General features: G+C 72.0%; 60 protein-coding genes and 1 pseudogene (2 of these 61 cut by a window edge). 34 read left to right on the top strand and 27 right to left on the bottom strand.

Annotation, left to right across the window (positions count from 1 at the left end; translation table 11 throughout):
- Positions 1–107 carry the 3' end of a hypothetical protein gene (locus tag IF09_RS0108445; RefSeq protein ID WP_030293544.1) on the top strand. 475 nt of this gene lie to the left of the window's left edge, so the window shows 107 of its 582 coding nt (coding positions 476–582); the start codon falls outside the window, past its left edge; the stop codon is at positions 105–107.
- A gap of 149 nt (positions 108–256) precedes the next feature.
- Positions 257–1,678, top strand: a complete 1,422-nt coding sequence (locus tag IF09_RS0108440; protein ID WP_030293542.1) for an NADP-dependent succinic semialdehyde dehydrogenase — start codon at positions 257–259, stop codon at positions 1,676–1,678.
- An 83-nt stretch (positions 1,679–1,761) separates the two neighbouring features.
- Here the strand turns inward: IF09_RS0108440 and IF09_RS0108435 are convergent, their stop codons facing one another.
- Complete coding sequence (locus tag IF09_RS0108435) at positions 1,762–2,115, bottom strand: hypothetical protein (RefSeq protein ID WP_030293540.1); 354 nt, start codon at positions 2,113–2,115, stop codon at positions 1,762–1,764.
- Positions 2,116–2,265: 150 nt separating this feature from the next.
- Here IF09_RS0108435 and IF09_RS0108430 point away from each other — a divergent pair, with 150 nt between their 5' ends.
- The 3 genes from IF09_RS0108430 (at position 2,266) to IF09_RS0108420 (ending at position 4,500) form a co-directional block, all read left to right on the top strand.
- Positions 2,266–2,994 (top strand): HAD family hydrolase, encoded by a 729-nt coding sequence (locus IF09_RS0108430; RefSeq protein ID WP_051832223.1) that lies wholly within the window; start codon positions 2,266–2,268, stop codon positions 2,992–2,994.
- 476 nt (positions 2,995–3,470) lie between these two features.
- A complete protein-coding gene (locus IF09_RS0108425) occupies positions 3,471–3,857 on the top strand; it encodes an STAS domain-containing protein (RefSeq protein WP_030293535.1) in 387 nt (128 codons plus the stop codon).
- A gap of 19 nt (positions 3,858–3,876) precedes the next feature.
- Positions 3,877–4,500 carry an ATP-binding protein gene (locus tag IF09_RS0108420; protein WP_234320917.1) on the top strand — a complete coding sequence of 208 codons (624 nt, stop codon included), beginning with the start codon at positions 3,877–3,879 and terminating at the stop codon, positions 4,498–4,500.
- Here the strand turns inward: IF09_RS0108420 and IF09_RS42700 are convergent.
- A complete protein-coding gene (locus tag IF09_RS42700) occupies positions 4,448–4,915 on the bottom strand; it encodes an STAS domain-containing protein (protein WP_078613123.1) in 468 nt (155 codons plus the stop codon). The two genes, IF09_RS0108420 and IF09_RS42700, sit on opposite strands and share 53 nt — an antisense overlap.
- Before the next feature lie 186 nt (positions 4,916–5,101).
- On the opposite strand from IF09_RS42700, the gene IF09_RS0108410 reads away from it, so the two are divergent.
- Positions 5,102–5,416 carry a helix-turn-helix transcriptional regulator gene (locus tag IF09_RS0108410; protein WP_030293529.1) on the top strand — a complete coding sequence of 105 codons (315 nt, stop codon included), beginning with the start codon at positions 5,102–5,104 and terminating at the stop codon, positions 5,414–5,416.
- Positions 5,417–5,567: 151 nt separating this feature from the next.
- Positions 5,568–5,843, top strand: coding sequence for an isoamylase early set domain-containing protein (locus tag IF09_RS0108405; RefSeq protein WP_030293528.1), 276 nt, complete (start codon positions 5,568–5,570; stop codon positions 5,841–5,843).
- A gap of 89 nt (positions 5,844–5,932) precedes the next feature.
- Here IF09_RS0108405 and IF09_RS0108400 read toward each other — a convergent pair whose 3' ends face one another.
- The gene (locus IF09_RS0108400) at positions 5,933–6,922 is read right to left on the bottom strand and encodes an LLM class F420-dependent oxidoreductase (protein ID WP_030293526.1); all 990 of its coding nucleotides are present in this window, start codon (positions 6,920–6,922) and stop codon (positions 5,933–5,935) included.
- Positions 6,923–7,149: 227 nt separating this feature from the next.
- Between IF09_RS0108400 and IF09_RS39995 the strand changes: the two genes are divergently transcribed.
- The 5 genes from IF09_RS39995 to IF09_RS46260 all read left to right on the top strand — a co-directional run bounded on the left by IF09_RS39995 (position 7,150) and on the right by IF09_RS46260 (position 11,022).
- On the top strand, positions 7,150–8,181 hold the full coding sequence (locus IF09_RS39995) for a hypothetical protein (protein ID WP_051832221.1): 1,032 nt from the start codon (positions 7,150–7,152) through the stop codon (positions 8,179–8,181).
- 71 nt (positions 8,182–8,252) lie between these two features.
- Positions 8,253–8,642, top strand: coding sequence for a hypothetical protein (locus IF09_RS0108390; protein ID WP_030293522.1), 390 nt, complete (start codon positions 8,253–8,255; stop codon positions 8,640–8,642).
- A gap of 76 nt (positions 8,643–8,718) precedes the next feature.
- Positions 8,719–10,236 carry an MFS transporter gene (locus IF09_RS0108385; RefSeq protein ID WP_051832220.1) on the top strand — a complete coding sequence of 506 codons (1,518 nt, stop codon included), beginning with the start codon at positions 8,719–8,721 and terminating at the stop codon, positions 10,234–10,236.
- Positions 10,233–10,724, top strand: coding sequence for a flavin reductase family protein (locus IF09_RS0108380; protein ID WP_030293518.1), 492 nt, complete (start codon positions 10,233–10,235; stop codon positions 10,722–10,724). Before IF09_RS0108385 ends, IF09_RS0108380 begins: the two co-directional genes overlap by 4 nt.
- 142 nt (positions 10,725–10,866) lie before the next feature.
- Positions 10,867–11,022 (top strand): DUF6131 family protein, encoded by a 156-nt coding sequence (locus IF09_RS46260; protein WP_199920416.1) that lies wholly within the window; start codon positions 10,867–10,869, stop codon positions 11,020–11,022.
- Positions 11,023–11,337: 315 nt separating this feature from the next.
- On the opposite strand, the gene IF09_RS0108370 is transcribed toward IF09_RS46260, so the two are convergent.
- Complete coding sequence (locus tag IF09_RS0108370) at positions 11,338–12,534, bottom strand: FUSC family protein (RefSeq protein WP_030293516.1); 1,197 nt, start codon at positions 12,532–12,534, stop codon at positions 11,338–11,340.
- Between the two features lie 265 nt (positions 12,535–12,799).
- Here IF09_RS0108370 and IF09_RS0108365 point away from each other — a divergent pair, with 265 nt between their 5' ends.
- Positions 12,800–13,537, top strand: coding sequence for a VOC family protein (locus IF09_RS0108365; protein ID WP_030293515.1), 738 nt, complete (start codon positions 12,800–12,802; stop codon positions 13,535–13,537).
- Between the two features lie 15 nt (positions 13,538–13,552).
- On the top strand, positions 13,553–13,765 hold the full coding sequence (locus IF09_RS0108360) for a hypothetical protein (RefSeq protein ID WP_030293513.1): 213 nt from the start codon (positions 13,553–13,555) through the stop codon (positions 13,763–13,765).
- Positions 13,766–13,861: 96 nt separating this feature from the next.
- On the opposite strand, the gene IF09_RS0108355 is transcribed toward IF09_RS0108360, so the two are convergent.
- The 5 genes from IF09_RS0108355 to IF09_RS0108335 form a co-directional block, all read right to left on the bottom strand.
- Positions 13,862–15,349 carry a cellulose binding domain-containing protein gene (locus IF09_RS0108355; protein ID WP_030293512.1) on the bottom strand — a complete coding sequence of 496 codons (1,488 nt, stop codon included), beginning with the start codon at positions 15,347–15,349 and terminating at the stop codon, positions 13,862–13,864.
- 147 nt (positions 15,350–15,496) lie between these two features.
- The gene (locus IF09_RS0108350; RefSeq protein ID WP_030293510.1) at positions 15,497–16,141 is read right to left on the bottom strand and encodes a response regulator transcription factor; all 645 of its coding nucleotides are present in this window, start codon (positions 16,139–16,141) and stop codon (positions 15,497–15,499) included.
- Positions 16,105–17,376, bottom strand: coding sequence for a sensor histidine kinase (locus IF09_RS0108345; protein ID WP_063607328.1), 1,272 nt, complete (start codon positions 17,374–17,376; stop codon positions 16,105–16,107). The genes IF09_RS0108350 and IF09_RS0108345 overlap by 37 nt, the downstream gene beginning before the upstream one ends.
- An 11-nt stretch (positions 17,377–17,387) precedes the next feature.
- Positions 17,388–18,212 (bottom strand): CPBP family intramembrane glutamic endopeptidase, encoded by an 825-nt coding sequence (locus IF09_RS0108340; protein WP_078613122.1) that lies wholly within the window; start codon positions 18,210–18,212, stop codon positions 17,388–17,390.
- A gap of 145 nt (positions 18,213–18,357) precedes the next feature.
- Positions 18,358–18,642: a hypothetical protein gene (locus tag IF09_RS0108335; protein WP_158709934.1), complete on the bottom strand. Its 285-nt coding sequence runs from the start codon at positions 18,640–18,642 to the stop codon at positions 18,358–18,360.
- Between the two features lie 73 nt (positions 18,643–18,715).
- Between IF09_RS0108335 and IF09_RS0108330 the strand changes: the two genes are divergently transcribed.
- Positions 18,716–19,315, top strand: a complete 600-nt coding sequence (locus tag IF09_RS0108330) for a DM13 domain-containing protein (RefSeq protein ID WP_078613121.1) — start codon at positions 18,716–18,718, stop codon at positions 19,313–19,315.
- A 21-nt stretch (positions 19,316–19,336) separates the two neighbouring features.
- Here the strand turns inward: IF09_RS0108330 and IF09_RS0108325 are convergent, their stop codons facing one another.
- Both IF09_RS0108325 and IF09_RS0108320 read right to left on the bottom strand, forming a co-directional pair.
- Entirely contained in the window at positions 19,337–20,107 is a 771-nt protein-coding gene (locus IF09_RS0108325; RefSeq protein WP_030293501.1) for an MBL fold metallo-hydrolase, read from the bottom strand.
- Positions 20,108–20,193: 86 nt separating this feature from the next.
- A complete protein-coding gene (locus IF09_RS0108320; protein ID WP_030293500.1) occupies positions 20,194–21,213 on the bottom strand; it encodes a GlxA family transcriptional regulator in 1,020 nt (339 codons plus the stop codon).
- 415 nt (positions 21,214–21,628) lie between these two features.
- Between IF09_RS0108320 and IF09_RS0108315 the strand changes: the two genes are divergently transcribed.
- Both IF09_RS0108315 and IF09_RS46820 read left to right on the top strand, forming a co-directional pair.
- Complete coding sequence (locus IF09_RS0108315) at positions 21,629–21,916, top strand: hypothetical protein (RefSeq protein WP_158709933.1); 288 nt, start codon at positions 21,629–21,631, stop codon at positions 21,914–21,916.
- Positions 21,917–22,025: 109 nt separating this feature from the next.
- Positions 22,026–22,505 (top strand): hypothetical protein, encoded by a 480-nt coding sequence (locus IF09_RS46820; protein WP_234320916.1) that lies wholly within the window; start codon positions 22,026–22,028, stop codon positions 22,503–22,505.
- A gap of 18 nt (positions 22,506–22,523) precedes the next feature.
- On the opposite strand, the gene IF09_RS0108305 is transcribed toward IF09_RS46820, so the two are convergent.
- Positions 22,524–23,054, bottom strand: a complete 531-nt coding sequence (locus tag IF09_RS0108305) for a TQO small subunit DoxD (protein WP_234320915.1) — start codon at positions 23,052–23,054, stop codon at positions 22,524–22,526.
- Positions 23,055–23,205: 151 nt separating this feature from the next.
- Between IF09_RS0108305 and IF09_RS0108300 the strand changes: the two genes are divergently transcribed.
- Positions 23,206–23,661 carry a Rieske (2Fe-2S) protein gene (locus IF09_RS0108300; protein WP_030293481.1) on the top strand — a complete coding sequence of 152 codons (456 nt, stop codon included), beginning with the start codon at positions 23,206–23,208 and terminating at the stop codon, positions 23,659–23,661.
- Positions 23,662–23,716: 55 nt separating this feature from the next.
- On the opposite strand, the gene IF09_RS0108295 is transcribed toward IF09_RS0108300, so the two are convergent.
- Positions 23,717–24,319 carry a putative glycolipid-binding domain-containing protein gene (locus IF09_RS0108295; RefSeq protein WP_051832218.1) on the bottom strand — a complete coding sequence of 201 codons (603 nt, stop codon included), beginning with the start codon at positions 24,317–24,319 and terminating at the stop codon, positions 23,717–23,719.
- Positions 24,320–24,529: 210 nt separating this feature from the next.
- On the opposite strand from IF09_RS0108295, the gene IF09_RS0108290 reads away from it, so the two are divergent.
- From IF09_RS0108290 to IF09_RS0108280, 3 genes are all read left to right on the top strand, one after another.
- Positions 24,530–25,945: a DUF6493 family protein gene (locus IF09_RS0108290; RefSeq protein ID WP_051832216.1), complete on the top strand. Its 1,416-nt coding sequence runs from the start codon at positions 24,530–24,532 to the stop codon at positions 25,943–25,945.
- Positions 25,946–25,980: 35 nt separating this feature from the next.
- Positions 25,981–26,895: a hypothetical protein gene (locus tag IF09_RS0108285; protein ID WP_158709932.1), complete on the top strand. Its 915-nt coding sequence runs from the start codon at positions 25,981–25,983 to the stop codon at positions 26,893–26,895.
- A gap of 117 nt (positions 26,896–27,012) precedes the next feature.
- Positions 27,013–27,393, top strand: a complete 381-nt coding sequence (locus tag IF09_RS0108280) for a VOC family protein (protein ID WP_030293464.1) — start codon at positions 27,013–27,015, stop codon at positions 27,391–27,393.
- A gap of 118 nt (positions 27,394–27,511) precedes the next feature.
- Here IF09_RS0108280 and IF09_RS0108275 read toward each other — a convergent pair whose 3' ends face one another.
- Positions 27,512–27,940, bottom strand: coding sequence for a universal stress protein (locus IF09_RS0108275; protein ID WP_030293462.1), 429 nt, complete (start codon positions 27,938–27,940; stop codon positions 27,512–27,514).
- Positions 27,941–27,965: 25 nt separating this feature from the next.
- A complete protein-coding gene (locus tag IF09_RS0108270) occupies positions 27,966–29,474 on the bottom strand; it encodes an APC family permease (RefSeq protein ID WP_030293460.1) in 1,509 nt (502 codons plus the stop codon).
- Between the two features lie 321 nt (positions 29,475–29,795).
- On the opposite strand from IF09_RS0108270, the gene IF09_RS0108265 reads away from it, so the two are divergent.
- Positions 29,796–31,073 carry an Nramp family divalent metal transporter gene (locus IF09_RS0108265; protein WP_030293459.1) on the top strand — a complete coding sequence of 426 codons (1,278 nt, stop codon included), beginning with the start codon at positions 29,796–29,798 and terminating at the stop codon, positions 31,071–31,073.
- 33 nt (positions 31,074–31,106) lie between these two features.
- Here the strand turns inward: IF09_RS0108265 and IF09_RS0108260 are convergent, their stop codons facing one another.
- Positions 31,107–32,090: an ArsR/SmtB family transcription factor gene (locus tag IF09_RS0108260; protein ID WP_030293458.1), complete on the bottom strand. Its 984-nt coding sequence runs from the start codon at positions 32,088–32,090 to the stop codon at positions 31,107–31,109.
- A 117-nt stretch (positions 32,091–32,207) separates the two neighbouring features.
- Between IF09_RS0108260 and IF09_RS0108255 the strand changes: the two genes are divergently transcribed.
- On the top strand, positions 32,208–33,434 hold the full coding sequence (locus IF09_RS0108255) for an MFS transporter (protein WP_037634321.1): 1,227 nt from the start codon (positions 32,208–32,210) through the stop codon (positions 33,432–33,434).
- Positions 33,435–33,509: 75 nt separating this feature from the next.
- On the opposite strand, the pseudogene IF09_RS46815 reads toward IF09_RS0108255, so the two are convergent.
- The 4 genes and pseudogenes from IF09_RS46815 to IF09_RS0108240 all read right to left on the bottom strand — a co-directional run.
- Positions 33,510–33,727 (bottom strand): annotated as a pseudogene (locus IF09_RS46815) (EamA family transporter); the annotation flags it as partial.
- 78 nt (positions 33,728–33,805) lie between these two features.
- On the bottom strand, positions 33,806–34,240 hold the full coding sequence (locus IF09_RS0108250; protein ID WP_030293456.1) for a VOC family protein: 435 nt from the start codon (positions 34,238–34,240) through the stop codon (positions 33,806–33,808).
- Between the two features lie 319 nt (positions 34,241–34,559).
- The gene (locus tag IF09_RS42355) at positions 34,560–36,194 is read right to left on the bottom strand and encodes a PKD domain-containing protein (RefSeq protein WP_158709931.1); all 1,635 of its coding nucleotides are present in this window, start codon (positions 36,192–36,194) and stop codon (positions 34,560–34,562) included.
- 310 nt (positions 36,195–36,504) lie between these two features.
- Complete coding sequence (locus IF09_RS0108240) at positions 36,505–37,251, bottom strand: MerR family transcriptional regulator (RefSeq protein ID WP_030293455.1); 747 nt, start codon at positions 37,249–37,251, stop codon at positions 36,505–36,507.
- A gap of 63 nt (positions 37,252–37,314) precedes the next feature.
- On the opposite strand from IF09_RS0108240, the gene IF09_RS0108235 reads away from it, so the two are divergent.
- The gene (locus tag IF09_RS0108235; RefSeq protein WP_030293453.1) at positions 37,315–37,806 is read left to right on the top strand and encodes a DUF6194 family protein; all 492 of its coding nucleotides are present in this window, start codon (positions 37,315–37,317) and stop codon (positions 37,804–37,806) included.
- Between the two features lie 60 nt (positions 37,807–37,866).
- Here IF09_RS0108235 and katG read toward each other — a convergent pair whose 3' ends face one another.
- Positions 37,867–40,098 carry a catalase/peroxidase HPI gene (gene katG / locus IF09_RS0108230; protein WP_030293451.1) on the bottom strand — a complete coding sequence of 744 codons (2,232 nt, stop codon included), beginning with the start codon at positions 40,096–40,098 and terminating at the stop codon, positions 37,867–37,869.
- Positions 40,099–40,314: 216 nt separating this feature from the next.
- On the opposite strand from katG, the gene IF09_RS0108225 reads away from it, so the two are divergent.
- Positions 40,315–40,725, top strand: a complete 411-nt coding sequence (locus tag IF09_RS0108225) for a Fur family transcriptional regulator (RefSeq protein WP_030293449.1) — start codon at positions 40,315–40,317, stop codon at positions 40,723–40,725.
- Between the two features lie 74 nt (positions 40,726–40,799).
- Here the strand turns inward: IF09_RS0108225 and IF09_RS0108220 are convergent, their stop codons facing one another.
- Positions 40,800–41,456, bottom strand: coding sequence for a class I SAM-dependent methyltransferase (locus IF09_RS0108220; RefSeq protein ID WP_030293447.1), 657 nt, complete (start codon positions 41,454–41,456; stop codon positions 40,800–40,802).
- Between the two features lie 88 nt (positions 41,457–41,544).
- Between IF09_RS0108220 and IF09_RS0108215 the strand changes: the two genes are divergently transcribed.
- Positions 41,545–42,462, top strand: a complete 918-nt coding sequence (locus IF09_RS0108215; protein WP_030293445.1) for an aminoglycoside phosphotransferase family protein — start codon at positions 41,545–41,547, stop codon at positions 42,460–42,462.
- Here the strand turns inward: IF09_RS0108215 and IF09_RS0108210 are convergent.
- The 3 genes from IF09_RS0108210 to IF09_RS0108200 are packed head-to-tail and all read right to left on the bottom strand — an operon-like array spanning position 42,459 to position 46,136.
- Positions 42,459–43,976: a hypothetical protein gene (locus IF09_RS0108210; RefSeq protein ID WP_063607324.1), complete on the bottom strand. Its 1,518-nt coding sequence runs from the start codon at positions 43,974–43,976 to the stop codon at positions 42,459–42,461. The genes IF09_RS0108215 and IF09_RS0108210 overlap by 4 nt on opposite strands.
- Positions 43,973–45,181 carry an MAB_1171c family putative transporter gene (locus IF09_RS0108205; protein ID WP_030293441.1) on the bottom strand — a complete coding sequence of 403 codons (1,209 nt, stop codon included), beginning with the start codon at positions 45,179–45,181 and terminating at the stop codon, positions 43,973–43,975. The genes IF09_RS0108210 and IF09_RS0108205 overlap by 4 nt, the downstream gene beginning before the upstream one ends.
- Positions 45,182–45,191: 10 nt before the next feature.
- Positions 45,192–46,136: a GDSL-type esterase/lipase family protein gene (locus tag IF09_RS0108200; RefSeq protein WP_030293440.1), complete on the bottom strand. Its 945-nt coding sequence runs from the start codon at positions 46,134–46,136 to the stop codon at positions 45,192–45,194.
- 162 nt (positions 46,137–46,298) lie between these two features.
- Here IF09_RS0108200 and IF09_RS0108195 point away from each other — a divergent pair, with 162 nt between their 5' ends.
- A complete protein-coding gene (locus tag IF09_RS0108195; RefSeq protein ID WP_030293439.1) occupies positions 46,299–46,664 on the top strand; it encodes a hypothetical protein in 366 nt (121 codons plus the stop codon).
- 201 nt (positions 46,665–46,865) lie between these two features.
- Here the strand turns inward: IF09_RS0108195 and IF09_RS0108190 are convergent, their stop codons facing one another.
- Positions 46,866–47,297: a DUF7144 family membrane protein gene (locus tag IF09_RS0108190; RefSeq protein WP_030293438.1), complete on the bottom strand. Its 432-nt coding sequence runs from the start codon at positions 47,295–47,297 to the stop codon at positions 46,866–46,868.
- A gap of 255 nt (positions 47,298–47,552) precedes the next feature.
- Here IF09_RS0108190 and IF09_RS0108185 point away from each other — a divergent pair, with 255 nt between their 5' ends.
- The 4 genes from IF09_RS0108185 (at position 47,553) to IF09_RS0108170 (ending at position 50,208) form a co-directional block, all read left to right on the top strand.
- Entirely contained in the window at positions 47,553–47,981 is a 429-nt protein-coding gene (locus IF09_RS0108185) for a hypothetical protein (RefSeq protein WP_030293437.1), read from the top strand.
- Positions 47,975–48,253, top strand: coding sequence for a helix-turn-helix transcriptional regulator (locus tag IF09_RS0108180; protein WP_051832210.1), 279 nt, complete (start codon positions 47,975–47,977; stop codon positions 48,251–48,253). Before IF09_RS0108185 ends, IF09_RS0108180 begins: the two co-directional genes overlap by 7 nt.
- Positions 48,250–49,275 (top strand): NAD(P)-dependent alcohol dehydrogenase, encoded by a 1,026-nt coding sequence (locus IF09_RS0108175; RefSeq protein ID WP_051832209.1) that lies wholly within the window; start codon positions 48,250–48,252, stop codon positions 49,273–49,275. The genes IF09_RS0108180 and IF09_RS0108175 overlap by 4 nt, the downstream gene beginning before the upstream one ends.
- Positions 49,276–49,365: 90 nt before the next feature.
- On the top strand, positions 49,366–50,208 hold the full coding sequence (locus IF09_RS0108170) for a helix-turn-helix transcriptional regulator (RefSeq protein ID WP_030293431.1): 843 nt from the start codon (positions 49,366–49,368) through the stop codon (positions 50,206–50,208).
- Here IF09_RS0108170 and IF09_RS0108165 read toward each other — a convergent pair.
- Positions 50,191–50,781, bottom strand: a complete 591-nt coding sequence (locus tag IF09_RS0108165; protein WP_030293427.1) for a TetR/AcrR family transcriptional regulator — start codon at positions 50,779–50,781, stop codon at positions 50,191–50,193. The two genes, IF09_RS0108170 and IF09_RS0108165, sit on opposite strands and share 18 nt — an antisense overlap.
- Before the next feature lie 297 nt (positions 50,782–51,078).
- Here IF09_RS0108165 and IF09_RS0108160 point away from each other — a divergent pair, with 297 nt between their 5' ends.
- From IF09_RS0108160 to IF09_RS0108150, 3 genes are all read left to right on the top strand, one after another.
- A complete protein-coding gene (locus IF09_RS0108160; protein ID WP_030293425.1) occupies positions 51,079–52,470 on the top strand; it encodes an amidohydrolase family protein in 1,392 nt (463 codons plus the stop codon).
- Between the two features lie 454 nt (positions 52,471–52,924).
- The gene (locus IF09_RS0108155) at positions 52,925–53,671 is read left to right on the top strand and encodes a hypothetical protein (protein WP_030293424.1); all 747 of its coding nucleotides are present in this window, start codon (positions 52,925–52,927) and stop codon (positions 53,669–53,671) included.
- Positions 53,668–54,008 carry the beginning of a serine/threonine-protein kinase gene (locus IF09_RS0108150; protein WP_030293423.1) on the top strand. The gene runs 1,033 nt beyond the window's last position, so the window shows 341 of its 1,374 coding nt (coding positions 1–341); it begins with the start codon at positions 53,668–53,670; its stop codon lies off the right edge, out of view. The genes IF09_RS0108155 and IF09_RS0108150 overlap by 4 nt, the downstream gene beginning before the upstream one ends.

The following is a 54,008-nucleotide window of genomic DNA, read 5'->3' as shown; positions in this document are numbered from 1 at the left end:
CGGCCCTGGAGGGCGAGAACTCACCCTGGACGGCCGGATCGTGGGCCGTGGCCCTGCTCGCCACGAGCACGCTGCTGGCCGCTGCCAGGCGCGGCCCGGACGCGTAGGCCGGGCAACGGCTCGGGCAGACCCACCGGTGGCTTCGGCGATCGAGTGAATCCGCTTCCCGTACTGACACGCCACGGCGCCGTCCCGGGCGGACGGGGCAGGCCCGGTACGGTCCGATGCGACGCATCGAGGACGAGGAGAGCCTGACGTGCCCATCGCAACCGTCAACCCCGCGAACGGCGAGACGCTCAAGACGTTCGACGAGCTGGGGGCCGAGCAGATCGAGCAGCGCCTGGCGGCCGCCGATTCGGCTTTCCGGAGCTACCGCACGACGGGGTTCGCCGAGCGCGCCCGCCTCCTCGACCGTGCGGCCGACCTGCTCGACCAGGACCAGGACGAGATCGCCCGTACGATGACGCTCGAGATGGGCAAGCCGCTGGCCGCCGCCCGGGCGGAAGCGGCCAAGTGCGCGAAGGCCATGCGCTGGTACGCCCGCAACGCCGAGGAGCTGCTGGCCGACGAGCACCCCGCCCAGGCGGAGGTGGCGGACGCCGGCGCCTCCCGCGCCCGGGTCCACTACCGCCCCCTCGGCGTGGTCCTCGCGGTGATGCCCTGGAACTTCCCCCTCTGGCAGGTCGTCCGCTTCGCGGCGCCCGCGCTGATGGCGGGCAACGCGGGGCTGCTCAAGCACGCCTCGAACGTGCCGCAGACCGCGCTGTACCTGGGCGACCTCTTCCGGCGCGCCGGTTTCCCCGACGGGGCGTTCCAGACGCTGCTGGTGTCCTCCCGCGCCGTCGAGGGCATCCTCCGCGACCCCAGGGTGGCGGCGGCGACCCTCACCGGCAGCGAGCCGGCCGGCCGGTCCGTCGCCGCGATCGCCGGTGACGAGGTGAAGAAGACCGTCCTGGAGCTGGGCGGCAGCGACCCGTTCGTGGTGATGCCGTCGGCCGACGTCGAACGGGCCGCAGCGGTCGCCGTCACGGCCCGGGTGCAGAACAACGGGCAGTCCTGCATCGCGGCCAAGCGCTTCATCGTCCACGCCGGTGTCCACGAAGAGTTCACCCGCAGCTTCACGGCCCGGATGGCCGCGCTGATCGTCGGCGACCCGATGTCGGAATCCACGGAGGTCGGTCCGCTCGCCACCCAGCAGGGCCGGGCCGACGTCGAGGAGCTCGTGGAGGACGCCGTACGCCGCGGAGCCACCGCGCTGTGCGGCGGGGGGCGGCCGAAGGGCATGCCGGACGACCTGGCGGGGGGCTGGTTCTACGAACCGACCGTGCTCACCGGAATCACCCCCGAGATGCGGATCCACCGCGAGGAGGCGTTCGGCCCGGTGGCCACCGTGTACCGGGTGCAGGACCTCGACGAGGCGGTGGAGCTCGCCAACGACAGCCCGTTCGGCCTGAGTTCGAACGTATGGACCCGGGACGAGGCCGAGCAGGAGCGCTTCGTACGGGACATCGAGGCCGGCGGGATCTTCTTCAACGGCATGACCGCCTCCCACCCGGCACTGCCCTTCGGCGGCGTGAAGCGCTCGGGTTACGGACGCGAGCTGTCGGGCCACGGCATCCGCGAGTTCTGCAACGCCACGACGGTATGGCACGCCGTCGAGCCCGGCAGCGGCTCCTAGGGGGTGTCGCCCGGGCCCGCGGGGTTCGGCCCGGCGGCGACCGCCCGCGGCCGGGCCGAGGGCGGCCGCCCGCGGCCGCCGGCTCAGGCCCGGTGCGAGAAGCTCTCGTAGTAGCCGCCCAGCACGCGGTGGTAGTCCGCATCCTCGAGGTGCTTCTCCTTGTCGAACTCCGGGGCGGACTTGATCTGGTCCTTGGTGAGGCCGACGTAGATCCTCTCCTCGTCCATGTCGATGCGGGTGACGGTGCCGGCCGGCAGCAGTACGTGCTTGCCGAAGATCCACGGGCCGGTGTCCACGACGACGTACGAGGCGGCGACCTCGTCGGAGTGCTTGTCGACCTTGCCGATGCTGCCGTCGAGCGCCTCGACCTTGTAACCGGTCATGTCGGTTCCGGTCAGGCGTCCCGTCGTCTCGCGGTAGATCCACACGTTGATCATCGTGGTTCACTCCTTCGTCCCTGGGACGGGGTTCCCGGGGGCGCCTGCCCAGCCCGTTCCGGTCCACACCACACCGTTCCACCGCCGCGCATGCGGGGCGCTCCAGGGGGTAGGCGCGGCCTGTGTTCCCCGCGGTGAAGGAGGACGCGTATGAGCCGCGTAGACCGTGAGAACCGCGCCGCGCTGTTCGATGTGGACGGGACGCTCGCAGACACCAATCACCTGCACATCGCGTCCTGGTGGGAGGCGCTCAGGCAGGCGGGACACAGCGTGCCGATGCACGCCATCCACCGGGCGATCGGCCTGCCGGGCGAGGACCTCCTCGCCCATCTGCTGGGCGAAGGCCGGGACAGGAGCGAGGACGCCGCGCTCAGCGCCGCGCACGACACTCTCTACGGGACGTATTTCGACCGCCTGCCCCGGCTTGACGCGGCGGACGAACTGCTGCGCACCCTCGACCGGCGGGGCTGGCGCGTCGTCCTCGTCACCTCGGCCGGAAGCGCCGAGCTCGATGCGCTCAGGCGGGCCGTCGACGCCGACGATGCCATCACCGCCACCGCGAGCTCCGACGACGTGGAAGAGGGCAAGCCGGCACCCGATCCCGTGCACCACGCCCTCGAACTCGCCGGCGCGCCGGCGCACCGCTCCGTGTTCGTCGGCGACACGGTATGGGACATGAAGGCCGGCACCCGGGCCGAGGTCACGTGCGTGGGCCTGCTCTGCGGCGGGATCCCGCGCCTCGACCTCGAAGAAGCAGGCGCCTCTGCCGTGTACCGGGACCCGTCCGACCTCCTCGACCGGCTCGAGCAGAGCCCCTTCGGCAGGGAACCGGCCCGTACGGGCACCGCTCGCTCCCCGGAAGGGGACCACGCACGATGATGCACACCCCCACCCGCCGGGCCCGGCGGGGGCAGTCGCGGCGGAGCCACACCTTCCGTCAAACCCGGTGGGTCGGCACGGGCACGCCGCCGAACGACCCCGTACCGCCGAGTCCCACACCGGCGCCCGGCCCGGGCCCCGGTCCGGTGCCCGGCCCGCTGCCGGGGCCCGTTCCCGCCCCGGGCGGACCCGGCCCGGTGCCGCCGGCCCCGCCGCAGCCCGAGCCCGATCCGCCGGCGCCCGTTCCGCCGCCGGACCCGCACCCCGGCCCGGACCCCTGCCCGGCCCGGCGCCCGCCCCGGAGCCCGTCACCTGACGCCTCACGCGGGAGGTGACGGCTTCGCGTGCCCGCCGTGAAGCTCGCGCCGTGTTGGCCCGTGTCCCGGGCCGGGCCCAGGGTGAATGCGGGCGGGCTGACCGGGAAGAAGGCTATGAGGACCGGCTGCACGGCGTACGGAGCGGAACCGGAGTACCGCATGGCAGCAGATGTGTACGGCACGGGCGGTGGCGCGGCGCCGCGTTGCGCGGCGGACGTCCGCTGGAGTGGACACACGGCGGTCGTCACCCTGGTGGGGGAGCTGGACCACGACGGTCCGGAACCGCTCGTCGAGGCCCTGGGACAGGCGCTGGCACAGGGCGCCGAGCGGATCGTCGTCGACTGCGGCCGGCTGACGTTCTGCGATTCGACCGGCCTCAACATCTTGTTGCGGGGACGACTGGAGGCGGGAGAGGCCCGCAGTGTGCTGGAGCTCGCCGCGCTACGGCCCGTGGTGGCCCGCATGTTCGACATCACGGGGGCGAGGGCCCTGTTCACCGTGCACGCAGAGCTGCCGGCAGAACTGACCGGACGGACGAGGCCGTGAAGCCGGGTCGGAGCGGGTGATGAGCGAGCCGATGGCGTCAGAAGGCCGGATCAGGCGGCTCGGCCTGTACGGCGCAGGGAAGGTGGTGGGGCGCTGCCGCGACTTCTGCCGCAGCGCTCTCGAGGACTGGGCCTGGCCCGGACCGGCGCGGCTCACCGGGCTCACGGACGAGGAGCGGGACGCCGCCGCCGAGGACGTCCTGTTGCTGGTGTCCGAGATGGTGACCAATGCCGCCCTGCATGCGGGCGGGCCCACCGAACTCGTCCTCCGGCTCGGTCTCGGCGCCCCGGAGGCCTCTCCCTGGCGAGCCGGGGACCTGCGCATAGAGGTGAGCGACGTGAGCCACGCGCTCCCGCAGCCCCGGCCGCCGACGGCTCTGGGACTGCCCGGCGGGCACGGCCTGATGGTGATGAACCGGCTCGCCCGGCGCTGGGGGGTGACGCCCCGGGAGGGCGGGAAGTCCGTCTGGGCCGAGGTGACGGCGCCGGTCCCGGTCCGCATCCTGCACGCCTCACGTTCCCGGAGGGTGTCGGCCTCCGCACGGTCGCAGGGCACACGGCCGGCCGGCATGCCACCGCGGCCATGCCGGTTCAGCGACGGAGCCCACCCCAACGGGCATCCGGGGCCCCGGCGCGGGAGCTGACCGCCACGGCCGGAGACGGCGCGGGACCGTCGCCGTCGGGATGCGGCCGGGGCCCGTCGCCATTGGGGAAATACGCGAGAGTGCCGGTCAGGGCGAGCAGTCGCGCCACCCGGGCACTCATGCTCCGGATCTGGAAACGCCGGTCGCGATCCACACCTGCCCTCAGCCGGGCATGCAGCAGGACGTTCAGGCACGAGCAGTCGCAGAAGGTCACGGCAGCCAGATCGAGCACCACCCCTGCGGGATAGGCGCCCAAGGCGGAGAGCAGGACGTCCTGGACTTCCGCGGCACAGTCCTGGTCGATTTCTCCGGCGAGGACGATCACCGCGCCGCCCGCGCCGTCCGGTTCCACGCGGACGGTCGAGAGGGCTTCTTCCGACCGTACCGTCGCTGCGCCTTGCCGAGCTGGGGACATCTCCGTCTCCCTTGGCCCAGTCGTATCGCTGTCATCTCGATCGTCCGCCGCGTTCCGTCATGCGTCAAGAAATACGGGAAAAATATTTCGCGTCTTCTCTTGCAGGTCTTCTGTCACGCGTTTCCCCTTACACGACATGCCTTACGCGACTTGTCATACGCGAATGGACGGGCGCATGATGGAGACATGGAAAGCAGCTCAGAGCGCCGCCCCACGTGGACGTTCCTGACCAACCATGCACGGGTCCTCGTCGCCATCTCGCGGGACCCCGGAGTGCGGCTGCGCGACGTCGCGGCCACCTGCGGGCTCACCGAGCGGACCGTCCAGGCGATCGTCGCCGACCTGGAAGCGGACGGGTACCTGAGCCGCTCGCGCGACGGCCGGCGCAATCGGTACGAGATCGCTGAGGGAGCGATGTTCCGGCACCCCGCCGAGGCCGGCCACGGGGTCGCGGGCCTGCTCGACCTGCTCGCCGAGGACATGTCCCCGGCGAGGCGATAGCGGGTCCGGCGGCCGGAGCCGGAGCGGCCCCGGGAAGGCCGGGAGCAGCCACACGGGTGGTGCGGCGGCCGTGTTGCCGGGTGTGGAACCCCGCGGGCGACACGATGGACCGGGCTCCATGCCCGTCCGTGTCTTCGTGGGAGGCCTGTTCATGCTCGAACGCAAGCTGCGCAAGGACCGTACCGAAGTGACGTTCGTGCTACCGGGCGACGAACCGCCCGGCCCGGTCAGCGTCGTCGGCGACTTCAACGACTGGAAGCCGGGTACGCACACGCTGACTCCGCGCGCCGACGGCTCACGCGCCGTCACCGTCAAACTGTCGGCCAAGCAGGTGCATTCCTTCCGGTACCTGGCAGCCGGCGATTACTGGTTCGATGACGCGCACGCAGACGCCCACGACGGCATCAACGGCCGCCTCCACACCTGAGGCCGTAGTTCTGAGACCCGTCTTCCCGATCGGACCCGGGAAGACGCGAACGCCTCCCGGCACCACGCCGGTGCCCGGGAGGCGGGAAGTCAATGCGCTGCTGTGGCGGCCGGGCGCATCGCGCGCAGCGCGGGGAGCAGGGTGGCCTCGGCCCACTCGAGGAAGGGGTACTGGTGCGCCCCGCCCACCTGCACGAGCGCCACCTCTGTGAAGCCGGCGTCCACGAACGGGCGGACGGCGTCGACGAAGACGTTCACGTCCTCCCCGCACGGGATCGACTCGGCGACGTCCTCCGGGCGGACGCACCGCGACGCCTGCTCGAACGCGGCGGGCCCCGGCAGCTCCGCGTTGACGCGCCAGCCGCCCAGTGACCAGCGGAACTGCTCGTGGGCGCGCTTGACGGCCGTGTCCCGGTCGACGTCGTAGCAGACGGCGAGTTGGCCGACCTTCGGCTTCCCGGCGCCGCCCGATCGGTCGAAGGCCTCCAGGAGTTCCCTCTCGGGATCGATGGCGATCGCCAGATCGGCGACCCTGCCCGCCAGCTCGCAGGAGCGGCCGCCGGAGACCGCGACGCCGATGGGAGGCGGCTCGTCGGGCAGGTCCCACAGACGGGCGTTCTCGACGTCGAAGTACCGTCCGTGGTGGTTCACGGAGCCCCCGCCGAAGAGTTCGCGGATGATCTCCACGGCCTCCTCCAGCATCTCCAGGCGGATGTGCGCGGCCGGCCACCCGGGGCCGACGACGTGCTCGTTGAGGTTCTCACCGGAGCCCAGGCCCAGCCGGAAGCGTCCCTCGGACAGCAGGTGCACGGTCGCCGCCTTCTGCGCCACGACGGCCGGGTGGTAGCGCACCGTCGGGCACGTCACGTACGTCATCAGCGGGATGGCCGTCGTGGCCTGCGCCGCCGCTCCGAGGACGCTCCACGCGTAGGGGGAGTGGCCCTGAGCGTCGAGCCAGGGGGAGTAGTGGTCGGAGATGACGGCGAAGTCGAACCCCGCGCGTTCGGCACCGACCACGTGGTCCACCAGCTCCCGGGGGCCGGCCTGCTCGGTCATCATCGTGTATCCGAATCGCACCATGTGCTGCGCCTTACCGGTCTGGAGCCCGCGAAACCTGCCGGTCGCCCGGCGGACGTGCGATCACGGACCGTGGGCAGATGCAGGACGTCGGTCCCCCGAAGGAGGGAGATGACCGGGGCGGGCCGGACGGAACGGACCCGGACCGCCGTGGGAGTGCGAAGTTGCCTGTGGTGGTCGGGTGACCCGGCCGCCGCGTCCCGCCACCCCGGATGTCCGAGGAGCCGGTCATGGTCCTGCCGCCCGCGATCCGCGAGACCCCGTCCGAGGGCTTCGGACGCCGTTCGCTGCTGCTGGGCACGGCCGCCTGGTGCGCCGGTGCGGCAGGCTGCTCACCGGGTACGGAAGCGTCTCCCGCTCCGCGGCGTGCCACGCTTGCCGAGGCCGCGCGTGCATCGGCCTCGCCCGCGCCCTCGGCGGGTCTTGCGGCCCCGGTTCCCTGGCGGCCGGGTCGGGGCGAGATCGAACCCGCGGTCAAACTCGCCGCCGTACGGCTCGTCGAGGCGCTCGGGACCTGGCCGCCGGGCCAAGGCGGCCCGCGCAACGCGGCGCAGCGGGCCGCGGCGCTCGGCATCGCCCGACCCCTGGCCGCCCGGCTCGCCGCCGAAGCGGGCCCGCTGACGCCCCCGGCGGACCAAGCCGTCGTCCGGGTGATCGACGCACAGTACGGCGGCCTCCTGCCGGACACCGCGAGCGTGCTGATCCCCTGCGCCCAGACCACCCGTACCGGCGGGGTCGTGCGCCAGGGCGGAACCACCGTCGACGTCCGGCTCGGCCGGACCCGCGCGGGCTGGGCCGTCACCGCTCTGCACCCCGGCCGCCCGGGGCCCGCCGCGCCGCTCGGCGCCTCGGCGCGGGCGGTGCTCGCCCAGCCCCGGATCGAGCTGCCGCCCGACTCGGCCGCGGACATCCGCAGCGGGGCGGTGCACGAGAGCGTGCTGCGCGCGATGCTCCGGCTCGCCGAGAAGTACCGGGTGTCGGTCAGCGTGGTCCGGTCGGGGCACCCGCTCAACGTGTTCGGCACGAGCCGGCCGAGCGACCACCCGGTCGGCCGGGCCTTCGACGTCTGGGGCATCGACGGGCATGCCGTCGTCGACCCCGCGACGCCGCGCAGCCTGATCACCGCATTCATGCGCTCGGCTGCGGCCGCGGGCTCGTACAACGTCGGCGGCCCGGTACGCCTTTCGGGCGGAGCCACGCCGAACCAGTTCTTCTCCGATGACACGCACCACGACCACGTGCACGTCGGCTTCAGCGGCTGACGCCGCGCCCCGCCCCGGCGCACTCGGGGACACGCCCGGGTTGCAGGGCAGACCTTGTAGCATTCCTGCCCATGTCGAAGCCTGACGACCTGCTCGTTGCCATCGCCGCCGCGGTGGAGTCGCAGCAGACCAATCAGATGTCGTTGACCGTGCTCGTGCAGGGCGCCGTCATCACCGGCCGCCTCGCCCCCGAGAGCGCATGGCGGCGGAGGGTGGCCGAAGTCCTGGCGGATTCGGACCGGCTCGGTCCGTTCGCGGGCCTCTTCATGGACGCCGAAGGGACCGAGGGGACGGACGTCCCCCTGCGCAGCGCACCTCATCCCCCCTCCTACCTGCACTTCCACGTCGCCAGGATCCTCCAGGGCACCGTGGGCATCCCCGAGACCGGTGGCATGTACCGGATCGCCATCAAGGACGTCAGCGCTTGGACGATGGGGGACTTCAGCTACTCCGAACCCTGAGCCCCGCGGCGCGGGCAGCGGCCCGTCGCTCGGACGGCCCCGTTTGTGCCCGTGCCCGGCGGGCAAGCGCACACACATGCCTGAGCTGGAGGAACGGGAGACGGGGACCATCACCACCAAGGTCCCGGCGCGCTTGGACCGGCTGCCCTGGTCGCGGTGGCACTGGATGATCGTGATCGGGCTGGGCACCGTATGGATCCTGGACGGCCTCGAAGTCACCGTCGTCGGAAGCATCGCCGGCCGGCTCTCCGAGGACGACAGCGGCCTCGCCATCACCGACGCCCAGGTCACCGGCCTCGCGGCGGCGCTGTACGTGGCCGGTGCGTGTTCGGGAGCGCTGGTCTTCGGGCGGCTGACGGACCTGTTCGGCCGCAAGCGGCTCTTCCTGGTCACCCTCGGCGTCTACCTGGCGGCGACGGCCCTGACCGCCCTGTCGTTCTCCGCCTGGTGGTTCTTCCTCTTCCGCTTCCTCACCGGCTTCGGCATCGGCGGTGAGTACGCGGCCGTCAACTCCGCCGTCGACGAGCTCATCCCCAGCAAGTACCGCGGTCGCGTCGACCTCATCATCAACGGAAGCTTCTGGCTCGGCGCCGTGGCCGGCGCACTGCTGTCCGTACTCGCCCTCGACACCGACGTCTTCCCTCCGTCGATCGGCTGGCGGCTCACCTTCGCCCTCGGCGTCGTCCTGGGCCTGGTGATCCTGCTCGTCCGCCGCCACGTGCCGGAGAGCCCGCGCTGGATGTTCCTCCACGGCAGGGCGGAGGAGGCCGAGCAACTCGTCGCCGACGTCGAACGACGGGTGGCGGCGGAGAAGGGCCGGCCCCTGCCCGACGTAGGCGAGTCCATCACGGTCACACAGCGCCTCAGCATCGGATTCGGCCTGATCGCGAAGACGGTCTTCCGCTCCTATCCCCGCCGCGCCGTCCTCGGCCTGTCCCTCTTCATCGGCCAGGCCTTCCTCTACAACGCCATCACCTTCGGGTTCGGCAGCATCCTGATCCGGTTCTTCGACGTCTCCAGCGGGGTCACCGGCTACTACTTCGCCGTCGTCGCCTTCGGGAACTTCCTCGGCCCGCTGCTGCTCGGCCGGCTCTTCGACACGGTCGGCCGCCGCCCGATGATCGCCGGTACGTACGTCCTGTCCGGGCTGCTGCTCCTCGGCACCGCCTGGCTCTTCGGGGCCGGAAAGCTGACCGCAGTCACCATGACGGCCTGCTGGTGCGTGGTGCTCTTCTTCGCCTCGGCCGGGGCGAGTTCGGCGTACCTGACGGTCAGCGAGATCTTTCCGATGGAGACGCGGGCCATGGCCATCGCCTTCTTCTACGCGATCGGAACGGCGGCCGGCGGCATCTCCGGGCCGCTGATCTTCGCCGAGCTCACCTCCAGCGGGGTGGTCGGCGACGCGGTCCTCGCGTTCTGCATCGGCGCCGCGCTGATGGTCGCCGCCGGAGTGGTCGCCGTCTTCTACGCGGTGGCCGCCGAAGGCCGGTCTCTGGAGCAGATCGCGACACCCCTGTCGGTGCGCCGTCCCGAGCGGTCAGACCGCCTGATGCGCGCCGGGCGAGCACGCGAGGGCGGGAGGTACGGGACATGACGGAGACGGAGCCGAACTCGGTCACCGACGTACTCGACGGGCCCGTGTACGTGGTCACGGCGGCGGCCGGCGGCGAGGTGGCGGGTTGCCTCGTGGGCTTCGCCTCGCAGTGCTCGATCCACCCGCCGCGGTTCATGGTGTGGCTGTCCACGCTCAACCACACGTACCGGGTCGCCCGCCGCGCCTCACACCTCGCCGTGCACGTGATGCGCCGTGACCAGCAGGCGCTGGCCGAGCTGTTCGGTGGCGAGACCGGTGACCGGGTGGACAAGTTCCGGTCGGTCGCCTGGCAGCCCAGCACGGACGGCAGTCCCGTGCTCACCGACGCCTGCGCCTGGTTCGTGGGCCGCATCGAGCGGCATGTCGAAGGCGGCGATCACATGGGCTTCCTCCTGGCGCCGACCGAGCAGTCCCCGCCGGTCGAAGGCGTCCCCGTCCTGCTGCGGTACCGCGACGTCAAGGACCTCGAGCCCGGTCACCCTGCCTGAGGGCGCGGCGAGCGCGGCGGACGGCACCGGGGCCTGCGCTCCCGGACCCAATTGCGGGCGCCGCCGAGGCATGAAATGCGGCATTGATGGTACACGCAGGGTGTCCTGGTCCACTCAGGTACCGGGGCCCTGGGAGGTTGTCGTGATTATCCTCGGAGTGATCCTACTGATCATAGGATTCGTCACCGGAATCTCGATTCTGTGGACGATCGGCCTGATTCTCGTCGTGGTGGGCCTCATCCTCTGGCTGCTCGGCGCTGTCGGGCACGCGGTGGGAGGCCGTAACCACTACTGGTGACGACGGCCCGTGCGGACCCCCGTGAGGGCCCCGCCCAAGCGCGTGGTCCCCGGCAGGGCATCCGCCCTGCCGGGGATGCGCCATGACGGGCGCGCGGCGAAGTCGCTGCGCCATGCGGGGGAGTGGGGCTGCCGCCGGGACCGGGCGGCCGTTGCGGAGGCAGTGTCGATCGCAGGCCCGGCCCGGAACGGCCGGCCGCACGCCCAGCGAGCGGGAGAAGCGCATGGGCAGCGGAACCCGCAGACGGCGGTGGCGCCGGCCGCGCCAGGTCTCGGCCCGCTTCGTCCACCACTGCGCGCCGGTGCCGTGGTGCCGTCAGCCCGCGCCGCCCCGCCACAGGCGCTGGAGCTGCGGGCGCCGTGTGCGGGCCGTGCGCGAGTGCCGGTCGAGCTCCTCCACCAGCCGTTCGGAGCGCTTCTCCACCCCCAGTTCGTCCAGTACCCGGTCGGCTTCCGCGAGCAGGGCACCGTACAACTGCCACGTCCCCGGCCGTGAGCGCGCCTCCTCCTGCAGCAGGCGCGCGGCCCGTTCGCGGCTGATCCGCGCCGCCGCGAGCTCCTGCGTCAGCCGGCCCTCCGCCTCCTCCGCACTGGCGGTGATCTGCGCGGTGATCAGTACGGCGAAGTGCTCGAGCGCCATCGCCATGTGCCCGAACAGTTCCCGCAGCGCCTGCGCGAGGTGGTCCGAGAAGAGCGGGCCGTCCGTGCGCGTCTTGGCCAGGTCGGTCAGCGTGCGGCAGCAGACCCGCAGGACCACGGCGCAGATCTCCAGCGTGTCGAGTCCCGTACGGAGCACGAGGCGGAAGAGCAGTGCCTCCTTCACCCGGGGATTGAGGCGCAGGCTGTCCTCGGCCTGCCGCAGCGCCGAGTCCACGTGCGCGATGTCGTTGTCGAGCCGCCGTGCCTCGTGCAGCCGTGCTGCAGCCTGCTCCACCGGCGTGTGCTGGTCCAGCTCGTCGCCCAGGTGCATCAGCAGGTTGCGCATGCGGCCCGCCAGCGAAGTGATCGCCTCGCTCGCCGGCGCCACCCATACGGGCGGTGCGAGGAAGAGGTTGAACAGGAGCCCCACGACGGCCCCGATCAGCGTCTCCAGTACGCGGTCCCAGGCGGTGGCCGCCACCTGTGTCACCCCGAGCACCAGCATCGCGCTGATCGCGACCTCGGGGACGAACTCGTCGACCCGCACCAGATGGCCCACGACCAGCGAGGTGAGGATGACCAGGCCCAGGCTCCACCAGGTGAGGCCGACGAGGGCGCTGAACCCGATGGCGACCAGGACCCCCGCGACGACCGAGTTCACCCGCCGGATGCCGGTGGTCAGGGTGGTGTAGAGGGTCACCTGTACGACGAGCAGCGCCGTCAGGGGTGCGGTCAGGGGCGCCGGCTCGCTGCTGAGCCAGAGCGCGACGACGTAGGACACCACGGCCGCCGCCGTCGACCGGAGGGCCTGAACGACGGCGGGCTCCCGATGGCGGCGGACGAGCGAGCGTACGGTGACGATGACTTCCGGCATACGTGCCTTCCTTCCCGGACTCGCCTGCACCACGCGTCACAGGGATCAAGAAGGCACGTCCGGATGTGCGGCCGTTCGCCGCGTCCGTACCCCGTACGCCGTACGTTGTTTTCCGGCGGCAGTCTCGGCCGAGACACGGGTGGCCCAGCCTCGGAGCCGGTCACCCGGCCCCGGGCTAGTGTGGATCGGGGGAGGTCGAGGGAGGTCGGTGCCGTTGTCGACGTCAAGCCACGAGGTCTTCGGCGCGCCGTGCTGGGTCACCCTGATGGCCCGCGATCTCGATTCCGCCCATCAGTTCTACGGCGCCGTACTGGGCTGGAGGTTCCGCCCGACCCGCCTCGGCGAGGGATTCTCCGTCGCGCTGCAGGACGGCGCACCGGTCGCCGGAATCGGTGCGCTCGCCCCACGGCTCGGTGTTCCGGTGGCATGGACCCCGTACTTCGCCGTCGATGACGCGGACGACACCGCCGCCCGGGTGCGCGAGCGCGGCGCCACGATGGCGGTGGGCCCGCTGGCTTTCGGGACCGGGCGCGCCGCGCTCGCGGCCGACCCCGACGGCGCGGTCTTCGGCTTCTGGCAGGGCGAGGTGATCCCGGACTGGACGGCGCATCCCGGCGGCGCCGCCGGATGGCTCGAGCTGCGCACCCGCGACGCCTTCGCCGCGGCCGTCTTCTACGGCGAGGTGCTCGACTGGGCCTGTGAGCGCCCCGGCTGCTGCGACGTCTCGTACGAGCACGGCCACGTCGTCGTCCGCCGCGGCCGCGACACCGTGGCCCTGATCAGCGGCGGAGCCATTGAAGAGGCCCCGGATCCGCAGGTCCGGCCGCGCTGGCACGTCCACTTCCACGTGTCCGACCTTGAAGCCGCCGTGGAAACCGCCGTCCGGCTCGGCGGCCGCACCGTCTCACCGGTCCACACCACGGCCGCGGGGCGCCGGATCACCCTGAGTGACCCGGACGGCGGCCTCTTCACGGTGGTCACGGCCCCGGACAAGCCCGTTTGACGAAGGAGGAGAACGATGCAGATGGATGAGCTCTCGCGGTTCCTGAAGGCCCTGAGCCCGGCCCGCCGGGAGGAGATCGAGCAGATGCCCCGCGAGCGGCAGGAGGAACTGGCGGCCGCCTGGGAGGCGGAACTGCGGGACGATCACGCGCTCGACACCCTCTCCGAGCTGTCACCGCCGGCTGCCGAGAGCGAAGCGGCCAAGCGCGTCACCGGAGACACCGCCTAGCGCTGCGCCTCGACTGCCGTCCCGGACCGCCCGGCGCTCGCCGAGCAGGTCGCCACCCTCGCTCCGGACGGCGTACCCGGGCCGGCCGCTGCCGCCTCAGCCGCGGGCGGCGAAGGCCTTCGTGAAGGCGAGGGGTTCCTGGACGATGGACGAGCACGTCGCGTCGGCGGAGTTCTTCGCGCCGCCGGGGCACTGCTTGTCACGGGCGCCGGACCACATCGCGAGCCAGCCGAGGCCCTTGGACCGGGCGAACTCCACGAGCTGGGTGGCGTCGTCCACCTTGAAGACCTCGCTGGAGACGTCGTTGACGCCGATCATCGGCGTGACGGCCACCGTCTTCCACGCCGCCGCGTCGCTCAGGCCCAGTACGCCCTTGATCTGTGCCTGCGTCGCGGTGGCGGCCTGGATGGCGTAGCCGCCCATGTCGCCGCTGTACGCCGGTCCGTAGTCCATCGCCATGATGTTGACGGCCGAGACCGCCACACCGTTCTGCTTGGCATGGGCGATCAGGTCGACGCCCGGCTGTGTGAGCCCCTCGGGCATCACGGGCAGGGTGAACGAGACGTCGAGTCCGGGATGCGACTTCTGCAGCTGCGCGATGGCCTGCGCGCGCCGGGTGTTCGCCGCCGTGTCGGGCAGGGCCGCGCCCTCGATGTCGAAGTCCACCTTGGTCAGCTTGTACGCGTCCACCACCTTGCCGTAGGCGGCGGCGAGGTCGGCGGGTGAGGCGCACGCCAGGCCCAGTTCGGAGCCGGCCGCACCGCCGAACGACACCCGGACGTCCCCGCCCTGGGCGCGCAGTCCGGCTATCTGGGAGGCGACCCGGTCGTCTCCCAGGGCCGTGACACCGCCCCACAGCGGGGAACAGCCGCCGCCGGAGGTGATGAAGGCGAGGTTGAACTCCTTCACGCCGGTCTTGGCCGCCGTGTCCAGGAGATCGAAGGCCGGGTAGAGCGAGGTGTCCACATACGGCGCGAACCCGGCCGACGTGGTGGTGCCGCCGCCCGGGGGCACGGTCGGGGTCGGCTTCGCAGTGGCCGTCGCCGTCGCCGTTGCGGTGGGGGCGGCCGTCGGCTTCGAGCTGGGCGAGGCGGAGGCCGTCGGCGCGGTGGTGGGACGGCCGCTGGGGCTGGGCGTCGGCCCGGTGGCCGGGGAACACTTCTCCTTGTTGATCAGGCACCCCGTCGGGCTGCCCGGGCTCCCGCTCGTGCTGGTCACGAACCCGACGGTGAGCGAGCCGCCGGCCGTGAGACCGGCCGTGTCCCACCGGGGCGGCTTGACCGTCACATGCTGCCCGTTGACGGTGTGTTCGCCGTTCCACAGGGAGGAGAGGGCCGTGCCGGCCGGGAGGTCGAACTCGAGGGTCCAGTCCTTGAGCGTCCCGCCGCTGCGGTTGGTGATCACGTACTGCCCGGTGTAGCCGGTGTTCCAGCTGCTCGACTTGGTGAAGGTCGCGCCGACCGATGCTGCCTGTGCGGTACCGGTCAGCACCAGTGCGGTGCCCCCGACGGCCGCCGCGACGGCCACTGCCGCGGCAGCCTTCGCCTTGGCGCTCGTCGTACGGCGATGGGAATTGCCAGCCATGAGGACCTGCCTCTGTGCGGGGATGAGGTTCGAGCAGCACGCTAGCGACCGGAAAACGGACAAACGTGCGGTTCGGGCCCCGCTCCCGCGTTCTTGAGGCCGGCTTAAGGAACGGATCGGGGAGGGTTAATGACCACGTCCCGGTGCTCACCGTTTCAGGTGGGCCAACACGGCCAGCACCCGGCGGTTGTCGTCTGGCGACGGCGCGATCCGGAGTTTCGCGAAGATGCCGGCCGTGTGCTTGGCCACGGCGCTCTCGCTGATGTGCAGCCCGCCGGCTATCGCCGCGTTCGACCGGCCCTCGGCCATCAGCTCCAGGACGTCGTGCTCCCGCTGCGTCAGCCCGTCCGTCAGCCCGCGGGCGTCACTGCGCGCCACCAGCTTCGCGATGACCTGCGGGTCCATGGCCGTACCGCCGGCCGCGACACGGCGGACCGCGTCGACGAACTGCCCGGTGTCGGTCACCCGGTCCTTGAGCAGATACCCGATGGCCCCGGCTCCGTCCGCCAGCAGCTCGTTGGCGTAGAGCTGCTCGACGTACTGGGACAGCACGAGGACGGGCAGGCCCGGGCGGCGGCGCCGCGCCTCCAGTGCCGCCTGCAGACCCTCGTCGGTGAACGTCGGCGGCAGCCGTACGTCGACCACCGCGACGTCCGGCGCCTCGTCCAGCAGCGCCCGCAGCAGCGCCGGGCCGTTGTCCACGGCCGCCACCACCTCGCAACCGTGCTCCTGGAGCGTGCGTACCAGCCCGTCCCTCAGCAGGAAGAGGTCTTCGGCGAGGACAACGCGCATGGAATCTCCATCGTCACGGTGGTCGGGCCGCCCTGCGGGCTGTGCAGGACGAGGATGCCGTCGAACGTACCCAACCGGCGGCGGACACCGCGCAGTCCGGTGCCGCCGGCGCCGTCGTCCGCGCCGCCCCGGCCGTCGTCGACGACCGCGATCCGCAGCAGCGTGCCCCCGTGATGTTCCAGGAGCACGCTGACGCGCCGGGCGCCGGAGTGCTTCGCCGCGTTGGCCAGCAGCTCGTTCACCGCGAAGTACGCGGCGGACTCGACCGGTGCCGGCAGCCGGCCCGGCAGCCGGTTGGCGACGTGGACGTCGAGGAAGCTGTCGAGCGCCAGCGACCGGACGGCATCGCCGAGGCCGCGGTCGGCCAGCACCGGGGGATGGATGCCGCGGACCAGCTCCCGCAGATCCTGCAGGGCCCGGGCGGAGGTCTCCCGGCCGTCCCTCAACAGGCCGCGGGCGGTGGTCGGATCGGTGTCGATCAGCTGGGCCGCCCGGTCCAGTGCCATGCCCAGGGCGACGAGGCGGGCCTGGGCGCCGTCGTGCAGATCCCGTTCGATACGGCGCAGCTCGGCCGCCTGGATGTCCAGGGCCTCTGTGCGCGTATCGGTCAACTGCTCGACGCGCCGGGTGAGTTCCGTGGTACGCGGTGCGGACAGCAGTGACCGGCTCCAGCGCGCGTGGAGCCGGAGCACCGCGGGTGCGCCGTACGCGCCGGCGGCGATGAACGCGAGGCCCAGCGCCAGCGCGGCGAGCATCGTCGGGGCGCTGTGCACCGGAACGAAGGCATACCAGTTGCCGTCACCCAGCCGCCGCCACACCAGCGGCTGCACCAGCGCGCCGAACGCCCCGTACTCCACGAGCGCGAGGGGAACGGCCACGAGCAGCCCGCCGACCAGCGGCTCCAGCCAGGCCCAGACGAGGTCGCGCCAGAACCCCTCGTCGCCGAGGACCGCCGCGACCCGCCTGCGGCGGGACGCGGTGCGGTCCACGGTCAACGGCGCGGGCGGGCTGATCCGGACGCCGCTCCACCCGGTGGCCCACCGGCGGGAGCGGTCGGACAGGGCGCGCAGTGCCTTCGCGGCGGGCGGCAGCAGCGGGAACCCGGCTCCGACCGGCAGGAGCAGCAGGGCGATCACCACGAGGCCGCCGACGCAGGACACGGCGAGGGCGAGCAGGCTCAGCAGCTGGCAGCGCACGACGGCGGCCCAGGGCCGCGGGCCCGACTGCGCCCCCACCGCATCCTCCGTCAACGCGCCGGGCCCACAGCTCGATCGGCTCCGAAGGCCCACACGGCGGCCGCCGCCAGAGCGGCCAGAGCAAACAGCACCATCGGGAGAACAGCTCCTGATTCCTCGTCCATGAACAGCAACAGGCCCAAGTTGATCAGCATATGGAATACTCCGGCGAGCAACAGCCGTGACCCCCCGGCTCGTTCCAGGGCCGACCCCAGCACCACCGAAAGGGACACGGTCGCCACGAGGAACGCCCCCGCGTACGCCGGGTCCTGAGCGAAGACCTGAACGTGCCAGACGCCCCACAGCAGTCCCACCGTGACCGACGACGCGAGCGGGCCGCAGCGCGTACGGAGCAGAGGCTGGAGCAGACAGCGCCAGCCGAGCTCCTCGCCGCACGCACCGATGAACTGCGCCACCACGATCACGGCGAACGGGTTGCCCAGCGCGCTCGGGCCGGTGAACCGGACGTCTCCGGTGGCGACGCCGTACGCCGTCGCACAGAGAACGACGATCAGGGGTGCGGTGCCGAGCAGCAGGACGCCGCGACTGCCGTGGTGTCCGCCGCCGCGCACCGCCCCGGCGAGCAGGCTCCGGATCTCGCCCGGCCAGAGCAGCGCAACGACCGCGACTCCTAGAGCCGGTCCGAACTGCGTCAGTTGGACGACCTCGGCGGGGATCGGCGTCCCCGCCTGGGCGGCGCCCAGCGCGCCGGCCGCCAGGAAGGCGACGGCGAGGAACACCGCCGCCTTCGCCGTGATCCGGCCGCCCGGCCCGGCGACGGGTGGCGCACCTTCCGCGTCCGGTCCCGCCAGGGTCTGTTCATCGGCGTTCCCCATGTCCTCAGCCTTCGTCAGGGGTCCAACTGGTACGCCGTCGACGATGCCTTCAGCCGAGGCCGCAGCCACTGCACCTGGTTGCCGGACGGGGTGTACCCAGATACACCCCACCGGCGGCGCAGGAGGAGGGAGAGGGAGGGGGCGGCTACTGCTCGTTCTTGGCGAGGTCTTCCTGGAAGGCCTTCGCGCACGTCGGACCGTTGTCCGTGGCGATGAACGAGACGACCAGCAGAGCGCCCGCCTTGCCCTGGGGGCTCGCCTTCACGCTCCAGCCGTTCGGGATGGCGACCGCGGCGCCGTAGGACAGTGCGCCCGCTGCCCCCGCGATCAAGGAAGCAGTCCATGACGGGGCACACCCGACGCCCGGATCGACGGCCGTCGGCTCGCCGTCGAGCCGCCTGGCCTGCGGCGGACGTAAGACTTTCGTCATCAGGGGATCCTGGCGCTCGGATCACCCGCCCGCGTTGAATGGCGAAGGAACGCATCGACGAGGAGGGGCTGTCATGACGAGTACGGGTACCGGGGCCGGGTCCGGGGCCGGGGCCGCAACAGGGTCGGCGTCGGGGACGCGCCCGCGGCGCCGCCGGCTGCCGGCCTGGGTGCTGGTCGCGGCCGCGCTGGTGCTGGGCGCCGGGCTGTACGGGGCCCAGCCTTGGAAGCTCTGGCAGAACTCCACCGTCAACGAGGCGCTGCCCACCGCCTCCACCGCCCCGGGGCCCTCGCGGCCGGGAGCCACTCCGGCGCCGGGGCCGAAGACGGTCGCCCAGGGCTCCCTGATCAGCCACGAGCACAGCACCACCGGCACGGTGAAGCTCATCAAGCTGCCCGACGGCTCGCGCACGCTCCGGCTCGAGAACCTCGACACCAGCAGCGGCCCCGACCTGCGCGTGTGGCTGACCGACGCGCCGGTGAAGGAGGGCGCGGACGGCTGGTTCGTCTTCGACGACGGCAAGTACGTGAGCCTGGGCAAGCTCAAGGGCAACAAGGGCGACCAGAACTACGAGATCCCGGCCGACGTCAACCTCGCCGACTACTCGAGCGTCACCATCTGGTGCGACCGCTTCAACGTGTCCTTCGGCGCCGCGGCCCTCCAGGCCGCCTGACCGGCCCCCGCCCTCGCCGCCTCAGCCGAGTGTTTCCCGAGCGCCGGGCGTGAGCCAGCGGAGGCGGTCGCCGACGCCCGCCGCGGCGAAGGCGGCCGTGATCCCGGCTCGGTCCTCGCTGAAGTGCTCCCACGACGCGTAGTGCACGGGGACGGCCGTACGGGCGCCCAGCGAGCGGGTCAGGGCCGCTCCCTGGGCCGCGTCCATGGTGATGAGCCGGCCGTCGCCGAAGGCGGCGATCCGGGCGGCGCCGAGGTGGAGGAAGGCGGTGCCGATGCTGAACCGGTCGGCTATCGCGTCGAGTTCGTCGACGTAGACGGTGTCGCCGGAGAGGTACACGGCCTCGCCCTCGCCTTGTCCCTCCTCGTCCCCCTCGGCCTCGATGACGAAGCCGATGACGTCGCCGACCGGCCCGTGGACGCCCGGGGTGGCGGTGATGCGCAGGGTCGTACCGCGCACGGTGAGCTCGTACGTGGCCCACGGTGCCAGGCCTACCGCCTGGCCGCCGAGGCGGCCCGCGCCGCTCTGCGTGGTCAGGACGGGCCGTCCGGCGAGCAGGGTGCGGCCGGCGGCGTCCAGGTTGTCGGGGTGGTCGTCGTGGCTGAGGAGCACGGCGTCGATCGGCGGCAGGTCCGCGAGGGCGACCGCCGGGCCGGCCGTGCTGCGCAGGACGACCGGATCGTGGCGGTATTCGGCGGGCGCGGGATCGAAGACCGGGTCGGTCAACAGGCGCAGGCCTGCGATCTCCAGAAGGACCGTGGCGGTGCCGATGTGGGTGGCGGAGAACTTCACGGTGGTGGCTCCAAGGTGGGTGAGGGCGTGCGGGATCGTCGCCGCACCCGGTGTGCCCGGGCGCGGCGTGGTGGCGGGGCCGGGGTTCAGGCGGCGGTACGGAACCGGCTGCGGTACTCGCCCGGAGAGGTGTCCAGCCGGTCGCGGAAGACGCGGTGCAGGGATTCGACCGAGCCGAAGCCGCAGGCGCGGGCGATGTCGGGCGCGAGGCGTGAGGTGCGTTCCAGGAGCCGGCGGGCCGCCTCCAGCCGCATCCTCTCCACGTAGGCGCCGGGCGTGCTGCCGGTCTCGGCCCGGAACACCCGGGCGAAATGCCGCTCGCTCATGGACATCCGTGCGGCGAGCGCGGGTACGGACAGGTCGGCGTCGAGGTGCTCGCCGATCCACCGCCGCAGTTCGCGCAGATCGTCGCGGCTGCCGGCCGGGTGGGCAAGGGGCACGCTGAACTGGCTCTGGCCGCCCGGCCGCTGGAGGTACATGACCATGATGCGGGCCACTTCGAGGGCGACCTCGTCGCCGTGGTCCTCGGCCACGAGTGCCAGGGCGAGGTCCATGGACGAGGTGATGCCGGCGCTCGTCCACATCCGGCCCGAGCGGACGAAGATGGGATCGGGGTCGACCTCGACGGCGGGGTGGTCCGCGGCGAACCGTTCGGCGGTGGCCCAGTGGGTGGTCGCCCGGTGGCCGTCGAGCAGACCGGCGGCGGCGGTCACCTGCGCGCCCACGCACACCGAAGCGACCCGGCCCGCGTCCGGTCCGGCCTCGCGGAGCCAGGCCACCACGGCTGGATCGACATGCGGCTCGGGACCGTCGGCACCGATCCGGATCCGGCCCGGCACCACCAGCGTGTCGATCGTTCCCTGCTCGGAGAACAGTTCCTCCACGTGCAGGCGTACTCCGGCGGAAGTCTCCACCGGACCGCGCCTCTCACCGGCCAGGTGCACCTCGTAGCCGCGACCGGGACCCGGGCGTCCGGCCCCCAGCACGAGGTTCGTCATGGCGAAGACCTCCGCCGGCCCCGTCACGTCGAGCGCGTCGATCCCGGGGAACATCGCGAACACGACCACGTGGGGGCCGGAGAGGGGGAAGTGCGAGCGGGAGTTCATGACCCCAATATCCGGGCCCGGCCCATGCGTCTGCAATGACGGGCATCTGCAGGATCCGGACATCACTCCGAGGCGGACGACGGAAGCGGTGTTCTCGTACCACTCCGGCGCGTGCGAGGGGCCGGCCGCATGGGCGGCGACCCGGTCGCACGCGACCGCGATGACGGCCTCGGTGGTCCCAGGCGATGGCGGTGCCGGCCCAGTGGGGCGGAAAGGCGCCGATGCCCCGCGCCGCCGACCGCCGAACCCGTCGCAGCCGCCCGTACGGTGGCCGCCCGGCTGCCCTGGCGCACCATCGAGCCGGCTACCGGGCGCCGGAGTTCCGGTGACGATCCGGTCTCGGATGCGGTGATCACCGTTGCCTCCGCCGCAGGCGGTCCGTTTGGCGGTCATGGAAGCTTCTACGCGTCCAGTCGTGACCCCCGATGTGTCTTTCGCAGAGCTCAACGGCGCGTACTGGATCGACTCCGACTCGTCCCTCCACGGTGCGGAGGAGTGCAGCCAGTGCGCCCTCCTGCGCGAGGCTGCCGCCCCCGGGCGCCCGGCGGCGGGCGTCGACGGCCCGGCCTTACGGGACGACCCGGCATCGGGCACCGCCCGGTGCAGCGGTATCGGGTGGGTACTGACCACCGGGCGGCCGTTACTGCTGACCTGCGCGGCGATCACCGTCACCGCGGCGCTGGTCACCGTGACGCTGGGCTGATCGAGGTGCGGCCGTACCCCTGTGCGTGCGGCCGCGGCTCCGCCGGCCGCCGACCCCGCTGGTCCTGCGGGCCTTTCGGAGAGTCCGTCCGTGCGCGTAGCGTGTTCACATGACTACGACACCGGCTGAGGCGGGCGGGTCGAACGTGCCACCGGACCGGGCCCGCCCGCGGATGGAGATCCGCAACCGGCAGACCGCCGGGCTGACGTTCCGCGCGGACCCGTGGGCCGCGAGGAAAGCCGGTGCCCGGGCAACGGCCACGGTGCGGTCCTGGGGGTACGAACACCTCGACGAGCCGGACCTCGAAACCGCCGTACGGCGTCTCGTCGACGCGGCGGTCGCCGACGGCGGCAAGCGGATCAGCGTCCACCTCGCCGATCAGGACCACCGCATCCTCGCCGTCGCCCTGAGCCACGTCGCCGGTTCCGCTCCCGACGAGGGCGCCGTCCTCACCGAACTCGCAGCCTTGCGTACGGTCGTCAGCTGCGGCAGCGACGTCGGGCCCGACGGGCGCCGGGTGTGGGCCCTGCTCGACGCCGCACCGTCGCGCCGCCGCGGCAAGGGGCCTGACGGCCTGACCATGACCTGACGTGGCATTGTCCGTGGTTCAGGACGGGACGGCGGTGGCCGGCTTCCGTCCGGACCTCGCGTGCGCCGACGCCGACCCGCGCCGCCGACGGCGCAACAGCGCGTCGAGCGAGAGCGCCGGGGCTCCCGCGAGGACCAGCGGTGTCCAGGCCATCAGGTACGCCAGGTCGTTGCCGTAGTAGTACGGGGTGGTCGGCCAGCTGATGGTCAGCCACAGGCTCAGCGAGATCAGGGCGCCGCCGAGGGCGGCGACCCGGGTCAGGAGCCCCGCCAGGGCCCCCAGCCCGACGGCCAGTTCACCGAGGGCCATCGCGATGCCGAAGCCCACCGGGTTCTGCGAGGAGAGTTCGATCAGTCCGGGCAGGGCGGCCGAGTCCCGTACGGCTTCCATCTGCTGTCCGATCGAGCCGTCACCGGCGGCGGACAGGAATGCCGCGTCGGTCAGCTTGTCGAGACCGGCGTAGACGAAGGTGGTGCCGAGGAAAAGGCGCAGCGGCAGGAGTGCGTACTCGGCCGCTCGGCTGCGAAGGTCGGAGGATGTCGTAGTCACACCCCGGACACGCAGGAACCCGTGCTCCGGTTCGCCCGGAAATTCGCGAGGGACGCGTTGAACCGCCCGCTGCTTTGCTGCGTGTTCCTGCTGAGGCTGGAGTGGTAAGGGATGCTTCGGTCCGCTTCCGGTACGAGAAGGAGATACGGCCATGGGTGACACCACGCGTCGGCGCACGGTTCTCGCGGCGGGTGCCGCCACGCTGGCAGGCACCGTCCTGAGCGGCTGCGGCAGCGACGGCGGGTCGGACACAGCAGCCGGCGACGCGCCGGCCGCCGCACCCTCCGCGGGCGGTGGCAGCGGCGGCGGCGCAGGAGGCGGGCAGGCGCTCGCGCAGACGTCGGAGATCCCGGTCGGCGGCGGCAAGGTGTTCAAGGACCAGAAGGTGGTGGTCACCCAGCCGATGGCGGGTCAGTTCAAGGCCTTCTCGGCGACTTGTACGCATCAGGGCTGCTCGGTCGCGACGGTCAAGGACGGAAACATCGTCTGCCCCTGCCACCAGAGCCTCTTCAAGATCGCGGACGGCACGGTCGCCGGCGGCCCCGCCACCCGTCCGCTGGCGGCGGCGAAGATATCGGTGGAGGGCGACAAGATCTCCCTCGCCTGAACCGGTCCGCCGCCGGACTCGCCGAGCCCGGCGGCGGACGCCCGCACCGTCGACGTCAGCTTCCGTTGTCGCGGTACGTGCCGTCGTCACCCAGGTGGGCGGTGGCCAGCCCCGGGTAGTCGAGGACGAGTCCGGTGCTGTCGAACTCCACGTCACTGCGGAAGCCTTCGGACGAGTACCGCACCCGGTGACCGCCGAGAGGGGTGTACGTCTGCGTGGACGGGGTCACGGTCAGTTCCGGTACGGCCACCCAGGCCATCAGGAACTGCTGCTCGGGGGCCTGTTCACCGGCGAGGTGGAGCCCGTGGCGGCGTACGGGCATGGTGTTGGTCAGAGGGCAGAGACCGAGGTCGCAGTCGAGGGCGCCGTCGAACTCGGCACGCGCCTGCCCGTCGACCGTCCACCGCCCGTCGTCGTCGCGGCACAGCACGAGTTCGCGCTTCGCGTGGCCCGGCCCCTCCACGCTGACGTGCAGCGAGCGGGTGACGAAGCGCGGCCCGGTCTCGAGCCGGTAGCCGACCCAGTAGGGGCCGCCCTCCAGGGCGAGTGCCCGGCCCCGCGCGTGGAGCCGGTCTCCCTCGAACTCCCCCCAAGCGGTGTCGTATCCCTTGCTGGCCGAGACGTGCCAGGTGCGGGTGAAGCGTACGAAATCGTCCATGAGGTGATCTTCCCGCACGACGACGGCGGACCCGTAGGCACTTCCGTGGCGGGGCCACCCGTCCGTGTGGCCCCGAGCGGGGGCTCCTGGCGGCACGGACCGCCTGCCGCAGGCGGGTTCCGGCTCGGCTTCCCCACCCTGCCGGGCTTGTTATCCTCGCGCGCCGCCCGAGTTCCGGGCGGACAGGGGGAAGGGGAACAGGTGGGGCACGTGGCCGAGGAAGCCGTACCCGCACCGCTCGCCGTGCTGGCGGGATCGGCCGCGGAGCTGATCGACGGGGACGGCGGAACCGTGACGGCGTACGAAGCGCTGCTCGATGCCGTGGTCCGGTGGGCCGTACGGGATCGAGGGGCGCTCGCTGAGGCGCTGCGCCCGGTCGCGGAGCGCTGGGGTGGTGTGCATCAGCCGCGGGTTCGCGCCGCCGCGCGGCTGCTGGCCGTCGTGCGGTGCGCCGCAGGGCCGGTCGAGGAGCGGGCGGCGGCGGACCGGCGTGAGGCCGGGGCATGGCTGGAGACCTGCCAGCACGAGGCGGTCCTCCACGTGGTCGGCGCACGGATCGCGGAGATCTGCGGGTGGCTGCGGCACGGCGAGACCGTGCCGATGCTGCTGGCCACGCCGAGCCGGGCCGACGGCGCCGTGGACCCGTACGACCTGGTCATGCGGCTCACCGAGTACGAGCAGGAAGGCGCCCGGCCGGGGCCCGCCGACCTGGGGCAGGCGCTGCTGCGCTGCTGCGGCGGCCCCGCCGACGAGGACGTCGTGGGCGCGGCGGCCGAGCTGGCGCTGCCCGAGGGCCCGCGCATCGCCGCATGGCTGCGCGCGGGCGGGCTGCCGCAGCCGGGTGCGGCCGTGGTGCGGGAGCCGGGGGCGCCGGAGCGGCCGAGCCGCCGGTACGGGGCCCGGGTGGGGCGCCGGGTCCTCGTCGGGACCGAACCCCTGGACGGACGGGGTGACTTCCCCCGGGCGTTCTGGTCGCTGTTCCGTGGCTTCGAGCCGCTGATCGGCTGCAACCATCTGCTGCTGGGACACCGGGAGCGGCATGCCGTCGCCGCACTGCCGTGGCATCCCGAGATCGTGGCGGCCCGGCTGTTGACGGAGGTCGCGGCCACGGCCGACCAGGACCGGGCGGGCAGCCCCGAGTTCCTGCCCGCGCTGGCGCAGAGCCCGGGGCCGGCCGGACCCGCCGTCCATCTGGCCCTGGCGTACGGGCTCGGCGCGCGCCCCGACGCCGACCGGGAGGCGGCCGTCGAGGCCTTGCTGGTCCTGGCCGCGCAGGGCGGCCTGGAGGGCGCGCTGCTGGGCGGCGAGCTGGCCCGGCTGGTGCTGCTGGGCACCCTGCGGCTGCCGGTGGTGACGGAGTCGCTGGCCCGCGCCGCGGCTGCCGGCGCCGGGGCGGTGTGGCCCGTGCTGGCTGCGATGCTGCCCGGGCTGCTGGCGGCGGTGCAGTCGGGAGCCGTGGCCCGGCCGCACGTTCCGCTGCTGGCGTTGGCCGCGGACTGTGCGCAGGGCTGCGCCGCGCGTGGCACCGTCGCCGAGGTCGATGCGCTGGCCGCCCGGCCGGGCTCGGCGCAGTCGGTACGGGAGGCCCGCCGGCTGCGCGACGTACTGGCCGGGCGGTGCCCGTAACGCCGCAGGACCCGGTGTGCGTCATGGTGGATGTCGTGGACGTCGATGTGGATGTGGATGTGGATGCGGTTGCCGACGAGCTGTACGGGCTGGTCCCGGCCCGGTTCACCGAGGTCCGGGACGAGCGGGCGGCCAAGGCCCGGAAGGACGGGCAGGCGCAGGCGGCCAGGGCCATCGCGGGGCTGCGGCGCCCCACACGGGCGGCGTTCGTCTCGAACCTGCTGGTGCGGCGGCGCCCGAAGGAGGCGGCCGCCTTCCTCGAGCTCGGCGAAGCGCTGCGCCGGGCCCACCGGTCGTTGGACGGCACCCAGCTGAAAGACCTGTCCCACCAGCGGCACGTGGTGGTCGCCGCACTGGCGCGTACCGCCCGGCAACTGGCAGAGGAGGACGGCCAGGCGGTCAGCGAGAGCGTCGCGCACGAGGTGGAGCAGACCCTCCACGCCGCCCTCGCCGATCCGGACGCCGCCGAGCAGTGGTCGAGCGGACGCCTGGCCACCGCGCTGACCCCGCCGGTCGGTTTCACGGGACTTCCCGCCACGGCCCCCGTACGCCCGCAGCCCGCCGTCACCCGGACCGAGGCCCCGCCGAAGCCGAAGCCGAAGCCGAAGCCGAAGCCCTCCCGCGAGGCGGAGCAGCGCCGGGCCCGGCAGGAACAGGCCCGCCGTAAGGCCGAGGAGACCGGGGCCGAGGCCACGGCACGGGAGGCGGAGCTGCGCGAGGCCGAACGGGGACAGCGCGACCACGAGCAGGCGCTGGCCGAAGCCGACGCCCGGGTCGCCGAGCTGGAACGGCGGCTGCGCGAGGTGCGGACCGGACGGACCGAAGCGCGGCGCGCCCTGGCCGAAGCCACCGGCCGGGTCCGGGACGCCGTCCGCGCGGCGGGCGCGGCGCGCCGCAAGGCGGATGCGGCCGCCGACCGGCTGGCGGAGTTGCCGGGAGCGGAGGAGTGACGGGCGAGCCGCCCGCTCCCGGTCACCCCGGCCGCCGGGCGACCGGGGGCGACCGGAGGGACACTGGAGCCAGGGGGCCGATGCCGGATGAGCTGCGGCGAACGGAGGGCGACCACCATGCTGGGAGACAGCAAGGGATTCAGCGGCTACTCGGTGGACAACATCGAGGGCGCCAAGGGCTTCTACGGCGAGACGCTCGGACTGCGGGTGTCCGAGGAGAACGGCCTGTTGACCCTGCACCTCGCGGGGAACACCGACGTCATGCTGTACCCGAAGGAGAATCACGAGGCCGCGACCTTCACCGTTTTGAACTTCCCCGTGGACGACATCGACCAGGCCGTCGATGAACTGGCGTCCCGGGGCGTGACGTTCGAGCGGTACGAGGCGTTCGACCAGGACGCCAAGGGAATCGCCCGGGAGACGCCCGGCCCCGCGATCGCATGGTTCAAGGACCCGGCCGGGAACATCCTCTCCGTGCTCCAGCCGAACGGGATGTAGGTCAGGCACAGGGCCCTGACCAGGGCCTCGACGGCGCCGCAGCGGCCGGCCGCGACCGCCCAGCCCGATTTCGCCGACTTGGCCACGTCCCGCGTCACGTGGCGCGCCGCCCGTGCGCCTACTCCTCGGTGTCGCCCCGCGTCGGCACGCACAGCACCGGGACCGGCGACAGGTGCAGCAGTTTGTGCGGGGTGGAGCCCAGCAGGGCGCCGCGGATCGGGCTGTCCCCCCAGCTGCCGACGATGACGACCCGCGCGCGGTGCCGCTCCGCGGCGTCGAGCAGGGCCTGGGCCGGTTTCTCGTCGACCACTTCGACCGTCGACGGGACGCCCGCCTCGTCGGCGGCCTCGACGGCCCGTGCGAGGGCGCTGCGCCCCGCCTGCCGGACGGCCTCCCGGTGCGCCACGTACTCCTCCCCGGCGGCCCCGGGCGCGGCGGCACCGTAGACGAGGACGAGCGGTTCGCCGAAGGCGGTGGCCACCTCGAGGGCCACCTGCAGGGCCCGTTCCGCGCCGGGTGATTCGTCGTACCCCAGGACCACGGACATCAGGTACTCCTTCCGGACCGCCGGGCTACCGCTTCCTGCCGTGGACGAGCTCCGGATCGACCACGCTCCGCCGCTCCTGCCAGAACCTGCCGTCGCGTACCCGCCAGAAGCACATGATCAGTACGCCGACCACGGCGATCCCGATCCCGATCACGAGCGGTGGGCCGAGGCCGAACCAGGAACCCCCGCCGGCCGAGTTCTCCGGATTCGACATGTCGTCGATCGACTCCTCCAGCAGCCAGGCCAGCAGACCTGCGCCGATCAGCGGCCCGACGCCGATGAGCAGGAAGTTGTGCAGGTTCTCCAGCAGGTGGCGGCGGTAGTAGACGGCGCACGCCACCCCCGTCAGCGCGTAGTAGAAGGCGATGAGCAGGGAGAGCGCCGTCAGCGAGTCCAGGAGGGCGTTCTCGCTGATCTGGTTGACGATGAGGTACCAGGCGATGGCGATGCCGGCGACCCACCACGTGCTCACGTCCGGGGTCCGGAACCGCGGGTGGATGTGTGCGAGGCCCGGCGGCAGAGCGTGCCGCCGGGCCATCGACAAGGCCGTCCGGGAGGCCGGGATGATCGTCGTCTGGGTCGAGGCGAGCGCGGACGTGCAGACGGCGAGGAGCACCATCCAGTCCCAGCCGCCCATCACCTCGTGCGCGAGCACGGCGAAGATGGCCTCCTCCTCGTCCGCGTTCTCGGCGAGGAAGGCGGTTCCGGCGTAGCCGACGATGGCGAAGCCCACGGACAGGTAGGTCACCAACAGGACCACGGTCGACCAGATCCCGGCCCTGCCCGGCGCCGTGGCGGAGTTCTTCACCTCCTCGGTGAGGTTCACCGCGGACTCCCATCCCCAGTAGATGAACACGCCGAGCAGCAGCCCGCCGGTGAGGGCGGCGCCGCCCGCGCCGAAGGGGTTGAGCCAGCTGAGGGACGGCTCGATGGAGTCGAGGGTGCTGGTGCCGGAGTAGACGCGGTAGAGGGCGACCACGGAGAAGGCGAGGAGGAAGAAGACCTGGGCGAGGATCAGTATGTCCTGGAGGTGGGCCGACAGCTCGGTGCCGATGACACAGATGGCGGTCATGGCGAGGATCACCACGACGGTGAGGGTCTGCCGGATCACCGTGTTGTCGGCCCACGAGTCGAGGCCGACGGCGAGCAGGCCGAAGTTGACGGCGACGTCGGCCAGCGAACCGATGACCAGGACGCCGGTCATCGTGATCGCCCAGCCGCCGAGCCAGCCCGCCCAGGGGCCCATGGCCCGCGTCACCCAGGAGAACGTGGTCCCGCAGTCCTGGTCGACCTTGTTGAGGTAGTAGAAGGCGGCGGCGATCAGCAGCATCGGAACGAACGACGCCAGCATCACGCCCGGCGCGTAGATCCCGGCCAGCGCCACGATCGGCCCGATGACAGCGGCCAGCGAGTAGGCGGGCGACGTGGAGTTCAGGCCGATGACGAGCGCGTCGAGGAAGCCGATCGCGTTGTGTTTGAGCTCCGCGTTCGGGATTTCCGCGCCCGCTGCGCCGCCGGCACTGTCCTGGGCCATACAGCCAATCGTCATGCACCCGGCGTCGCTGCGCGAGGTGCGTGCGCTGTCCGGGGGCCCGCGGTCGCGGCCACGGTGACCGGGCCGATGGTGAGGACGGCCGCCAGGACGGGGACGGCGAAAGAGGGGTTTCGTCACGTGCGCGATTCCGGGGTGCCCGGTGGGCGGCGGAGCGGCGCGGAGTGGGAGCGACCCTGCCCCGGAGGGCACCTCGCGCGGCCCTCGGCCGTCCGGTGACCAGGGAGGGCCTCTTGCGCGGCCGCCGCCGAGCCGCTTGGGTGACCGGGCCACCGCAGGTGCGAACGGGAAGGCGGCATACGTATGGCGGAGACCCTGCAGACCGGCACGGGCGAGAGCGGGAACAGTGCCCCGCGCAAGGCGAACTGGCGCTACATCGGCCCCGGCGTCGTCGTCGCCGCGACCGGCGTGGGCGCCGGAGACCTCGTGGCCACGCTCATCGCGGGCAGCAAGTTCGGCTACACCCTGCTGTGGGCGGCGGTGATCGGCTGCCTCGTCAAGATCTCCCTCGCGGAAGCCGCCGGGCGCTGGCATCTCGCCACCGGACGCACGCTCTTCGACGGCTGGCGCAGCCTCGGATCCTGGACCACGGTGTACTTCGCCGGGTACGTCGTCGTCTGGGGCTTCGTCTACGGCGCCGCCGCGATGTCCTCCAGCGCCCTGCCGCTCGCCGCGCTCTTCCCGGACACCATGGACCTGAAGGCCTGGGCCGTCCTGTGCGGCCTGGTGGGTCTGGTGTTCGTCTGGTTCAACCGGTACGCCGTCTTCGAGAAGGTCATGACGGTGCTGGTCGGCGTCATGTTCCTCGTCACCGTGTATCTCGCGGTCCGGGTCACGCCGCACCTCGGCGCCGCCTTCGCCGGCCTCGCGCCCGTCCTCCCGGACGGTTCGCTGATCTACACGCTCGGCCTCATCGGCGGTGTCGGCGGCACGATCACCCTGGCCGCCTACGGCTACTGGGTCAACGCCAAGGGCTGGACCGACGCGGGCTGGATGAAGGTGATGCGCCTGGACAACCGGGTCGCCTACGTCACCACCGGCATCTTCGTCGTGGCCATGCTCTTCGTCGGTGCCGAGCTGCTGCACTCCTCCGGCGTGGCGATCGCGAAGGGTGACCGGGGGCTGCTCGACCTCACCGACATCCTCGCGGACCGCTACGGAACACCGACCGCCCAGCTCTTCCTGGTCGGCTTCTTCGCGACGTCCTTCACCTCGCTGATCGGCGTGTGGCACGGCGTGAGCCTGATGTTCGCCGACTTCGTGACGAAGTACCGTCCGTCCCTCGTCCCGGACGGGACGAGCCGCGAGAAGTCCCTGCCGTTCCGGGCCTACCTGCTCTGGCTGACTTTTCCGCCGGTCAGCCTGCTCTTCCTCGACCAGCCGTTCGGGCTCGTCATCGTATACGGGGTCATCGGCGCGTTCTTCATGCCGTTCCTGGCCCTCACCCTGCTGTGGCTGCTCAACAGCTCACGTACACCCGCCGGTTGGCGCAACGGCCTGCTGAGCAACGCGATGCTGGCGGCAGCCGGGCTGCTGTTCGTCGTGCTGTGCGTACAGCAGGTCCGGGAACTGCCCTGGTGACAGGGCGTTACGGGGAGCGGGGCCGACGGGCGATCAGGAGTGCGGGCCGGCCAGCTGGTCGCCCAGCGGGCTGCGTCGGTACAACACCTGCCGTCCGTCACGGGCCCGGGTGACCAGGCCCGTGGCGTGCAGGACGCGCAGGTGCTGGGACACGGCGCTCGGGGTGACCCGGAAGCGGCGCGCGATCTCGACCGTGGGCAGCGGCTCGGTGAGGAGGCCGAGCAGCCGGGCCCTGGGCGCGCCGAGCAGCGCCACGAGAGCGGGCGCGTCGGCCGTCGGCGCCGGGGCCCACATCGTCGCCACCCCACGGCTGGGGTACATCAGCAGCGGTGGTTCCTCGGGGCTGACCGGGGGCGCGGGCTTGTGGGCGAACACGGAAGGCACGAGCAGCAGCCCTCGCCCGGACGCGGCGACCTGGTGCCTGCTGATCATCTTGTCGATGTGCAGCACTCCGTCCTGCCAGCTCAGGTTCGGATGCATTCCGGCGAACAGCAGGCGGGCGCCGCCCATGGCCAACTGCCGGGCCCGGTAGGTCATGTCGGCTTCGAGCAGCAGCCGCATCCGGGGCCACATCGGCTCGACGGCGATCTCCCAGTACCGCTGCAAGAGCTCGCAGATGGCATCGCGGACTTCGAGGACCTGCGCATCGTCTGTGGCCAGGGCACCGCGCAGGGCCTCGGGCAGCGGATCCGGTGCGTGGGCGGCCGACAGGTCGCGGCGCACCAGGTCCGGGGAGGCCGCGCGGACGACGGCCAGTTCCTCCTCGAAGGAGGGGGAGAAGCTCGTCGGGCGCGGCGTCAGGAAGTCGGGAAGGGTGAGCCGCTGGGCCACCAGGGACATCAGCAGACCGGTGTCGAGCCCGTCGAGCCGGCCGAGGACGGACCGGCGCCACGGGAGGTGCACCGCGGACAGGCCCGGGTCGCGCAGCACGCGCAGACTGAAGATGGTTTCGCTCAGGGGCGAGAGCGCGAACCGGGTGTCCGCGAGGTCCTCGACACCGAGCACGAAGCTGATCATTAAGCGGAACGCTACATCAATTGGCAGCGCAACGCGGGTGCCGTGGACTTCCGCACATGACACACACGACTCCTGCACGGTGCACAGCCGCGCCCGACGACGGGCCGGTGGACTGACATGAACCGCAGGATGGTGCTGATCCTGTCCCTGACCTGCGCCGTCGCCGTGGGCAACCTCTACTTCCCGCAGGCGATCGTCCCGCTGATCGCCGCCGGTCTGCACACCTCTCCCGGTGCCGCCTCCATCGTGGTGACCGCCACTCAAGTCGGCTACACGGCCGGCATCTTCCTGCTGGTGCCGCTGGCCGACCGTCTTGCGTACCGCCCGTTCCTCGTCACCCTGCTCGCCCTCACCGGCCTGGGCCTGCTCGCCGCGGGTTGCGCACCCACCCTGGCGCTCCTCGCCGCCGCCAGCGGCCTCATCGGGGTCACCACCGTGGCCGCGCAGGTCATCGCCCCGCTGGCAGCCGGGCTCGTGGCAGCCGACCGCCGCGGGGCGGTGATGGGCACGTTGCTGAGCGGGTCCATCGGCGGCATGCTGCTGGCCCGCACGTTCAGCGGGACGCTTGGCGAATGGCTGGGCTGGCGGGCCCCCTACCTGGTGGCCGGGATGGTCGTCCTGCTGCTGGCGGGCGTCCTCGGCTCCACGGTACCGGCCGCGGCCGCGCCCTCGCGCGAGCCGTACCGGACACTGCTGACCGAGCCGCTGCGCCTGCTGCGCGCCGAGCCCGAGCTGCGCCGCTCCTGCGTCTACCAGGCCTCTGTCTTCGCCGGGTTCTCGGCCGTGTGGACCTGTCTGGCGCTCCTTCTCACCGGCCCGGCCTACGGCTTGGGCGGCCAGGCGGTCGGGATGCTCGCCCTGGTCGGCGCCGCCACCATGCTCTGTACGCCGCTCGCCGGACGCCTGGTGGACCGCAGGGGGCCCGGCCCGGTGAACCTCGTCTGCCTGCTCGGGGTGCTCCTTTCCGCCGTGGTGCTCGCTGCCGGCGCCTCGGGCGGGCCGGCGGGGTTCACCGCCCTGGCGATCGGGACGCTCCTGCTCGACCTGGCGATGCAGTCCGGCATGGTCGCCAATCAGGCGCGGGTCTTCGCCGTGCGCCCCGAGGCCCGCGGCAGGCTGAACACCGCGTACATGACCTGTGTCTACCTGGGCGGCAGCGCGGGTTCCTGGCTCGGAGTGCGCATCTACGGCCGGGCTGGGTGGTGGGGCGTGTGCCTGCTCGTGGCGCTGCTCGCCGCACTGGCCCTGGCCCGCCACCTCGCGACGACGCCCGTGCCTTCGCGAGTGCGGGGGAGCCGGCCCGAGCATGCGCCCGCTCCCTCGGGATCGACGGCCGGTGGATGACGCGGAGCACCGTCGGCGCCACGGGCCGGATGCGGGGTCCCGTGCGTGCCGTACACCTTCGTGCCCGCTCCGCGCCCCGGAGCGGACCGCGGTACGGACGGCGCCTGCGCTCGCCGCCACCACCAGCGCGACGGCCGCGCACTCCAGCGCCGACAGCGTCTGCCCCGCACCAGGAACCCCGCCAGTGCCGCGAGTGCCGGCGCCAGGCCCATCAGCACTGCGAACGTCGCGGCCCGAAGCCGCCCCAGGGCCAGCCGTTCCAAGGCGTACGTGCCCAGGGGGATCACGGACGACCGCTGCCTGCTCGGGGGCAGGCGAAGGGTGCTTCCGGATCAGAGAGTCGGCGCCAATGGGACGGCGTTCGCCGCCGCTCAGTCGAGGCAGAACTCGTTGCCCTCGATGTCCTGCATCAAGAGGCACGACTCGTTGACGCCATCGGCAAGCAGCAGCTGTCCGCGTACCGCGCCGAGGGGGATCAGCCGTGCGCATGCGGCCTCGAGTGCGGCCAGGCGCTCTTCACCCACGAGCCCCGTGCCGACCCGCACGTCAAGATGCACCCGGTTCTTGACGACCTTGCCTTCGGGGACGCGCTGGAAGAACAGCCGGGGGCCCACGCCTGTGGGATCGGCGCATGATGCGTACGCCGGACCCTGCTGCTCAGGCGGCACGGCGCGATCGAAGTCTTCCCAAGTGGCGAACCCCTCCGGCGGCGGTGCGACGTACCCCAACACCTCGGACCAGAAACGAGCGACGCGCGTAGGTTCTGCGCAGTCGAAGGTGACTTGGAACTGCTTGATCGATGCCATTGGCCCATCTTAGAGGCGGGTCTTTCGTCGACTCCAAGGGCCCGCCCTGGCCGGCAGGCTGCGACAACACGGCGCATGCGCAGGTGAGTTGTGGGGCGTCAGGCTTGCGCCTCGATGGCTCGTTCTGGATCGCCTCCGCGGCCGTGGCCCTGCGGGGCACGCTCCTCAGCGCCCTCCTCGCCCGCACCCGCGCTCCGGAGACGGCGCCGGCCGGACCGGACGCGTCCGGGACGGGCATGTGCAGTGCCCCGGGAGGCGGCCGACGGCTGTCTCCCGGGGCACTGTGGTTCACACCTGCCGGCGGATCGGTTCCCCCGGATCAGTTCGTCTGGTAGACGCCGAAGATGTCGACCACGAGGTCGATGGGGTCCCAGCCACGGTTCCAGAAGTCGACGATGCCGTTGTTGCCCATGCCCGCCTGGACCAGGTTCGGGACGGTGTTGCCCTTCTTCCAGTTCAGGTTGGAGGAGTTGGGCGGCGTCGGCCAGTCCGCCCAGCCGTTGTCGTAGTCGTACAGGCTGTTCGGGTCCGGGGACACCGTGAGGTAACCGTCGCCCCGGGGGTTGGTGACCGTGGTGTTCAGCACGTACGCCGTGTTGCTCGGGCGCGTGGTGGACAGCGGCATGTAGATGTAGCCCTGGCCCTCCAGCTGGCCGTACGGCCAGTCCGCGGGGTCGCGGGTGTCGAGCAGCCGCTCCGGCAGGAACGGCAGGTAGGCGCCCTGGCTGTCCGGGCTGTAGTAGCCGACCACGTCGACGATGACGTCGGTGCCCTTCCAGGCGCCGTTGCGGACCTTGATCGAGCCGTCGGGGCCCACCGGCACGATGACCGAGTTGGCGACGGTCTGGCCGCCGCGGAAGTTCAGGTTGGACGTGGTCGGGACCGACCCGCCGCTCGGGAAGACCGTCAGGTGGCCGTCCTCGCGCGGGTTGGTGACGGTCACGTTCAGCGCGACGGCCGTGGCTCCGTACGGGATGCCGCCCTTGCCGGTGATCTGGACGCCGATGGTGCCCTGGCCGGCGACCTGTCCGAGGCCCTCGCGCGTGTCGAGGAAGCGCGAGGGGGACAGCGGGGTGTAGCCGCTGGAGGAGGTGCGCGTGAAGTAGCCGGTGATGTCGGCGATCAGGTCGACCGGCTCCCAACCGCCGTTGTAGAGGTCGACGTAGCCGTTCTTGTTGACCGGAACGATCACCAGGTTCGGGACGGTCTGGCCGGCCGAGAAGTTCACGTTCGACGTGGTCGGACGGTCGCTGCCCTCGGGGAAGACCGTGACGTGGCCGCCGCTGGTGGTGTTGGTCGCGGTGACGTTGAGGACCACGGCCGTGACACCCGCGGGGATCGCGCCGTTGCCGGAGATCTTGACCCGCGTGGTGGCGTACGGAGCGACCTTGCCCTTCGGCGCGCCCGTGCCGTCGCGGGTGTCCAGCAGACGGGTGGGCGCGTACGGCGTGAAGTCGGAGCCCGGCGTCACGACCTGCAGCTGGTTGACGGCCCGCTCGCCCGAACCGTCCGACAGCGTGACCTTGACGGTGTACGAGCCGATCTCCGAGTAGGAGTGCGTCTCGGTCGAGTTGGTCGGCCCGTTGGCGCCGAACGTCACGCTGGTGCCGTCACCCCAGGCGACGTTGACCGAGAGCGCGGTCCCCGGGTCGCTCGTGACGGCGACGTCCAGGCTGATCCCGCGCGCGCTGGTGCCCTTGGCGATCAGGCCGACCGTCGGCTCGGACGTCGTGACGCCCTCCGCCTGCGGCGAGGCGGCGGCCTTGCCGTTCGCCCTGTCGGCGGACGAGGTCTGGACCGTCTGCTCGGCAGGGCTCTTGAAGGTGGTGAAGTTCGACGCCGCGGCCTTGTTCAGGTCCACGTCGGGCACGGTCACCCCGTGCGTGCCCGCGGTGCCCGGCGTGGCCGGCCCGGCCTGGGCCACCCCCGGTATGAGACCCACACTGGCTGCCACGACGGCAGCGGACATTACGAGTCGGCGATTGCGCACCGGCCCCCCATTTCGGTTCACGCTTGAACAGGTTCGAAAGCTCGCTCAGAGTACACAGCCGCAGAGCCTTGATCACGGGGGTGGCCCTGTTTGACCGCCGCGAATCCACGGGGCCCCTCGGGCCCGGCGGACAATCGGGGCGAGGCGGTAACAGGCGGGCGGGCGAGCGGGGGGCCGGACTCGTGAGGGAGGCCACCGCAGAGTCTGCCCGGTCCAGATGGTCTCCCCCCGCCGCACGGCGAATTCCCGGCACGGCGTACGGCGCGCGGATGCGCTACGCCGAAGTCGGCCGGTCCGGGACGGCCCGGTCCGCGACGTCGATGACGGCCCGGAGGGCGGCCGAGGCGTCGAGAAGGGCACGGGAGCGCAGCTCGATGCTCGTCTCGCGGGCCGCCAGCGCCGCCTCCACGGTCTCCCACCGGTGCCCGCGCCGCAGCTGGGGCATCAGCGCGCGGAGCGGATCGATGCGGTACCCGGCGCTGCGCAGCTGGTGGACGATCCTGGCATCGCGGACCTGCGCCGGCGAGTAGCGTCGCGTCCCCCGTCCCGAGAGCCTGTCGGGGATGACGAGCCCCTCCGCGTCCCAGTGCCGCAAGGTCGAGGCGCGGACCCCGAGGGCCGCTGCGAGTTCGGACACGCCCATCGCGTCCGCCGGGCGTACGTCGGAGACCGGCTCGGCCGAGATCACCCCGGCGGCCTCCCTGGCGAGCTCCAGATCCGTACGTTCCCGGTCGAGTCGGGCGTGTACCGCGTCGAGGAGGGCGAACAGCCGAGCGGTCGGGCCCTGGTGAGCGGCGCGCACGATCCGCTTGGCCTCCACCGGGCCCGTACCGGCTGCCAGGGCGCGGTAGGCCAGTACGGAGTTCAGGTGGACCTCTCCGTAGACCCGGTAGCCCGCAGCGGTGCGTGCCGCGGGCGGCACCACGCCGTCGCGCTCGAGGTTGCGGATCTGCTGAACGGAGTAGCCGGCCCGCCGCGCGACGTCGACCGTCCGCATGACCGTCGATTTGAGGGTTGGCACCGATTTTCTCCCGCGTACTGCGGCCAAAGTCTCCACAAGCACTTTAATGGAACGCTTGCGGACATGACCATCGACGAGATCACCGACTTCGTGGGCGCCCTCGAGGGAGTCCTGGCCGTCAGGCCGGGGCCCGGCGACGGGTCGCCCGAGATCAGCTGGGGCGACACGTTCTTCTACCACGCGCCCGACGGCGTCGTCCCGGCAGCGGCCCAGCCCTTCGCGACGATCGTGACGAAGGACTGTCCGGGCGACGCGGCGTCGCGCTTGGACCGGCCGGACACGTTCCGCGTCAACGTCGCCGCCGGGAGGGAGGAGTTCATCCGGCGGACGGGCCGTGCGCCGCGCGATCCGGCGACCGACGACGACCCCGGTGCCGGGGACACCGTGCAGGCGCACCCGGTCTACGGCTCCCTCGGCTGGCTCGCCGTGGTGAATCCGGGCCGGCGCACGGATACGGTCCTGCGTGAACTGCTGCGCCACGCGCACCGCCTGGCGCGTGCGCGCCACGATCGGCGCACGGGCACGGCGGCGGGCGACGGAGGCCCGCAGGGGTGAAACGGAAGGGGACGCCCGGGCCGGTCGGCCGGTGAGGGCCGACCGGCCCGGACGTCACGATCAGACGAGGTCGAACCGGTCGAGGTTCATGACCTTGTCCCAGGCGGCGACGAAGTCCTTCACGAACTTCTCCTTCGCATCATCGCTCGCGTAGACCTCGGCGAGCGCACGCAGCTCGGAGTTCGAGCCGAAGACGAGGTCGGCGCGGGTTCCGGTCCACTTCACCTCGCCCGTGGTGGCGTCGCGGCCCTCGAACGTGTTCGCGTCCTCGGACGTCGCCGTCCACGTGGTGCCCAGGTCGAGCAGGTTGGCGAAGAAGTCGTTCGTCAGCGACTCGGGGGTCGTGGTGAGCACGCCGTGCGACGACTGCTGGTGGTTCGCGCCCAGGACGCGGAGCCCGCCGACGAGGACCGTCATCTCGGGGGCGCTCAGCGTCAGCAGGTTCGCCCGGTCGAGCAGCAGGTACTCGGCTGGCAGCCGGGTGCCCTTCCCCAGGTAGTTGCGGAAGCCGTCGGCGACCGGCTCGAGCGCCGCGAACGACTCCACGTCGGTCTGCTCCTGCGAGGCGTCCGCACGGCCCGGGGTGAAGGGGACCTCCACGTCGAAGCCGGCGTTCTTCGCGGCCTGCTCGACGCCCGCAGCACCGGCGAGCACGATCAGGTCGGCGAGCGAGACCTGCTTCCCGTCGGTCTGGGCCGAGTTGAAGGACTGCCGGACGCCCTCCAGGGTGCGCAGGACCGTCGTCAGCTGGTCGGGCTCATTGACCTCCCACCCGCTCTGGGGCTGGAGGCGGATGCGTGCGCCGTTGGCGCCGCCGCGCTTGTCGCTGCCGCGGAACGACGAGGCCGACGCCCACGCAGTGGAGACGAGCTGGGACACCGACAGGTCCGAGGCGAGGATCCTGCTCTTGAGGGAGGCGATGTCCTCGGCGTCGACGAGCGCGTGCGTCACGGCCGGGAGGGGGTCCTGCCACAGCAGGGTCTCGGACGGGACCTCCGGGCCGAGGTAGCGCACGATCGGGCCCATGTCGCGGTGGGTCAGCTTGAACCAGGCGCGGGCGAAGGCGTCCGCGAACTCCGCGGGGTTCTCCAGGAAGCGCCGTGAGATGGGCTCGTACGCCGGGTCGAAGCGGAGGGAGAGGTCCGTCGTCAGCATCGTCGGCGCGTGGCTCTTCGACGCGTCGTGGGCGTCGGGGACGGTGCCCGCTCCGGCGCCCGCCTTCGGGCGCCACTGGTGTGCACCGGCCGGGCTCTCGAACAGCTCCCACTCGTAGCCGAAGAGGATCTCGAAGAAGCTGTTGTCCCAAGTGGTGGGGGTATTGGTCCAGATGCCCTCGAGGCCGCTGGTGATCGCATCGGCGCCCTTGCCGGTGCCGAAGCTGTTGCTCCAGCCCAGGCCCTGGGCCTCGATCGGAGCGCCCTCGGGGTCGGCGCCGACGTTGTCCGCGGGGCCCGCACCGTGGGTCTTGCCGAAGGTGTGGCCGCCCGCGATCAGGGCGACCGTCTCCTCGTCGTTCATCGCCATCCGGCGGAACGTCTCGCGGATGTCGCGGGCCGCGGCGAGCGGGTCGGGGTTGCCGTTCGGCCCCTCCGGGTTGACGTAGATGAGGCCCATCTGGACCGCGCCGAGGGGGCTCTCCAGCTCACGGTCGCCCGTGTAGCGCTCGTCGCCGAGCCAGGTGTTCTCGGGACCCCAGTACACGTCCTCGTCGGGCTCCCAGACGTCCGCGCGGCCGCCGCCGAAGCCGAAGGTCTCGAAGCCCATCTGCTCCAGGGCCACGTTGCCGGTGAGGATCATGAGGTCGGCCCAGGAGAGGCTCTGGCCGTACTTCTTCTTGACGGGCCACAGCAGGCGACGGGCCTTGTCGAGGTTGCCGTTGTCCGGCCAGCTGTTGAGCGGGGCGAAGCGCTGCTGTCCCGCTCCGGCGCCGCCGCGGCCGTCGCTGATCCGGTACGTGCCGGCGCTGTGCCACGCCATCCGGATCATGAACGGGCCGTAGTGCCCGAAGTCGGCCGGCCACCAGTCCTGCGAGGTGGTCAGCACCTCCGCTATGTCCCGCTTCACCGCGGGGAGGTCGAGCCTCTTGAACGCCTCGGCGTAGTCGAACTCCTCGCCGAGGGGGTTGGCCACGGCCGGGTTCTTGGCGAGGATTTTGAGGTTGAGCCGCTCGGGCCACCACTGGCGGTTCCCGCCGCCCTGAGTCGGGTGTGCGGCGCGCCCGTGCGCGACCGGGCACCCGCCTCCGCCCTCCGTCCTCGCGTCTACGTCGTTTGCATCATGGTTCTCAGACATGGGAATCCTTCCAAACCGGGCGGATCACGCTGCTAAGGAAGTGCGGTGGCGGAAGCTGCGTACGGGCGCGGCTGTCGTGAGGGTTGGCTGCCGACCGAACCGATCCTACGATGGACACAATCCAAGTCAAGAAGCACACCAAACCCATAACCAATAGGGATCCGGACCGTTCTTCAAACGCCGAGCGTCCCACCGAACCTGAATGGGTGAACCGACATGAGTGACCTGCTGGAACGACTGCGTGGGCGTGGCTGGCGGATGACCTCCCAGCGGCGTGTCGTTGCCGAGGTACTCGACGGGGACCATGTGCACCTGACGGCCGACGAGGTGCATGCGCGTGCGGTGGAGCGGCTGCCGGAGATCTCGCGGGCCACCGTCTACAACGCCTTGGGCGAACTGGTCGCCCTCGGCGAGGTGGTGGAGCTGTCCACGGACGGCCGCGCCAAGCGGTACGACCCCAACGCGCACCACCCACACCACCACCTGGTGTGCTCCCGCTGCGGCACCATCCGCGACGTCCACCCCACGGGGGATCCCCTCACCGGCCTCCCGCCGGAGGAACGCTTCGGCTTCACGGTGTCCAAGGCCGAGGTCACCTACCGCGGACTGTGCCCCTCCTGCGCCTAAGGGGTGTCGTCGAACTCCCGTCTGGCCGGCTCACGCGGACGACGCTACTTCGACGACACCCCTGGGCTCCTCAGTCAGGCCAGGGCGATCAGCGCGTACCTCTCGTCGGTCACGGGTCCGCCCCACAGTGCGGCGTCGCCGCTGAGCGGCTCGATGCGCAGGCCGGACACGAGGGGACGGACGGCGGCGGCCAGGTCCTCGGCGGCGATACCGCCGTTCCAGGGCAGTGACTCGGCTCCGGCGACATACGGCACGCCGCTCTGGCCCGCTTCACGCCACCGTCCTTCGACCAGCACCAGCCGGCCTCCCGGGCCGAGGCGCGCGACCCACTCCCGCAGCGCGGCCTCGGGATCGGGCAGGGTCCACAGCAGGTGCCGTGAAAGTACGACGTCGTACCGCTCCTGCCCGGTCGGCGGAGCGGCGGCGTCACCGACGAGGAACCGGCCCGCAAAGCCCGCGGCCGTGAGCTTGGCCTCGGCCTGCTCCACCATCCGGGGCGCCAGGTCCACGCCGGTGACCCGGTGCCCGGCCTCGGCCAGCAGCAGCGACAACGACCCGGTACCGCAGCCGACATCGAGCACATCGGCCGGCCCGAGGGGGAGCCACGATTTCATGATCCGGGCCCACGCGGTGCGGGTGTGCTCCTGACGCAGGCCGTGATCCGGCTCGTCGTCGAACGCAGTCGCGGCCGCGTCCCAGTACTCGGCAATGGCACGGGTGGTATCAGACATGCCAGGGATCATGTCAGCCGCCACTGACAATGCACCCTGGAACGAAAATCACTGGCCGTCCGTCCCCTCCACCGGAGAAGCTGCGGATGTGACGCTTCACCACAATGAGGTCCCGATCGACCAGGCGCTCGTCAGGACGCTGCTGGAGGCGCAGCGCCCGGAGTGGGCCGGCCTGCCTCTGTCGCCGGCCGGTGCGGGAACGGACAACGTCATGTTCCGGCTCGGCGAAGACCTGGTCGTGCGACTCCCGCGAACCGCCGAAAACGCCCGGTCCGTGCACAAGGAACAGGAGTGGCTCCCTCGCCTGGCATCCCGGCTCGCGTGTCCCGTCCCCGAGCCCGTCCACGCCGGGACGCCCACCGACGCCTTCCCGCTCGTCTGGTCCGTCTACCGCTGGTTCGACGGCGACCAAGCAGGCCCGGACACCGTCCGGGACTGGGCCGCCTTCGGAGCCGACCTGGCGGCGGTCGTGCGGGAACTCCACGCCGTCGACCTCATGGGGGCGACTCGGGCGGATGACCTCAGCTGGTACCGCGGAGGCAGCCTGCAGGCCTGCGACGAATGGTTCGGCAGATCCCTCGACGACTGCCGCACCACCGTGGGTGCGGAGCTCGACATCGGCGCGCTGGAACGGCTGTGGCGCACCGCGCTCGTGCTGCCCGAGCCTTCCGGGCCCCACGTGTGGCTGCACGGGGACCTCAAGCCCACCAACCTCCTGGTCCGGGAGGGCAGGCTCCACGCGGTCATCGACTTCGGAGCCCTCTCGGTCGGCTTCCCCGACGCCGAGCACGCCACCGTCTGGGACCTGCCGCCCCGAGCCCGACAGGCCTACTGGAACGTCCTGGACCTCGACGAAGCGACCTGGGCCCGCGCCCGCGCCTGGGCGATCGCGGTCGCCGTGAGCGGCATCTCGTACTACTGGCACACCTACCCCGCCTTCGTCGCCGAATGCCGGGCACGCCTCGAGGCGATTCTGGCCGACGCGGCGGGCCGGAACGGTCGTTAGGGGGTGTCGGTGTCGGTGTCGGTGTCGGTGTCGGTGTCGGCGGCGCTCGCGGTCTGCGGCGAGCGCAGTGGGGGCCGGGCCAGGATCTCCTGCTCGCGCGCAGTGAGTTCAGGGCCGTCGAGCAGGGGCTTGCGGGGACCGAGAGCCGCCGCCAGGAGCACCGCAGGGCCGGCGAGGATGCCGGCCGGCTTCCGCAGGGTCACGACGTCGCTGATCCGTTCGACGACCATGGCGTTGCCCGTGGCCGTATGGGCGAGACGGTGCACGTACCGTGCGCTCAGCCGGTCCGCCAGGTTCGGCCTCCTGCCGATCGCCCCGGGGTAGAAGCGGTCCTGGCCGACCGCCAGGAGCCACGCCGCAGTTGCCGGCCGCGTCATCGCGCGCTGGGCCCGTGACGTGAAGCCCGCGGAGGCGACCGGTCTCCGAGCGGCCTGGCCGCGCAGGGCGAGGGCGCCGCGGGCCGCGACGGACATGCCGTGCCCGTAGACGGGGTTGAGGCTGGTGGCGGCGTCACCGACCACGACGAATCCCTCGGGGAGCCCGGCCCGCTCGAAGTGGCGCCGGCGGTTCGCGGTGCGCGCGTACACGCTGACCTCGCTGACCGGCTCCGCGCGGGCGAGGAGATCGGCCACGAGGGGGTGCCGGACGCCGCGGGCGAACTCCTCGAAGAGCTCCTCGCCCGAGGAGGGCTCGCCGCCGCGCGTACCCGAGAGGCTGACGTGCCACTGGCCGTCCTCGATGGGGATGATGGTGGCGAAGAGCCCGGGCCGGGCCTCCCGGGGATCAGCCGGAACGTGCACCACCGGCCAGTCGGTCTCCGTTCCCTCCGGGGCGCGGTACCGGCGGCTGGCGTAGCGGACACCGGCGTCGACCACCGTCTCCCGCACCTCGGGGCCGCCGATGTCGAGGAGCCACCGGGTGCTCTTCGAGCTGCGGCCGGTCGCGTCGACGACGAGGTCCGCCTCGATCAGGCTCGGGCTCCCGTACGCGTCCTGCCCGGCCTGCCCGGCCTGTCGGCCGTCGTGCCCGGCCTGTTCGACGTACACGCCCCGTACGCGTGCGCCGTCGCCTGCGAGAGCGGTGGTCTTCGTACGCGTCCTGAGCTCGACGTTGGGCATCCCCAGGACCCGCCTGCGTACGGCCCAGTCGATCAGGTCGCGGCCGGCGCCGATCAGGTAGTGCGTCGGATCCCATGAGCGGCGGTACCAGCCGGCCGGGGAGAACGAGACCATCCCGTTCGGGATCGGGATGCGGTGGGCGCCGGCCGCGAGCCAGTCGGCCGTGATCCCTGGAAGGAGTTCCTCCACCGCATCGGCCCCGCCGGCCCACAGCGTGTGGGCGTGCGCGGCCTGCGGGAGCCCCGCCCGCGGCGCGGGTGTCTGCGGCAGCGCACTGTCGCGCTCCAGGATCAGGATCTCGCCGGCATGGGGGGCGAGGGCCGCCGCGGCGAGAGTGCCCGCCAGGCCGCCGCCGAGCACGACGACGCGGGGTAACGCGGAAGGGCGCGATGTCATGCTGTGCTGCTCCCCACGACGGCGCTCCGCCGGCAGGAACGGACGGTGGCCGACCTGGTCAGCGCCTGGGACATGCGGACCAGTCCCTGAGGGCTGTTCGGCGAGGTCAGGACCGGGCTCGCGGCCCATGGCACCGGCTCCTGCCCGGGCGCGTTCTGCGCGCGGCCCCAGAGGACGACGGCACTCGCCAGAGCGGCGGCGTCGGCGACGGCCGCAGCCTCGTCGGCCGGACGACCGGCTTCCAGTTCCACCCGGAGCGCCTGTTCCCGTACGCCGGCCTGCAGATAGGGACTGACCGCGAGGATCCCGTCGTGGATGTCCGACTCGCGCTGGGTCAGCCGGATCTCGATGGACGTCCAGGCCCCGCCGGCCAGGTCGATGCTGCGCCGCGTCGCCCCCTCGAGTTCCCGGGACAGCGGGCGGAGCCGGCGGTACCGGCGCCACATCCGCCATCGGTCCGTCACCTGCTGGGAGATGAGCGGCAGGGCGAACCCGGTCGCGATCAGGAGCGCGGACACGGAGGCGAGGGCCGGTGCGATCTCCGAGCTGAGGGCGTCCCAGTCGTCGCTGCCCGCCCAGCGGGCCCCGATCGCAGTGAACTTGGCGATGTCGTACAGGAGGTTGAGCACGTACCCGCCGGCGATCAGGCCGAGCCCCGAGCGGAGCGCGCCGTGGACCTCGCGCGCCCACCTCCAGCACAGAAGCGTCATGGTGACGGCTGCCGTGGTGTGGGCCGCGAGGTAGAGGAGGATCATCTCCCTGATGTACGGCGTGGACGCGTAGTACGTGTCCAGATCTCGTAGGCGTTCGACGGGGGCGTCGCCGAGCGCGAAGAGCACGTTGATGGCCGCGATCACCGCAAGGGTGACCACGTTGCACAGCCGGGACCGCCGGCGTGTCCGCTCGGCGTCCTCCGGGCCGCTGCTCCAGCGGAAGATGAGCACGATGTTGGCCCCGGAGAAGGCCGTGAGCAGCGAGAACACGAGCGGTGCGGCGGCGTTGGGGACTCCCGTGATCCGGTTGACCGCGACGATCGTGGGGATCGCGGTGAACCCGAACACGGCGGTCGCCAGCGCGAGGAGGATGCAGACGGACCGCAGGAGTTCGTCGCGGGGGTTGCGCCAGAGGGCGGGGAGCTTGAGGCCCGCGGCCACGAGCAGCAGGACTCCGGGTATGTAGAAGCCCAGTCCGTTCGAGTCGTTCACGCCGTGTTCCTCAGCGACTGAGGGCGTCGAGATGCCGGTAGACCGCCTCGTGCCCTCGGGGGGTGGGGTGGAGGCCGTCGACGAGCAGTTCGCTTCTCTCGCGCAGAGGCTCCCACATGTCGAGGAAGTCGACGTGGTTGCCGTCGCACCAGGTCCGCAGGGATGCGCGAAGTTCCAGCGCTCGTGCCCGGGTGAATCGCAGGCCCTCGTAGTCGCGGGTGCGTGCTTCGTCGATCCATGTCGGCCCCGCGACGACGAGTCGTGCGTTGTGCCTGAGGGCCGTGACGGCCAGCGAGCCGAGACGGTCCGCGAGGTGCGCCGGCGCCGGCCCGTCATCATGCGTCGGCGCGGCGGCGAGCGGCAGCGCGGAGTCGTTGATACCGGCGGCGACGAGGAGGGTGTCCGGCAGGCGCGGGCCCAGCAGTGCGGGTGCCTGCTCGCTGACATCCGTGAGGGTGCTGCCGGGTATGGCCAGGTTGAAGAGGCGGTGTTCGGCCTCGTTCGCCGCGATGTGGGCAGCCGCCAGGCGGCCTGCCCATCCTCCCTGCGGATCACAGCGCCCGTAGGCGATGCTGTCGCCCACGATCACGATGCGCTGCGCGGAGCGCAGCGGCTTCGCGTCCAGGTAGGCCCAGGTGCTCTTCCCGGAGGTGAGGACCACCCGTCGGCGGGCGTAGTCGTCGACCTCGTAGGCGTCGGCCGCGGCGAGGTCCTGGTCGGAGAGGTGCAGGACGGCGCCCTCGACCGCCGCGCCGAGCTTGCGCTCCAGGATCAGATGGACGTCGAGGCCACTGGCGGCGATCACGTCCGGGTCGGTGATCGGCAGGGGCCGGGTGGTGTAGCCGGCCAGCGACGCCGGGGCAGTCGGCACGGCTCGGCCGAAGAGAGCGGTCTGGACCCTCTCGTCCATCAGCGTGCCGAAGGAGAACAGGGTGTGGGGGCGTGAATCGGTCACTGTGCGCCGCGTGGCCTTTCTGGAAGGAATGATCAACTCACCCTAACGGCCGACACCGGCCACCGAACGCGCCGTCCCCGGTCATCACGCGGCCGCCACCGGGGAAGGAGGAGATGCGGGAACGTGAGCCCGGTCCGCGCGGGCGGGAGCTACGCTCCGAAGATGGAACGTGCAGAGGTCCTCAAGCGAGTCATCGGCATCCTCACGGAAGCCCAGGAGATCCGCCGGGCGGCCGAGGCAGGCGAGGACGACGACGGTCCCGAGACGGAAGCAGGGGTCGTCACCCAGCTGCTGAACGAGATGCTGCCGTCGATCAGCGTGCCGGCCGACGCGTCGCCGCAGCAGGTGGCCCGTCTCGTCGCGGAGGCCCTGGGACCGGCCCTGCACACGATGGTCGCCGGATTCAGCCTGGCCTTCACCAGTCTCGCCATGGCGCACGACGGCGGCCGGACGGACATCTCGTCGATCGAGGTGCTCCAGCAGCTCGCCCTCGAGGTGGAGGCGGGAACGTACGACGAAGGACCCTGACCGGAGTCGGCGGCTGTCCGCGGAACGGCTCCCAGTCCTGCTGCGCGGTGAACCGGACGGGCCCAGCCCCGACGATCAGGACGGCCACTTCGGCGTCCACCTCGGCGTCCACCTCGGAGTCCGCCTCCGCGTTCGCTCCGGGTTCGTCGAACTCCTCCTGCTCACCCTCGGGTTGACGGGGCGGCCGGCGCCCGGCGGTCGTCAGCCGGCGGCCTCTCGGTGCATGCCGTGGCACAGTGCCCAGATGATGAAGAGGTTGACGGCAACCAGGATCGTGGCCCAGAGGGGGTAGTACGGGATCCACAGGAAGTTGGCGACCGCGCCCAGCCCCGCGACGAACACGCCGAAGTAGCGTGCCCACAGGGCTCCGCTGAGCACGGCGCAGCCGGCGAAGACGAGAACGATGCCCACGATGAGGTGGACCCAGCCCCAGCCCGTCAGGCTGAACTCGAACACGTAGTGACGCGTGGCGATGAACAGGGGGTCCTTGGCGATGGCCGAGATCCCCTCGAAGATCGCCATCGCCCCGCCGAAGATCATCAGCGCTCCGGCGAGGACGGTCGTTCCGGACGTGGGCCCGTGCCACGGGCGCGGGTCGGCGGCGGCCGCTGTGGGTTGCGTGGAGCTGGCCATGTCGGCCTCCTTGCTTGGCAGCGCCGTCCGGTCAGCCGTGCATGCCGGACCTGCGTGATCCCCCGTCTCAGCGTGGCATGGGGGCACCCCGTCGGCATTCCGAAGCCGTGGCGCCGCCGTGACCACCGGAAATGGAGATGCCATCGGGGCCTTGGGGGTCGCTGCCCCGCGAGGTCGTTGGTCAAGAATGCTTGACATGATGTTGCGACTGTTTGACACTCCCCATGTCTGGTTTTCTTGACATGGGGAGCGGCAGTGGCAGTCGAGGAGAAACGTGCCTGGAGCATGGTGGTGGTCACGATCGGGTCCTACTTGGTGTACCTGTGGGTCGTGCTGGGGCGCCCCGCAGGAGTGCCGCTGACCCGCGCGCCGTACGCAGGAGCCCTGCTGTGGACGGTCGGCCTGTCGATCGTCGCGTCGATCGCCGCCCACACCGCGATCGCCACCACCTCCCCGAAGGAAGCGAACGTCAAGGACCAGCGCGACCGCGAGATCCACCGCTTCGGCGAGTACGTCGGACAGTCCTTCGTCGTGATCGGCGGCGTCGCAGGCCTGCTGCTCGCGATGGCCGAGGCCGCTCCGTTCTGGATCGCCAACGCCATCTACCTGGCCTTCGTCCTGTCGTCGGTGCTCGGCTCGGTGGTCAAGGTCATCTCGTACCGCTTCGGATTCCACCCGTGGTGAAGGCGACGCGGGTCACCAACACCATCCGGGCCCAGCGTTTCGCCCACGGCGAGATGACCCAGGCCGAACTCGCCCGCCGCATCGGCGTGAGCCGCCAGACGGTCATCGCCATCGAGCAGGGCCGCTACTCGCCCTCGCTGGAGATGGCCTTCCAGATCGCCCGGGTGTTCGGGGTCCCCCTCGACAGCGTCTTCCAGTACTCGGCCCCCACCAGCGGCCCGACCGACACCGCCACGACCGGCAGCACAGGCAACGAGGGAGACAGCCGATGAGAGCCATCGTCCAGGACGTGTACGGACCGCCCGACGTCCTGCGTCTCGAAGAGACGGAACAGCCCGTCCCCGGGCCGGGCGAGGTGCTCCTGCGCGTGCAGGCGGCCGGCCTCGACCAGGGGGTCTGGCACCTCATGACGGGCACGCCCTACGCGCTCCGCGCAGCGGGCTTCGGCCTGCGGGCCCCCAAACAGCGGATCCGCGGTCTGGACGTCGCGGGCCGCGTGGAGGCGGTCGGCCCGGGTGCCGGCCGCTTCCGGAAGGGCGACGAGGTGTACGGCACCTGTACCGGCTCCTTCGCGGAGTACGCCTGCGCCAAGGAGGACGAGTTGGCTCCGCGGCCGGCCCGGCTCACGCCCGAAGAGGCGGCGGTCGTCACGATCTCGGCGACCACCGCCCTCCAGGCCCTGCGCACCGGCCGCCTGAAGCCCGGTCAGCGGGTCCTGGTGATCGGCGCCGCGGGCGGGGTCGGGACCTACGCCGTGCAACTGGCCAAGGCGCTGGGGGCCGCACACGTCACCGCGGTGTGCAGCGGCCCCAAGGCGGACCTGGTCCGCTCCCTCGGCGCCGACGAGGTCGTGGACTACGCCCGCGAGGATCCCACCGGCGGGGTCCACCGTTACGACCTCGTCCTCGACATCGCCGGCAACCGTCCCCTCCACCGGCTGCGCCGGGCCCTGACCCCCCGCGGGACGCTGGTCATCGTCGGCGGCGAGACCGACGGCCGCTGGATCGGCGGCCACGACCGACAGCTGCGGGCCCTGCTGCTTTCGCCCTTCACCCGCCACCGCCTGCGCGGGCTCGCCTCCACGCCCCGCCCCGAGGACCTGCGCGTCCTGGGGGAGCTCCTGGAGTCCGGCGCGCTCACCCCGGTGCTGGACCGTACGTACCCGCTGGCCGAAGTCCCGGATGCGATACGCCGCCTGCGGGAAGGGCACGTACGCGGCAAGATCGCGATCCGCGTCCGGCGCGAGCACGAGGGAGCCGGCGCCGACGAAGCAGGTCCTGCAGGTAACGACTGAGGGCCGGATGCTCCGCAGGCGCCGCCCGGTACGCCCTGGTGGAAGGCTTCGCGGGCGGTCGGCCCGTCACCCGTCCAGTACGTTGATGTCATGCGCGACAGCAGTCCCACGGGAGAGTTCCTCAGAGCACGGCGCGAAGCCCTCAAGCCGCAGGACATAGGACTGCCCGCGCACGGCCGCAGGCGGGTGCCGGGGCTGCGCCGCGAGGAGGTCGCCCTGCTCGCGGGCGTGAGCCCCGACTACTACATGCGCCTGGAACAGGGCCGGGAGACCAGCCCGTCGCCCCAGGTCGTCGACGCCATCGCCGCCGCCCTGCACCTCGACGGCGAGGCGCTCGACCACCTGCGCAGACTCACCCGGGCGCCCCGTGAGCGCCACGAGACCGTCGCCGGCCGTTCCCGGGTGAGCCCCCAGCTCCTGCAGTTGCTCGACAGCTGGCCCGACACCCCCGCGTTCGTCCTGGGCCCTGCCCTGGACGTCCTGGCGTACAACCCCCTCGCCGCGGCCCTGCACAGCGGGTTCGAGCGGTTCGACAACCTGGCCCGCATGGTCTTCCTCGACCCGGCCGGACGGAGCTTCCACCAGGAGTGGGAGAAGGCCGCGAACTCCTGCGTCGCCGAAATCCGTGCCGCGTACGGATACGACCCCGGGTCCCCGCGGATCACCGAGGTCGTCGACACGCTGCGCGCGAAGAGCCCGGAATTCGCCGCCCTGTGGGCGCGGCACGAGGTGCGGGGCAAGACCCGGCAGCCCAAGCACCTCGCGCACCCCAAAGTCGGCGCCCTGGAGATCCAGTTCTCGGCCTTCACCGTCAACGGTGCCCCGGACCAGCAGCTGGTCGTCTACCAGGCCGAGCCCGCCAGTGCCACCGCGGCCGCCTTCGCAGAACTCCGTCCCGTGCGGCGCGCGCCGCAGTCAGCAGGGCCGGCGTAGTCCTGCGACGAGGAGTGCGACCAGTCGGCGGGCGTCGTAGCGGGGGTCGCTTCCGGCGCCGATGCAGAGGTTTCCGATGCCGCGCATGAGCCCGTACGCGGTGAGGTCGGAGCGGATCTCGCCCGTGGCGGCGGCAGCGTCGAGCAACTGGGTGCACACCGGCACGAGGCGGTCCAGGAAGTAGGCGTGCAGTGTCTCGAAGTCGGAACGGTCGGCCTGCATCGCGGCGGCGAGGCCGTGTTTGGTGACGAGGAAGTCGACGAAGAGGTCGGCCCACCGTTCGAGGGCGGCGTGCGGTGACGCGCTGGTCTCCAGCAGGGCGGGGCCGGCCTCGGCGCAGGCGTCGACCTGGTGGCGGTAGACGGCGATGACGAGGTCCGCCCGGGTGGGGAAGTGGCGGTAGATCGTGCCCATCCCGACGCCGGCCGCGGCCGCGATGTCCCGTACCGGCGCCTCCACCCCCGAGCTGACGAACACCGCGGCGGCCGCCTCCAGCAGGGCCTGCTGATTGCGCCGCGCGTCCTTGCGTCTGGACCCCGCTGCGCTTCCCGCGCCCTGTCCGCCGTCGTTCACCGCCACGCTCCTTCGATGCGACTTGCCAAGCGGCACGATGCTCCGTATCAGTGCCGCGGAGCAAGGTTCCGTTTCGTTCATGATGGCAGACCGGGGGACCGGCGACCAAGCGGCGTGCACCGCCGCACCCGCTGCGCGCGACGCCACATCCCCATCCTGGGTGCGCGACACCAGGGAACGCGGCGGCCTGGTTGCCGCACGCGACGCAACCGAGGCTGGGGGCAGAGCGGTTCCGGTCGCCACCCGGTGCCCGCTGCTCGCCACTTCCTCCTTCGGTGTACGGAAAGAAGTCCTGTCATGCACGTCCAAGCCAACGCCTCCGACGCCGTCCTGACGCGGATCCGGCGCCGGCCCGCCGCCCAGCGGCGCATCCTCTTCACCGGCGCGACGATCGTCACCATGGACCCCTGCCTCGGCGTCATCGACCGCGGCGATCTCCTCGTCGAGGGCGACACGATCACCGCGGTCGGCGGCGACATCAGCGGGGGTGACGCCGTCGTCATCGACGCCACCGGCGCGATCCTCGCCCCCGGCTTCGTCGACACCCACCGGCACGCCTGGCAGGCCCAGCTGCGCCGGATCATGCCGGACGTCGACGACCTGGGCGGCTACGTCACGGCCACCCTGGCCGGCCACGCCACCGTCTACCGGCCCGAGGACATGTACGTCGGAACCAGGCTGGCCGCCCTGACGGCGATCGACAGCGGGATCACGACGATGCTCGACTTCTCCCACAACTCCCGCACCCGAGAGCACTCCGACGCCGCGATCCAGGCCCTCATCGGCACCGGAATCCGCGCAGTGCACGCCTCCATGGGCCCGCACTTCGGCGACTGGGACCGGCAGTGGCCCGGCGATCTCACCCGCATCAAGGACCGGTACTTCAGCAGCGACGACCAGCTGCTGACCCTGCGGCTGGCGGCCTTGGCCACCGACGAGATCGCCGGACCTGCACTCGCCTACGGACCCGAACTCGCCCATAGGGCCGAGGAATTGGGCATCGGAGTGAGTGTGGACGCCGTCTTCGGCGCGGCGTCCTCCAAGGCGGTGCTGCGCTGGGCCGAGGACGGAATCCTCGGCCCCGACGTGACCCTCATCCACTCCACCGGACTCACCCCCGAGGCGTGGAAGGCCATGGGTGCGACCGGCGCCACCGTGTCGCTCGCCCCCACCTCCGACGCCCAGATCGGCCTGGAGACCGCGATTCCCGCCATCGACGAGGCCCTGGCCGCCGGCATCCGCCCCGGCCTCAGCATCGACGTCGAAGTCGCCCTGGCCAGCGACATGTTCACCCAGATGCGGACCCTGCACGCCCTCCAGCGGATGCGCGCGGTCAACGCCGCCTACGGCACCGACCGGGAGCCCTCCCGCATCACCACCCACGACGTCCTGGACTTCGCCACCCTCCAGGGCGCCCGCACCAACGGACTCGCAGGCGTCACCGGCTCGCTCACACCGGGCAAGAAGGCCGACCTCCTGGTCATCCAGGCCGAGGACCTCAACAACATGCCGCTGAACGACGCCATCGGCACCGTGGTCCTGGGTTCCGACCCGCGCAACATCAGCACGGTCCTGATCAACGGCGAACCCCGCAAGTGGAACGGACGAGTCCTCGACGTCGACCTCCCCGCGCTGCGCAGTGCCGTACACGCCTCGCGCACGTACGTGCTGAACGCACCGGCCGCCTGACGGCCCCACTGCCGAATGCCGTCAGTGCGGCGGCGAGGGGCGCGGTGGCTCCGGCGTCCGGTGCCGCCCGGGTGCCCGGGGGCGCTGGGGCAGGCGGTGGCCACGTTCCGGCAGCGCGCTCGACCTGACCTTCACCGGCCACCGGGCCCGTGCGCATGCTGCGTGCGCCGGTGCCGATGTCCGTGGCGGGACCACCGCGTTCCGGCCTACTTCGAACGGTGTCGCGTACACGGGCGCCGGCGAGGACCTGCCCGGCGTGCGGAGCCGCAACTGCACCAGCACCCGTCTGCCGTTGCCCCGTCGACGGGCCCGAAAGCCGCTCCGGCCCGTACTGGTCCTTCTCCAGCCGAGCGCTGCACGCGGCGCGGCGAGTGTCGAGTACCGGCCAACGTTCACAGAAACGATCGATTCCGCTGGCTAACCTGCCCCCGGCACCTTGGGGGAGGGGAGCAACTTGTACAGCATCGTCGTGGTTCCGGGATCCACCATGTCCCCGGCCGGACAGATCCGCCTGGCACCGGGGCAGACCCTCCGGTTCGGCCGCGAGAGCGCGGGCGGCGGCAGCCTGCACGTCCCGCACGCCGGCGTCTCGCGCTCGGCGGGGGAGATCACCGCCACGGGCACGTACTGGTCGCTCAGCAACCTGAGCCGCGCGTCGACGTACGTGGTCGAGAACCCGGAGGGCGCCGGCGAGCACATCAAGATCGCGCCCGGCCGGCTGGGCGCGCCCGTCCCGTTCGAGTTCGCCCGCCTCGTCCTGCCGGCCGGCTCCGAACTGCTCACCCTGGACGTCTGGGCGCCGCGCCACGACTACGCCGACCCGGACGAACCCGGGGAGCCCGGCGGGGAGCCGACTGCGCTCGCCTTCCCGCTCGACCGCTCCAGCCGGTACTTCCTGGTCCTCACCGCGCTCTGCGAACCGCGGCTGCGCGGTGAACCGCACGCCCCGCTGCCCACCGTCGAGCAGGTCGTCGAACGGCTGAGGCCGTTGTGGCCGGCTGCGAACCGGGCCGCGGTGCAGTGGAGCATCGACTACCTCGCGGTCAAGCTCCGCCTCAAGCCCGGCCCCGACACGGCAGATCCGGGACCGCGACTGGTCGGCAAGAAGGACACCCTGGTGTCGCTGGCGCTGCGCTTCGACCTGGTCCGAGAGCCCGACCTGGCGGCCCTGTCGGCCGCCCCGACCGGTACCGTCCGCTGACCGGGCGGGCCGGGCAGCGGGGCGCCCTCGCGGTCCCGCCGGGCTACCGGATCGGCCCCTGGGTCGTCGGCCACCTGCTCGGAGCCGGCGCCTTCGGCAGCGTGTACGCGGCTCGCCGCGCCCTCCCCGAGCCGGGCCGGCCCGGCCGGGCCGCGCTGAAGGTCCTCCCGACCGGCACCCGTACGCCGCGCCAGCTGCGGCACCTGAGCGAGCTCGCCGAGCGCGAGACCGAGGTATTGCGCCGGGTGCGCACGCCGCGCCTGATCCGGATGTACGAGGTGCTCACGCTCGACGACCCGGGCCGCCCCGAGCTCGACGGCGCCACCGTACTCGTCCT

This window comes from Streptomyces katrae, from assembly GCF_000717655.1.
In the GTDB taxonomy this organism is placed as follows: Bacteria; Actinomycetota; Actinomycetes; order Streptomycetales; family Streptomycetaceae; genus Streptomyces; species Streptomyces katrae_B.
Note: the sequence above shows the minus strand (reverse complement) of the source record. Positions and strands in the feature narration are given on the sequence as shown.

Coding starts and splice junctions, on each gene's coding strand:
- IF09_RS0108255 (WP_037634321.1), top strand. CDS start 32,208: ATGAACCGCAGGATGGTGCTGATCCTGTCCCTGACCTGCGCCGTCGCC.
- IF09_RS0108410 (WP_030293529.1), top strand. CDS start 5,102: ATGGAAAGCAGCTCAGAGCGCCGCCCCACGTGGACGTTCCTGACCAAC.
- IF09_RS0108420 (WP_234320917.1), top strand. CDS start 3,877: ATGAGCGAGCCGATGGCGTCAGAAGGCCGGATCAGGCGGCTCGGCCTG.
- IF09_RS0108175 (WP_051832209.1), top strand. CDS start 48,250: ATGAGAGCCATCGTCCAGGACGTGTACGGACCGCCCGACGTCCTGCGT.
- IF09_RS46820 (WP_234320916.1), top strand. CDS start 22,026: ATGACTACGACACCGGCTGAGGCGGGCGGGTCGAACGTGCCACCGGAC.
- IF09_RS0108430 (WP_051832223.1), top strand. CDS start 2,266: ATGAGCCGCGTAGACCGTGAGAACCGCGCCGCGCTGTTCGATGTGGAC.
- IF09_RS0108280 (WP_030293464.1), top strand. CDS start 27,013: ATGCTGGGAGACAGCAAGGGATTCAGCGGCTACTCGGTGGACAACATC.
- IF09_RS0108295 (WP_051832218.1), bottom strand. CDS start 24,319: ATGGACGATTTCGTACGCTTCACCCGCACCTGGCACGTCTCGGCCAGC.
- IF09_RS0108210 (WP_063607324.1), bottom strand. CDS start 43,976: ATGACATCGCGCCCTTCCGCGTTACCCCGCGTCGTCGTGCTCGGCGGC.
- IF09_RS42700 (WP_078613123.1), bottom strand. CDS start 4,915: ATGTCCCCAGCTCGGCAAGGCGCAGCGACGGTACGGTCGGAAGAAGCC.
- IF09_RS0108390 (WP_030293522.1), top strand. CDS start 8,253: ATGTCGAAGCCTGACGACCTGCTCGTTGCCATCGCCGCCGCGGTGGAG.
- IF09_RS0108360 (WP_030293513.1), top strand. CDS start 13,553: ATGCAGATGGATGAGCTCTCGCGGTTCCTGAAGGCCCTGAGCCCGGCC.
- IF09_RS0108250 (WP_030293456.1), bottom strand. CDS start 34,240: ATGGCATCGATCAAGCAGTTCCAAGTCACCTTCGACTGCGCAGAACCT.
- IF09_RS0108425 (WP_030293535.1), top strand. CDS start 3,471: ATGGCAGCAGATGTGTACGGCACGGGCGGTGGCGCGGCGCCGCGTTGC.
- IF09_RS0108355 (WP_030293512.1), bottom strand. CDS start 15,349: ATGGCTGGCAATTCCCATCGCCGTACGACGAGCGCCAAGGCGAAGGCT.
- IF09_RS0108265 (WP_030293459.1), top strand. CDS start 29,796: ATGGCGGAGACCCTGCAGACCGGCACGGGCGAGAGCGGGAACAGTGCC.
- IF09_RS0108340 (WP_078613122.1), bottom strand. CDS start 18,212: ATGGGGAACGCCGATGAACAGACCCTGGCGGGACCGGACGCGGAAGGT.
- IF09_RS0108380 (WP_030293518.1), top strand. CDS start 10,233: ATGACGGAGACGGAGCCGAACTCGGTCACCGACGTACTCGACGGGCCC.
- IF09_RS0108320 (WP_030293500.1), bottom strand. CDS start 21,213: ATGAACTCCCGCTCGCACTTCCCCCTCTCCGGCCCCCACGTGGTCGTG.
- IF09_RS0108270 (WP_030293460.1), bottom strand. CDS start 29,474: ATGGCCCAGGACAGTGCCGGCGGCGCAGCGGGCGCGGAAATCCCGAAC.
- IF09_RS0108330 (WP_078613121.1), top strand. CDS start 18,716: ATGACGAGTACGGGTACCGGGGCCGGGTCCGGGGCCGGGGCCGCAACA.
- IF09_RS0108405 (WP_030293528.1), top strand. CDS start 5,568: ATGCTCGAACGCAAGCTGCGCAAGGACCGTACCGAAGTGACGTTCGTG.
- IF09_RS0108435 (WP_030293540.1), bottom strand. CDS start 2,115: ATGATCAACGTGTGGATCTACCGCGAGACGACGGGACGCCTGACCGGA.
- IF09_RS0108235 (WP_030293453.1), top strand. CDS start 37,315: ATGACCATCGACGAGATCACCGACTTCGTGGGCGCCCTCGAGGGAGTC.
- IF09_RS0108190 (WP_030293438.1), bottom strand. CDS start 47,297: ATGGCCAGCTCCACGCAACCCACAGCGGCCGCCGCCGACCCGCGCCCG.
- IF09_RS0108170 (WP_030293431.1), top strand. CDS start 49,366: ATGCGCGACAGCAGTCCCACGGGAGAGTTCCTCAGAGCACGGCGCGAA.
- IF09_RS0108225 (WP_030293449.1), top strand. CDS start 40,315: ATGAGTGACCTGCTGGAACGACTGCGTGGGCGTGGCTGGCGGATGACC.
- IF09_RS0108195 (WP_030293439.1), top strand. CDS start 46,299: ATGGAACGTGCAGAGGTCCTCAAGCGAGTCATCGGCATCCTCACGGAA.
- IF09_RS0108335 (WP_158709934.1), bottom strand. CDS start 18,642: ATGACGAAAGTCTTACGTCCGCCGCAGGCCAGGCGGCTCGACGGCGAG.
- IF09_RS0108160 (WP_030293425.1), top strand. CDS start 51,079: ATGCACGTCCAAGCCAACGCCTCCGACGCCGTCCTGACGCGGATCCGG.
- IF09_RS0108385 (WP_051832220.1), top strand. CDS start 8,719: ATGCCTGAGCTGGAGGAACGGGAGACGGGGACCATCACCACCAAGGTC.
- IF09_RS0108220 (WP_030293447.1), bottom strand. CDS start 41,456: ATGTCTGATACCACCCGTGCCATTGCCGAGTACTGGGACGCGGCCGCG.
- IF09_RS0108400 (WP_030293526.1), bottom strand. CDS start 6,922: ATGGTGCGATTCGGATACACGATGATGACCGAGCAGGCCGGCCCCCGG.
- IF09_RS0108260 (WP_030293458.1), bottom strand. CDS start 32,090: ATGATCAGCTTCGTGCTCGGTGTCGAGGACCTCGCGGACACCCGGTTC.
- IF09_RS0108370 (WP_030293516.1), bottom strand. CDS start 12,534: ATGCCGGAAGTCATCGTCACCGTACGCTCGCTCGTCCGCCGCCATCGG.
- IF09_RS0108300 (WP_030293481.1), top strand. CDS start 23,206: ATGGGTGACACCACGCGTCGGCGCACGGTTCTCGCGGCGGGTGCCGCC.
- IF09_RS39995 (WP_051832221.1), top strand. CDS start 7,150: ATGGTCCTGCCGCCCGCGATCCGCGAGACCCCGTCCGAGGGCTTCGGA.
- IF09_RS0108365 (WP_030293515.1), top strand. CDS start 12,800: ATGGCCCGCGATCTCGATTCCGCCCATCAGTTCTACGGCGCCGTACTG.
- IF09_RS0108350 (WP_030293510.1), bottom strand. CDS start 16,141: ATGCGCGTTGTCCTCGCCGAAGACCTCTTCCTGCTGAGGGACGGGCTG.
- katG (WP_030293451.1), bottom strand. CDS start 40,098: ATGTCTGAGAACCATGATGCAAACGACGTAGACGCGAGGACGGAGGGC.
- IF09_RS0108275 (WP_030293462.1), bottom strand. CDS start 27,940: ATGTCCGTGGTCCTGGGGTACGACGAATCACCCGGCGCGGAACGGGCC.